This is a genomic window from Arcobacter caeni, assembly GCF_003063245.1.
In the GTDB taxonomy this organism is placed as follows: domain Bacteria; phylum Campylobacterota; class Campylobacteria; order Campylobacterales; family Arcobacteraceae; genus Aliarcobacter; species Aliarcobacter caeni.
Map to the genome: position 1 here is coordinate 1 of NZ_MUXE01000014.1, position 57,671 is coordinate 57,671.

General features: G+C 27.7%; 59 protein-coding genes and 2 tRNA genes. 12 read left to right on the top strand and 49 right to left on the bottom strand.

All coding sequences use genetic code 11. The features are described 5' to 3' along the window. Window positions 1-10 precede the first annotated feature (10 nt). From B0174_RS09320 to B0174_RS09335, 4 genes are all read left to right on the top strand, one after another. Entirely contained in the window at window positions 11-121 is a 111-nt protein-coding gene (locus tag B0174_RS09320; protein ID WP_265734944.1) for a biotin/lipoyl-containing protein, read from the top strand. Window positions 122-138: 17 nt separating this feature from the next. Next, window positions 139-1,458, top strand: a complete 1,320-nt coding sequence (locus B0174_RS09325) for a sodium ion-translocating decarboxylase subunit beta (RefSeq protein WP_108560001.1) — start codon at window positions 139-141, stop codon at window positions 1,456-1,458. Between the two features lie 26 nt (window positions 1,459-1,484). Then, entirely contained in the window at window positions 1,485-3,065 is a 1,581-nt protein-coding gene (gene pckA / locus B0174_RS09330) for a phosphoenolpyruvate carboxykinase (ATP) (protein ID WP_108560003.1), read from the top strand. 83 nt (window positions 3,066-3,148) lie between these two features. After that, the gene (locus B0174_RS09335) at window positions 3,149-3,643 is read left to right on the top strand and encodes a hypothetical protein (RefSeq protein WP_108560006.1); all 495 of its coding nucleotides are present in this window, start codon (window positions 3,149-3,151) and stop codon (window positions 3,641-3,643) included. Window positions 3,644-3,661: 18 nt separating this feature from the next. Here B0174_RS09335 and B0174_RS09340 read toward each other — a convergent pair whose 3' ends face one another. Continuing rightward, window positions 3,662-4,693 (bottom strand): bifunctional 3,4-dihydroxy-2-butanone 4-phosphate synthase/GTP cyclohydrolase II, encoded by a 1,032-nt coding sequence (locus B0174_RS09340; protein ID WP_108560008.1) that lies wholly within the window; start codon window positions 4,691-4,693, stop codon window positions 3,662-3,664. Window positions 4,694-4,847: 154 nt separating this feature from the next. Between B0174_RS09340 and B0174_RS09345 the strand changes: the two genes are divergently transcribed. The 3 genes from B0174_RS09345 to B0174_RS09355 all read left to right on the top strand — a co-directional run bounded on the left by B0174_RS09345 (window position 4,848) and on the right by B0174_RS09355 (window position 7,051). Beyond that, a tRNA-Met gene (locus B0174_RS09345) sits at window positions 4,848-4,924 on the top strand. Window positions 4,925-4,941: 17 nt separating this feature from the next. Further along, a tRNA-Thr gene (locus tag B0174_RS09350) sits at window positions 4,942-5,018 on the top strand. Between the two features lie 200 nt (window positions 5,019-5,218). Then, on the top strand, window positions 5,219-7,051 hold the full coding sequence (locus tag B0174_RS09355) for a methyl-accepting chemotaxis protein (RefSeq protein WP_108560010.1): 1,833 nt from the start codon (window positions 5,219-5,221) through the stop codon (window positions 7,049-7,051). 19 nt (window positions 7,052-7,070) lie between these two features. Here the strand turns inward: B0174_RS09355 and B0174_RS09360 are convergent, their stop codons facing one another. The 36 genes from B0174_RS09360 to B0174_RS09535 are packed head-to-tail and all read right to left on the bottom strand — an operon-like array spanning window position 7,071 to window position 44,794. Beyond that, entirely contained in the window at window positions 7,071-8,123 is a 1,053-nt protein-coding gene (locus B0174_RS09360) for an NAD-dependent epimerase (RefSeq protein WP_108560012.1), read from the bottom strand. Continuing rightward, complete coding sequence (locus B0174_RS09365) at window positions 8,120-9,292, bottom strand: nucleotide sugar dehydrogenase (RefSeq protein ID WP_108560014.1); 1,173 nt, start codon at window positions 9,290-9,292, stop codon at window positions 8,120-8,122. The genes B0174_RS09360 and B0174_RS09365 overlap by 4 nt, the downstream gene beginning before the upstream one ends. A gap of 3 nt (window positions 9,293-9,295) precedes the next feature. Then, on the bottom strand, window positions 9,296-10,330 hold the full coding sequence (gene galE / locus B0174_RS09370; RefSeq protein ID WP_108560017.1) for a UDP-glucose 4-epimerase GalE: 1,035 nt from the start codon (window positions 10,328-10,330) through the stop codon (window positions 9,296-9,298). Between the two features lie 3 nt (window positions 10,331-10,333). Then, a complete protein-coding gene (locus B0174_RS09375; protein ID WP_108560019.1) occupies window positions 10,334-12,079 on the bottom strand; it encodes a polysaccharide biosynthesis protein in 1,746 nt (581 codons plus the stop codon). After that, a complete protein-coding gene (gene pglE, locus B0174_RS09380) occupies window positions 12,079-13,182 on the bottom strand; it encodes a UDP-N-acetylbacillosamine transaminase (protein WP_108560021.1) in 1,104 nt (367 codons plus the stop codon). The genes B0174_RS09375 and pglE overlap by 1 nt, the downstream gene beginning before the upstream one ends. Next, window positions 13,175-13,771, bottom strand: a complete 597-nt coding sequence (locus tag B0174_RS09385; protein ID WP_108560023.1) for an acetyltransferase — start codon at window positions 13,769-13,771, stop codon at window positions 13,175-13,177. Before B0174_RS09385 ends, pglE begins: the two co-directional genes overlap by 8 nt. Next, window positions 13,771-14,364, bottom strand: a complete 594-nt coding sequence (gene pglC, locus B0174_RS09390) for an undecaprenyl phosphate N,N'-diacetylbacillosamine 1-phosphate transferase (RefSeq protein WP_108560025.1) — start codon at window positions 14,362-14,364, stop codon at window positions 13,771-13,773. The genes B0174_RS09385 and pglC overlap by 1 nt, the downstream gene beginning before the upstream one ends. After that, window positions 14,357-15,586: a glycosyltransferase family 4 protein gene (locus B0174_RS09395; protein WP_108560027.1), complete on the bottom strand. Its 1,230-nt coding sequence runs from the start codon at window positions 15,584-15,586 to the stop codon at window positions 14,357-14,359. The genes pglC and B0174_RS09395 overlap by 8 nt, the downstream gene beginning before the upstream one ends. Window positions 15,587-15,590: 4 nt before the next feature. Then, a complete protein-coding gene (locus B0174_RS09400; RefSeq protein ID WP_108560029.1) occupies window positions 15,591-17,420 on the bottom strand; it encodes a glucosamine 6-phosphate synthetase in 1,830 nt (609 codons plus the stop codon). Between the two features lie 3 nt (window positions 17,421-17,423). After that, window positions 17,424-18,584: a glycosyltransferase gene (locus B0174_RS09405; RefSeq protein WP_108560031.1), complete on the bottom strand. Its 1,161-nt coding sequence runs from the start codon at window positions 18,582-18,584 to the stop codon at window positions 17,424-17,426. Further along, on the bottom strand, window positions 18,581-19,921 hold the full coding sequence (locus tag B0174_RS09410) for a hypothetical protein (protein WP_108560033.1): 1,341 nt from the start codon (window positions 19,919-19,921) through the stop codon (window positions 18,581-18,583). Before B0174_RS09410 ends, B0174_RS09405 begins: the two co-directional genes overlap by 4 nt. Then, window positions 19,914-21,185, bottom strand: coding sequence for a lipopolysaccharide biosynthesis protein (locus tag B0174_RS09415; protein WP_108560035.1), 1,272 nt, complete (start codon window positions 21,183-21,185; stop codon window positions 19,914-19,916). The genes B0174_RS09410 and B0174_RS09415 overlap by 8 nt, the downstream gene beginning before the upstream one ends. Beyond that, the gene (gene wecB, locus B0174_RS09420; protein ID WP_205663520.1) at window positions 21,179-22,459 is read right to left on the bottom strand and encodes a non-hydrolyzing UDP-N-acetylglucosamine 2-epimerase; all 1,281 of its coding nucleotides are present in this window, start codon (window positions 22,457-22,459) and stop codon (window positions 21,179-21,181) included. Before wecB ends, B0174_RS09415 begins: the two co-directional genes overlap by 7 nt. After that, window positions 22,456-23,568, bottom strand: coding sequence for a glycosyltransferase family 4 protein (locus B0174_RS09425; RefSeq protein ID WP_108560037.1), 1,113 nt, complete (start codon window positions 23,566-23,568; stop codon window positions 22,456-22,458). Before B0174_RS09425 ends, wecB begins: the two co-directional genes overlap by 4 nt. Then, complete coding sequence (locus tag B0174_RS09430) at window positions 23,568-24,335, bottom strand: AglZ/HisF2 family acetamidino modification protein (protein ID WP_108560039.1); 768 nt, start codon at window positions 24,333-24,335, stop codon at window positions 23,568-23,570. The genes B0174_RS09425 and B0174_RS09430 overlap by 1 nt, the downstream gene beginning before the upstream one ends. Then, window positions 24,335-24,940, bottom strand: a complete 606-nt coding sequence (hisH, locus tag B0174_RS09435; RefSeq protein ID WP_108560041.1) for an imidazole glycerol phosphate synthase subunit HisH — start codon at window positions 24,938-24,940, stop codon at window positions 24,335-24,337. The genes B0174_RS09430 and hisH overlap by 1 nt, the downstream gene beginning before the upstream one ends. Before the next feature lie 8 nt (window positions 24,941-24,948). Then, window positions 24,949-26,094 carry an N-acetyl sugar amidotransferase gene (locus tag B0174_RS09440; RefSeq protein WP_108560043.1) on the bottom strand — a complete coding sequence of 382 codons (1,146 nt, stop codon included), beginning with the start codon at window positions 26,092-26,094 and terminating at the stop codon, window positions 24,949-24,951. Further along, entirely contained in the window at window positions 26,084-27,226 is a 1,143-nt protein-coding gene (locus tag B0174_RS09445; protein ID WP_108560045.1) for a glycosyltransferase, read from the bottom strand. Before B0174_RS09445 ends, B0174_RS09440 begins: the two co-directional genes overlap by 11 nt. Window positions 27,227-27,282: 56 nt before the next feature. Beyond that, a complete protein-coding gene (gene asnB, locus B0174_RS09450; RefSeq protein WP_108560047.1) occupies window positions 27,283-29,088 on the bottom strand; it encodes an asparagine synthase (glutamine-hydrolyzing) in 1,806 nt (601 codons plus the stop codon). A 4-nt stretch (window positions 29,089-29,092) separates the two neighbouring features. Next, window positions 29,093-30,511, bottom strand: a complete 1,419-nt coding sequence (locus B0174_RS09455) for an oligosaccharide flippase family protein (protein WP_108560049.1) — start codon at window positions 30,509-30,511, stop codon at window positions 29,093-29,095. Next, window positions 30,508-31,662 carry a glycosyltransferase gene (locus tag B0174_RS09460; protein WP_108560051.1) on the bottom strand — a complete coding sequence of 385 codons (1,155 nt, stop codon included), beginning with the start codon at window positions 31,660-31,662 and terminating at the stop codon, window positions 30,508-30,510. The genes B0174_RS09455 and B0174_RS09460 overlap by 4 nt, the downstream gene beginning before the upstream one ends. After that, window positions 31,634-32,587, bottom strand: coding sequence for a methionyl-tRNA formyltransferase (locus tag B0174_RS09465; RefSeq protein WP_108560053.1), 954 nt, complete (start codon window positions 32,585-32,587; stop codon window positions 31,634-31,636). Before B0174_RS09465 ends, B0174_RS09460 begins: the two co-directional genes overlap by 29 nt. Further along, complete coding sequence (locus B0174_RS09470) at window positions 32,577-33,281, bottom strand: hypothetical protein (protein ID WP_108560056.1); 705 nt, start codon at window positions 33,279-33,281, stop codon at window positions 32,577-32,579. The genes B0174_RS09465 and B0174_RS09470 overlap by 11 nt, the downstream gene beginning before the upstream one ends. A gap of 2 nt (window positions 33,282-33,283) precedes the next feature. Beyond that, window positions 33,284-34,465 carry a class I SAM-dependent methyltransferase gene (locus tag B0174_RS09475; protein WP_108560058.1) on the bottom strand — a complete coding sequence of 394 codons (1,182 nt, stop codon included), beginning with the start codon at window positions 34,463-34,465 and terminating at the stop codon, window positions 33,284-33,286. After that, window positions 34,458-35,510, bottom strand: coding sequence for an ATP-grasp domain-containing protein (locus B0174_RS09480; protein WP_108560060.1), 1,053 nt, complete (start codon window positions 35,508-35,510; stop codon window positions 34,458-34,460). Before B0174_RS09480 ends, B0174_RS09475 begins: the two co-directional genes overlap by 8 nt. Then, window positions 35,507-36,184 (bottom strand): metallophosphoesterase family protein, encoded by a 678-nt coding sequence (locus tag B0174_RS09485; RefSeq protein WP_108560062.1) that lies wholly within the window; start codon window positions 36,182-36,184, stop codon window positions 35,507-35,509. The genes B0174_RS09480 and B0174_RS09485 overlap by 4 nt, the downstream gene beginning before the upstream one ends. Next, the gene (locus tag B0174_RS09490) at window positions 36,181-37,047 is read right to left on the bottom strand and encodes an NAD-dependent epimerase/dehydratase family protein (protein WP_108560064.1); all 867 of its coding nucleotides are present in this window, start codon (window positions 37,045-37,047) and stop codon (window positions 36,181-36,183) included. The genes B0174_RS09485 and B0174_RS09490 overlap by 4 nt, the downstream gene beginning before the upstream one ends. Beyond that, on the bottom strand, window positions 37,047-38,123 hold the full coding sequence (locus B0174_RS09495; protein WP_108560066.1) for a DegT/DnrJ/EryC1/StrS family aminotransferase: 1,077 nt from the start codon (window positions 38,121-38,123) through the stop codon (window positions 37,047-37,049). Before B0174_RS09495 ends, B0174_RS09490 begins: the two co-directional genes overlap by 1 nt. Continuing rightward, entirely contained in the window at window positions 38,120-39,085 is a 966-nt protein-coding gene (locus B0174_RS09500; RefSeq protein ID WP_108560068.1) for an SDR family NAD(P)-dependent oxidoreductase, read from the bottom strand. Before B0174_RS09500 ends, B0174_RS09495 begins: the two co-directional genes overlap by 4 nt. 6 nt (window positions 39,086-39,091) lie before the next feature. Beyond that, window positions 39,092-40,081: a Gfo/Idh/MocA family protein gene (locus B0174_RS09505; protein WP_165790411.1), complete on the bottom strand. Its 990-nt coding sequence runs from the start codon at window positions 40,079-40,081 to the stop codon at window positions 39,092-39,094. Beyond that, window positions 40,074-40,580: an acyltransferase gene (locus tag B0174_RS09510; RefSeq protein ID WP_108560070.1), complete on the bottom strand. Its 507-nt coding sequence runs from the start codon at window positions 40,578-40,580 to the stop codon at window positions 40,074-40,076. The genes B0174_RS09505 and B0174_RS09510 overlap by 8 nt, the downstream gene beginning before the upstream one ends. Further along, window positions 40,573-41,658 (bottom strand): DegT/DnrJ/EryC1/StrS family aminotransferase, encoded by a 1,086-nt coding sequence (locus B0174_RS09515; RefSeq protein WP_108560072.1) that lies wholly within the window; start codon window positions 41,656-41,658, stop codon window positions 40,573-40,575. The genes B0174_RS09510 and B0174_RS09515 overlap by 8 nt, the downstream gene beginning before the upstream one ends. Next, on the bottom strand, window positions 41,658-42,239 hold the full coding sequence (locus B0174_RS09520; RefSeq protein ID WP_108560074.1) for an acyltransferase: 582 nt from the start codon (window positions 42,237-42,239) through the stop codon (window positions 41,658-41,660). Before B0174_RS09520 ends, B0174_RS09515 begins: the two co-directional genes overlap by 1 nt. Then, on the bottom strand, window positions 42,239-43,207 hold the full coding sequence (locus tag B0174_RS09525) for a Gfo/Idh/MocA family protein (RefSeq protein ID WP_108560140.1): 969 nt from the start codon (window positions 43,205-43,207) through the stop codon (window positions 42,239-42,241). The genes B0174_RS09520 and B0174_RS09525 overlap by 1 nt, the downstream gene beginning before the upstream one ends. Window position 43,208: 1 nt before the next feature. Next, the gene (locus B0174_RS09530; RefSeq protein ID WP_108560076.1) at window positions 43,209-44,480 is read right to left on the bottom strand and encodes a nucleotide sugar dehydrogenase; all 1,272 of its coding nucleotides are present in this window, start codon (window positions 44,478-44,480) and stop codon (window positions 43,209-43,211) included. After that, window positions 44,477-44,794, bottom strand: coding sequence for a MarR family EPS-associated transcriptional regulator (locus tag B0174_RS09535; protein ID WP_108560078.1), 318 nt, complete (start codon window positions 44,792-44,794; stop codon window positions 44,477-44,479). Before B0174_RS09535 ends, B0174_RS09530 begins: the two co-directional genes overlap by 4 nt. A 179-nt stretch (window positions 44,795-44,973) precedes the next feature. Here B0174_RS09535 and B0174_RS09540 point away from each other — a divergent pair, with 179 nt between their 5' ends. Beyond that, a complete protein-coding gene (locus tag B0174_RS09540) occupies window positions 44,974-45,105 on the top strand; it encodes a Wzz/FepE/Etk N-terminal domain-containing protein (protein ID WP_165790412.1) in 132 nt (43 codons plus the stop codon). 165 nt (window positions 45,106-45,270) lie between these two features. After that, window positions 45,271-45,549, top strand: coding sequence for a hypothetical protein (locus tag B0174_RS09545; RefSeq protein ID WP_108560083.1), 279 nt, complete (start codon window positions 45,271-45,273; stop codon window positions 45,547-45,549). On the opposite strand, the gene B0174_RS09550 is transcribed toward B0174_RS09545, so the two are convergent. The 9 genes from B0174_RS09550 to ribA form a co-directional block, all read right to left on the bottom strand. Then, window positions 45,523-46,788, bottom strand: a complete 1,266-nt coding sequence (locus B0174_RS09550; RefSeq protein ID WP_108560085.1) for a type II toxin-antitoxin system HipA family toxin — start codon at window positions 46,786-46,788, stop codon at window positions 45,523-45,525. The genes B0174_RS09545 and B0174_RS09550 overlap by 27 nt on opposite strands. Then, window positions 46,785-47,078 (bottom strand): hypothetical protein, encoded by a 294-nt coding sequence (locus B0174_RS09555; protein ID WP_108560087.1) that lies wholly within the window; start codon window positions 47,076-47,078, stop codon window positions 46,785-46,787. Before B0174_RS09555 ends, B0174_RS09550 begins: the two co-directional genes overlap by 4 nt. A 64-nt stretch (window positions 47,079-47,142) precedes the next feature. Beyond that, entirely contained in the window at window positions 47,143-47,355 is a 213-nt protein-coding gene (locus B0174_RS09560; protein WP_108560090.1) for a hypothetical protein, read from the bottom strand. Continuing rightward, a complete protein-coding gene (gene glyS, locus B0174_RS09565) occupies window positions 47,327-49,348 on the bottom strand; it encodes a glycine--tRNA ligase subunit beta (RefSeq protein WP_108560093.1) in 2,022 nt (673 codons plus the stop codon). Before glyS ends, B0174_RS09560 begins: the two co-directional genes overlap by 29 nt. A gap of 196 nt (window positions 49,349-49,544) precedes the next feature. Further along, the gene (locus tag B0174_RS09570) at window positions 49,545-49,889 is read right to left on the bottom strand and encodes a hypothetical protein (RefSeq protein WP_108560095.1); all 345 of its coding nucleotides are present in this window, start codon (window positions 49,887-49,889) and stop codon (window positions 49,545-49,547) included. 2 nt (window positions 49,890-49,891) lie between these two features. Then, window positions 49,892-50,263, bottom strand: a complete 372-nt coding sequence (locus B0174_RS09575) for a hypothetical protein (RefSeq protein ID WP_108560097.1) — start codon at window positions 50,261-50,263, stop codon at window positions 49,892-49,894. An 8-nt stretch (window positions 50,264-50,271) separates the two neighbouring features. Continuing rightward, window positions 50,272-50,490 carry a PP0621 family protein gene (locus B0174_RS09580; protein WP_108560099.1) on the bottom strand — a complete coding sequence of 73 codons (219 nt, stop codon included), beginning with the start codon at window positions 50,488-50,490 and terminating at the stop codon, window positions 50,272-50,274. After that, complete coding sequence (gene rsmG / locus B0174_RS09585) at window positions 50,490-51,074, bottom strand: 16S rRNA (guanine(527)-N(7))-methyltransferase RsmG (protein ID WP_108560101.1); 585 nt, start codon at window positions 51,072-51,074, stop codon at window positions 50,490-50,492. Before rsmG ends, B0174_RS09580 begins: the two co-directional genes overlap by 1 nt. Continuing rightward, a complete protein-coding gene (gene ribA, locus B0174_RS09590; protein WP_108560103.1) occupies window positions 51,074-51,649 on the bottom strand; it encodes a GTP cyclohydrolase II in 576 nt (191 codons plus the stop codon). The genes rsmG and ribA overlap by 1 nt, the downstream gene beginning before the upstream one ends. Window positions 51,650-51,708: 59 nt before the next feature. Between ribA and hemB the strand changes: the two genes are divergently transcribed. Genes hemB through B0174_RS09605 form a run of 3 tightly spaced genes read left to right on the top strand, consistent with a single transcriptional unit; the run spans window position 51,709 to window position 54,596 of the window. Beyond that, window positions 51,709-52,686, top strand: a complete 978-nt coding sequence (hemB, locus tag B0174_RS09595) for a porphobilinogen synthase (RefSeq protein WP_108560105.1) — start codon at window positions 51,709-51,711, stop codon at window positions 52,684-52,686. 2 nt (window positions 52,687-52,688) lie between these two features. Further along, the gene (locus tag B0174_RS09600; protein ID WP_108560107.1) at window positions 52,689-53,900 is read left to right on the top strand and encodes a PAS domain-containing sensor histidine kinase; all 1,212 of its coding nucleotides are present in this window, start codon (window positions 52,689-52,691) and stop codon (window positions 53,898-53,900) included. Window positions 53,901-53,915: 15 nt separating this feature from the next. Continuing rightward, on the top strand, window positions 53,916-54,596 hold the full coding sequence (locus B0174_RS09605; RefSeq protein WP_108560109.1) for a response regulator transcription factor: 681 nt from the start codon (window positions 53,916-53,918) through the stop codon (window positions 54,594-54,596). Here the strand turns inward: B0174_RS09605 and B0174_RS09610 are convergent. The 3 genes from B0174_RS09610 to B0174_RS09620 are packed head-to-tail and all read right to left on the bottom strand — an operon-like array spanning window position 54,573 to window position 57,487. Beyond that, entirely contained in the window at window positions 54,573-55,250 is a 678-nt protein-coding gene (locus B0174_RS09610; protein ID WP_108560110.1) for an anaerobic ribonucleoside-triphosphate reductase activating protein, read from the bottom strand. The genes B0174_RS09605 and B0174_RS09610 overlap by 24 nt on opposite strands. After that, window positions 55,228-55,392, bottom strand: a complete 165-nt coding sequence (gene nrdD, locus B0174_RS12415) for an anaerobic ribonucleoside-triphosphate reductase (protein WP_108560142.1) — start codon at window positions 55,390-55,392, stop codon at window positions 55,228-55,230. Before nrdD ends, B0174_RS09610 begins: the two co-directional genes overlap by 23 nt. Then, on the bottom strand, window positions 55,370-57,487 hold the full coding sequence (locus B0174_RS09620) for a ribonucleoside triphosphate reductase (RefSeq protein WP_108560112.1): 2,118 nt from the start codon (window positions 57,485-57,487) through the stop codon (window positions 55,370-55,372). The genes nrdD and B0174_RS09620 overlap by 23 nt, the downstream gene beginning before the upstream one ends. Window positions 57,488-57,671: the final 184 nt, after the last annotated feature.

A 57,671-nucleotide genomic window follows, 5' to 3' on the forward strand; every position in this document is an offset into this window, starting at 1 on the left:
ATTAGAAGCTATGAAAATGGAAATAGATATAACATCTCCAGTTTCAGGAGTTGTATCTAAAATCTTAGTTAATACTACTGATTCTGTTGAAGAAGGAGAAACATTAGCCATTATTGGTTAGTGTTAAGAAAGGTATTAATGAAAAAAAATATATTAGTAACCATTTTCCTTTTGTGTACACTTTTCACATCAAATATTCTTGCAAATGATGTTTTGGTACAACAAACAGAAAAACAACCTTATCATTCAAAAACTATGGGTGAATTAGTAGAGTCTTTTTATGCAACAACTGGTATAAAAGCATTATTTCAACCTAAAGAAGGTGTGAAAGATTCTCATGGTAAAGATATGACTCTTTTTGCACAAGGAGCTGGAAGAATTATTATGATTTTAATCTGTTTTTTATTGTTTTATTTAGCAATAAAAAAAGGATTTGAACCATTATTATTAATTCCAATAGGATTTGGTGGTTTATTGGCAAATATTCCAATCGCAAATATGGCAGGACCTGATGGAATGTTGGGAATTATTTATAGTATGGGAATTACTAATCAATTTTTTCCTTTATTAATATTTATGGGTGTTGGAGCAATGACAGATTTTGGTCCATTATTAGCTAATCCAAAAACTGCATTACTTGGTGGTGCAGCTCAATTTGCAATATTTGGTTCACTTGTAGGTGCTGTGCTATTGTCTACATATGTACCTGGAATTAATTTTACTCTAGAACAATCAGCAGCCATTTCTATCATTGGAGGAGCAGATGGACCAACTTCTATTTTTGTTGCTTCAAAATTAGCCCCTGAATTACTAGGTGCTATTGCTGTTGCTGCATATTCGTATATGGCATTAGTACCATTAATTCAACCACCAATTATGAGAGCATTAACTAGCGATTCTGAAAGAAGAATTAAAATGCCAGTAAGTAGAAAAGTATCTAAATTGGAAAAAATTGTATTTCCATTAGTTGTTTTAACATTAACAATTTTAATATTACCAGATGCTGCACCACTTATTGGAGCTTTATGTTTTGGAAATTTTGCAAGGGAATCAGGAGTTGTTGATAGACTTTCTGATACAATGCAAAATTCATTAATTAATATTGTAACAATATTTTTAGGATTAGGTGTAGGTTCAAAATTAGCATCTGAACAATTTTTAGTTACAGAAACATTAGGGATAATGGTAATTGGTTTATTAGCATTTTCAGCAGGAACTGCTGGAGGAGTTATAATGGCAAAAATCATGAATTTAGTTAGTTCAAAAGATAATCAGATTAATCCCCTAATTGGAGCAGCTGGTGTTTCAGCAGTTCCAATGGCCGCAAGGGTTGTAAGTAAAGAAGGTCAACTTTATGACAAATCGAACATTTTATTAATGCATGCGATGGGTCCTAATGTAGCTGGTGTTATTGGTTCAGCAGTTGCAGCTGGTGTCCTTTTATCGATATTTAAATAAAAATTAACAAGTAGGAAAGTTAAATTATGTCTGAAATTAAAGACTCATTAGGTTTAGAAAATGTTGGAATTATTAAAAGAAATGTGAATATTGACACATTAATAAATGATGCTGTAGAAAAAGAAGGTGCAAAAGTATCTTCTACTGGTGCTTTAATGATTGATACTGGTATTTTCACAGGAAGAAGTCCTAAAGATAAGTTTTTTGTAAATCAAGATCCATCTAATAAATATATAGCTTGGGGAGATATAAATCATAAAGTTTCAAAAGAAGTTTATGAAGACCTATTAAAAAATTCTAAAAAACAATTAAGTAACAAAGATATTTATGTAACAGATGTATACTGTGGTGCATCGTTAGATTCAAGAAAATCTGTTAGATTTATAACAGAAGTTGCTTGGCAAGCGCATTTTATTCAAAATATGTTTATTCTTCCAAAAACTCAAGAAGAATTAGACAACTTTAAACCAGATTTTACTATTTATAATTCTTGTAAAACTGTTGATATGGCATATGCAAGTCATGGTCTACACTCAGAAGTTTATGTTATTTTTAATATAGAAGATAATGTAGCTATAATTGGTGGAACATGGTATGCAGGAGAGATGAAAAAAGGTGTATTCTCTATGATGAATTACTGGCTTCCATTAGAAGGTAAACTTGCTATGCATTGTTCTGCAAATATTGGAAAAGATGGTGATACTGCACTATTCTTCGGTCTTTCAGGAACAGGAAAAACTACACTTTCAACAGATCCTAAAAGAGCTTTAATTGGTGATGATGAACATGGTTGGGATGATAAAGGTATTTTTAATTTTGAGGGTGGTTGTTATGCTAAAGTTATAAATTTAGATAAAAATAGCGAACCTGAAATTTTTGAAGCTATCAAAAAAGGTGCTATTTTAGAAAATGTTATTTCTGATGCTAATGGAGTTGTTGATTATACAGATGGCTCAAAAACAGAAAATACAAGAGTTTCTTATCCTTTAGAACATATTCCAAATCATACACCTGATATGAGAGGAAATCATCCAACTAATATTATTTTCTTATGTGCAGATGCATTTGGAGTATTACCTCCTGTTGCAAAACTAGATAAGCAACAAGCGATGTATTACTTTTTAAGTGGTTATACAGCAAAAGTTGCAGGAACAGAAAGAGGAATAACTGAACCTGTTGCTACATTCTCTTCTTGTTTTGGAGAAGCTTTTTTACCTTTAAATCCTACTGTTTATGCTGAATTATTAGGTAGAAAAATCGACCAACATAAAGTAAATGTTTATTTAGTAAATACAGGTTGGACTGGTGGTGCGTATGGTACTGGTTCAAGAATGAGTATTAAAAATACAAGAGCTTGTATTAATGCAATTTTAGATGGTTCAATAAATGAATCAGAATTTGAACTTTTACCAGTATTTAATTTAAAAATTCCAAAAACACTAAAAGGTGTTGATACGGAAGTATTAAATCCAAGAAATACATGGAAAGATAAAGAATCTTATGATGAAACAAAAAGAAAATTAGCTTCAATGTATATCAAGAACTTTAAAAAATACTTAACTTTAGAAAGTGAATTTGATTTCACAGCTGCAGGACCATCTTTATAAGATATAATTTTTCTATAAAAGTATTGTTGTTAAAGGAGTGACTTTTCACTCCTTTTTCTAATATATAAAAATAGGAGAAAATCATGAAACTATCTATGTTTTTAGAAGATATAAAAAGAAATCAAGAAGAAGTTGTATACTACTGCTGTAATCATATATTATCAAAGAAATTTGATATAAGTAATGATACTATTGAAAATGAAGTTTTAAAAGACTTATTTGTTAATTATGATAATTTTACTAAAGCTTTAAATGATTCTGCGGGAATCATTTATAAAAGATACGAAACTGAATTAGATAATGTATATAAAACTATATGTAAAGTATTTAATGAAGAGTTCGATAATGCCTATGTATTTAATTATAGAATGGCTAGAATTACAAATCAAGAACCTAGACAATTTTTAGATATTGAAGATAAAGATACTCAAGAAACTGTAATACAAAAATTTGAAGATAAAATAAATGCTGTTTTAGAATCAAAGTATTATAAAGAAAATGAAGTAAAATTGTCTCAAAATTTAATTATTCCTCAAAAAACTTTAGAATTAATAAAATCTGCTGCAGGTATTTATTAATTTATTTAATAGAGTGTTTTAACACTCTATTTGAATCTCTTCAGCTATTTTAAGTCCAAATCCTTGTAATCCTACGAAAGAATGTTTTCCTCCGCTAGTCATTAGTTTAATTTGTTTTATATTTAAACAATTTAAAATTTGAGCCCCTATTCCATAATCTTTTTGTGATTCTTTATTTCTCATTTCATCACTTAAAAATATTAACACTCCACCTTTTGCTTGTAAAAAATTTATAGTTTTTAGCATTGAATGTAATTTCTCATCATTTAAAAAAAGATTAATATCTGAAGTTATTGTATGGAATTTTATAGGAGTGATTTCTGTTATCTCACCAAAAATTATTGCTGTATGAATATTTCCTAAATGATCTTTAAACTCTTTTTGAATTACATCTGTAGAAAAAAACTTTTTATTTACATTTGAAATTTCTTCAACTAATTTTTCATGAGATAATCTATACTCAACTAAATCAGAAATATATATTTGTTTCATATTATGTTTAGAAGCAAATATATCTAAATCATCTCGTCTTGCCATTGTTCCATCTTCTTTCATGATTTCACAAATAACAGCTTCACCATTTAGACCTGCTAATTTACATAAATCTATACTTCCCTCTGTATGACCTGTTCGTACCAATACTCCACCATCTTTTGCAATTAATGGAAATATATGTCCTGGTCTTACTAATTCTAAAGCATTTGAAATTGGATTTGAAAGTATTTTAATTGTATCATCTCTCTCTTTTGCACTAATTCCTGTACTCGCATCTGCTGCATCAACAGAAACAGTAAATGCAGTTTCATAAGAAGAAGTATTTGAGCTAACCATAGGATTTAATTGTAATCTATTCGCTGTTTCTTTAGTAACAGATACACAAATCAAACCCTTTGCATGAGTAGCCATAAAATTAACTTTTTCAGGACTACTTAAAGGTGCTGCATAAACTAAATCACCCTCATTTTCCCTATCTTCATCATCTAACATTATTACCATATTACCTTTTTGAATCTCTTTTATAGCTTCTTGTACTCTTTGTATTGCATTCATAGTTCTTCTTTATAATTAATTGTTTTTTATTCATTTATTATATCAAAAAATCCAAAGAATAATCTAAAAAAGGCTTGACAATGGGGATTTATTTAACTATAATTCCACCACTTAATCACCTTATAGTAATAATTACTATTTTTTGATAAAAAATCGCGGAATAGAGCAGCTAGGTAGCTCGTCGGGCTCATAACCCGAAGGTCACAGGTTCAAATCCTGTTTCCGCAACCAAATCAATATTTTTAAGTGCTGGTGTAGCTCAGTTGGCTAGAGCAGCTGATTTGTAATCAGCAGGTCGGGGGTTCGACTCCCTTCACCAGCTCCACTTAAATTTATAAGCTATCAAATCTTCAAAAAAAATTTTCAATTATAAATACTACTAATTTTGTTACCAAAATCATCTTTTAAAGTAAATTCTTTTATTATTTTCTTGACTTACATCAAAAAAGTTATTTATCTATTATAATAGAATTAATAAAAGTAATAGTTTTTTTATTATCTTTTTTCTACAAAATAAGGAAAAAAATGTTTAGTCGTATAAATACGAAGAAAAAATTGTTGGTATTTCCAATATTATTTATCGTGATTGTCATAGTAGTCTCTTTTTTCTATTTGCATTTTAATAAATTAGCAAATACAAGAAATAGTATTTCTGAACAAACACAAAATCTTTCTGATGCAGTGTTAAAGACTCGTTTTGCTGCTTATAAGTTTTTAATGTCACCAACAGAGAATGAAAAAGGAAATATCGAAAAGCTATTTGTAAAGCTTCAAGAAGATGTTATAACATTACAAAAAAGATTATATATTCCTGAAAATATTAAGTTGCTTGATAATGTAAACCAAAACTTAAAAGATTATTTAGAGAATTTTAATATCTATTCTTTACAAAAAGAAGATAGTATAAAACTAAAAGAGCTTATGACGCATATGGTTAAATTAGGTGAAGATACTGAAGTAAAATTATTTCAAGTTAAAGATAGTGTATCAAAATTAAGAGATGATGCATATTCAACTTTTAATCAAATTTTAATTATTTTAATGATTTGTTCGATTATTATTTTTATTGCAATCTCTATCTTTTTTTCAAATCTAATTGTTACATCTATTAATGATTTTAAACTAGGTCTTTCTTCTTTCTTTAAATATTTAAATAAAGAAGCAAATGAAGTTATATTTTTGAATGATACCGCTTTAGATGAATTTGGTGATATGTCAAAAATGGTTAATGAAAATATCAGACAAGTTGAAAAAGTTATAAATGAAGATAATGCTTTAATTGAAGATGCTAAATTAGTTATGCAACGGGTTAATAATGGTTGGTACAGCCAATTTATAGAAAAATCAACACACAATACTTCTTTGGAAGAATTTAAAAACAATGTTAATGAAATGATAAAAAGTACAAGAGATAGATTTATAGAAGTAGATGAAGTACTTGAACAATACACTAAACACAATTATATTCCAACTCTAAAATTAAAACCAAATGATGAAAAAGCTGGAGTATTTGAACGATTAGTTGATGGTATTAATAATTTACAACAATCTATTACTAATATGCTTATTGAAAATAAATCAAATGGATTAACTTTGGGTGAAAGTTCTAATATTTTATTAAATAATGTTAATAAACTAAATGGAAGTTCAAATTCAGCTGCAACTTCTTTAGAAGAAACAGCCGCTGCGTTAGAAGAAGTTACAAGTAATATTAGACAAACAACAGATAATATTGCAAAAATGGCAAACTACTCAAATAATGTAACTTCATCAGTACAAGAAGGTGAAAAACTTGCTAAACAAACTAATATTTCTATGGATGAAATTAATGAACAAGTACAATCTATTAATGAAGCCATTAGTATTATTGACCAAATTGCATTTCAAACTAATATTCTAAGCTTAAATGCAGCAGTTGAAGCAGCAACAGCTGGAGAAGCAGGAAAAGGGTTTGCAGTTGTTGCTCAAGAAGTTAGAAATCTAGCTTCAAGAAGTGCAGAAGCAGCAAAAGAGATAAAAAATTTAGTTGAAAATGCCACTTCAAAAGCTAATCATGGAAAAACTATTGCTGGAAATATGATTGAAGGTTATGAAAAACTTAATGAAAATATTTCTTTAACAATAGGATTAATCAAAGATGTAGAAGGAGCTTCAAAAGAGCAACTTTTAGGTATTGAACAAATCAATGATGCAGTAAATGCACTTGATCAACAAACTCAACAAAATGCAATGATAGCATCTCAAACACATGATGTAGCAATTGTAACTGATAAAATTGCAAAATTAATCGTAACAAATTCTGATGCTAATGAATTTAATGGAAAAGATGATGTCAAGGGGAAATCTATTAAAAAATAAGAATTTTAAACACTCCCTTTTATTTTTTGTAAAATTCTCTATACCAAATAAGAAACTGCTCAATTCCACTGGAGAGTTTAGTATTTGGTTTGTATTCAAAATCATTAATTAAATCACTAGTATCGGCATAAGTTGATACTACATCACCATCTTGCATAGAAAGGAAGTTTTTCTTAGCTTTTATTCCAATTGATTTTTCTAGTGTTTCTATGAATTCCATTAAACTAACAGGTGCATTATTTCCAATATTATATATTCTATATGGTGCAGAAGAAATTGATGGATTTGGATTTGATGCATCAAAGTTTTTATTTGCTTTTGCTGGATTATCTATTACTTTTATAATACCATCTACAATATCAGCTATATAAGTAAAATCTCTACTCATATTTCCATGATTAAATACTTTTATATCTCTATCATTTAATATTGCATCTGCAAAAAGCATTGGAGCCATATCAGGACGTCCATAAGGTCCATAAACAGTAAAAAATCTTAATCCTGTTGTAGAGATATTATAAAGATGACTATATGTATGTGCCATCATTTCATTTGATTTTTTAGTAGCAGCATAAAGTGATACGGGATGATCTGTATGATCAGATATTTTAAAAGGTTGTGATTTATTTAATCCATATACAGAAGAACTGGAAGCATAAGATAGATTTGATACATTATTATGCCTACAAGCTTCTAGGATATTCATAAATCCTTTTATATTTGAATCTATATAGGCATGGGGATTTTCTATAGAATATCGTACTCCTGCTTGTGCGGCAAGGTTACAAACTGCATCAAAATTTTCATTTTTAAAAAGATTATATATAGAGTTTGTATCTGCCAAATCTATTTTTATAAATTTGTGATTTGAGTAAGTTTTAGAATTTATTAATTTATTATCTTCTAATTCATTTTTATCAATACCCAATTTATTTAATCTTGCGTATTTTAAATTTACATTATAATAGTCATTTATATTATCAAGTCCTATTACTGTATCACCTCTTTTGAGAAGTTTAAGTGCTAGGTGATAAGCTATAAATCCTGCTGTTCCTGTTACTAGTATTTTCATCTACTATCACTATTAAATATATCACGAGTATATATTTTTTCTAGTACATCTTTTAAATCTTGAGATACTCTATTTGCTACTATAACATCTGAAATTTTTTTAAATTCTTTTAAATCTTTGATTACTCTTGAATTAAAAAATTCATCTTCTTTTAGTACAGGTTCATATACTACAACTTCTATCCCTTTTGATTTAATTCTTTTCATTATTCCTTGTATTGCCGAACTTCTAAAGTTATCACTTCCTTCTTTCATAATAAGTCTATAAATACCAACTATTCTTGGTTTTTTTGCAATAATACTATCAGCTATAAAATCTTTTCTTGTACTATTTGATTTGATTATTGCTTCAATTAGATTACTTGGAACTTTTGAGTAGTTTGCTAAAAGTTGTTTTGTATCTTTTGGTAAACAGTATCCACCATATCCAAAAGATGGGTTATTATAATGACTTCCAATTCGCGGATCTAAACCAACACCTTCTATAATTTGTTGAGTATCTAAATCATGCGTTTGTGCATAAGAATCAAGTTCATTAAAATATGCAACTCTCATAGCTAGGTATGTATTTGAAAATAGTTTTACAGCTTCTGCTTCTGTACTATCTGTAAAAAGTATGGAAATATCTTTTTTAATAGCACCTTGAGCTAATAAATTTGCAAAAATTTTTGCTCGTTCTGACTTTTCTCCTACTATTATTCTACTTGGATGAAGATTGTCAAATAGCGCTTTTCCTTCTCGTAAAAACTCTGGAGAAAATATAATATTTTGCGTATTAAATTTTTCTCTTAAACTTTTTGTATAACCTACTGGAATTGTAGATTTTATTACCATTACAGCATTTGGATTTATACTTAAAACATCTGATATTACATACTCAATAGTTTTTGTATTAAAATAGTTTGTTACAGGATCATAATCAGTTGGAGTTGCAATAATTATAAAATCTGCATCTTTATAAGCTTCATTTTTATCTAATGTTGCTTTAAAATTTAAATCATCTCTTAAAAGATACTCTTGTATTTCTTTATCTTCTATTGGTGATTTTTTGTTATTTATCATTTCCACTTTTTCAGGAATTATATCAAGAGCTATTACTTCATTGTGTAAAGAAAGTAACAATCCATTTGATAGTCCTACATACCCTGTTCCTGCTATTGCTATTTTCATATCTTATTTCTTTTTACTGTATCCATTTGGGTTCTTCTTTTGCCATTTCCAGCTATCTATGCACATATCATCTATAGTTTTTTTAGCTTCCCAGTTTAAAACTTCTTTTGCAAAACTTGAGTCTGAATAACATGTAGATATATCTCCTTGTCGTCTTTGTCCTATTTGATATGGCACTTGTTTACCACTAGCTTTTTCAAAAGCTTTTACCATATCAAGAACTGAGTAACCTATTCCTGTTCCTATATTAACTATTAGTGGATTTGTAGTTTGGTTATTTAAATAATCTAACGCTTTTACATGTGCATTTGCTAAATCAACTACATGAATATAATCACGCACTCCTGTTCCATCAGGTGTTGGATAATCTCCTCCAAATACACTTAAATATTCTCTTTTCCCTACTGCTGTTTGAGAAATATATGGCATTAGATTATTTGGTATTCCATTTGGATCTTCACCTATTGTACCACTTTCATGAGCACCTACTGGATTGAAATATCTTAAAATTGCTATTTGAAATTCTGGATCACTTATGTATAAATCTTTTAAAATTTCTTCTATAAAGTATTTTGTCCTTCCATAAGGGTTTGTTGTTGCACCTGTTGGAAAATTTTCTTTTAATGGTATATAGTTTTGTGCATCAACTTCATTATAAACAGTTGCTGATGAGCTAAATACTATTTTTTTACAGTTATTTTTTTTCATAACTTCAAGAAGTTTTAGAGTTCCTACTATATTATTATCATAGTATTCAAGTGGATTTTTTACAGACTCACCAACAGCTTTGAGTCCAGCAAAGTGTATAACAGAATTTATTTTATATTTTTCAAAAACTTTATTTAAAGCTTTTTTATCTCTTATATCTCCCTCTTCAAAATATATAGGTTTTTGTATAATTTTCTCAACTCTTTTTATACTTTTTTTTGAAGAATTTGATAAGTTATCAAATACTACAAATTTATATTTAGCCTCAGCTAAAGATATAAGAGTATGTGAGCCTATATATCCAGCTCCACCTGTAATTAAGATATTCAAAATTTAATCCTTATTTAATTTATGCTCAAACTCTGGTACTATTTCTTTTAGTTTCAAGATTTTATCTTCACATACTAACAACTCTTCTATTTTGATATTTAATTCATCTATATCAAATAAAGTCTTACTTGCAACTGTGATAGATTCATATTGTGTTTTTGCATCTGCTTCATCTATTAGCAGTTCTTCATATAGTTTTTCACCACATCTTAACCCACAAAACTCTACGGTAATATTTTCTTTTCCACTTAAAGCTATCATTTTTTTAGCTAAATCTACTATTTTTATAGGTTCACCCATATCAAGGATAAATATCTCTCCACCTTTTCCAAGACTTCCAGCTTGTAATACAAGCTCACAAGCTTCTGGTATTAACATAAAATATCTTGTAATATCAGGATGAGTTACTGTGATATTTTTTCCAGCTTCTATTTGAGCTTTAAATTTTGGAATAACACTTCCACTACTTCCTAAAACATTTCCAAATCGTACTGATACTATTTCTGTTTTATTTGATTTTACATTTTGAGCATATAATTCACAAATTCTTTTTGTTGTTCCCATTACATTTGTAGGACGAACTGCTTTATCAGTTGAGATTAATACAAATTTTTCAACTTCATATTTTATTGCTAAATCTATGCAGTTTTTTGTACCTATAATATTGTTTGAAATACCTTCTAAAATATTTTCTTCTACAAGTGGAACATGTTTATATGCAGCGGCATGAATAACTATTTGAGGTTTATATTTAGCAAAAGTTCTTTCTAAAAAATCTATTTTTCTAACTGTTTGCATAACTGAAACTATATTTGCATCTTTTAATTCTTCTGTTATTTGATATAAATTAAATTCACTATGATCTAAAAGTATTAACTGTTTTGCTCCAAAAAGATTACATTGTCTAGAAATCTCACTTCCTATACTTCCACCTGCTCCTGTAATTAATACAACTTTATTTTTTATAAAATTTTCTATTTGTTTTTTATCTAAATCTTTTGGGTGCCTTGCAAGTAAATCTTCAACTGATATATCTTTTAGTTGTTTTGTGAACTCTTCTTTTCTTAAAATATTTTGAATAGATGGAAGAATTTTAATAGAACTAAAGTTGTCTTGCATATTTTCATAAACTATTTTTATTTGCTCTTTTGAAGCTGATGGCATTGCAATAACAAGTAAATCAAACTTATCTTTATCATAATAAGTATGATATTTTTCACTTGAATATATTGATATTCCATCTATACTTCTATGTTGTAAAATCTCATCATCATCTATAAAACATATAATTTTATATTCTGTATTTAAAAACTCTCTTTGAAGTTGAAGCCCAGCTTTTCCAGCTCCATAAATAACAAGTTTTTTAGTTTTATTTTGAAGTCCAACAGTATGATAATACTTATATACATAAACCAAAATATTTATAATAAATGAATAAAATATCATCTCTATAAATAAAATATTAAAACGAATATCAAATACAAAATATAAAACAGGAGCATAAACAGCAAAACTTATAATTGCTAATATTATCTTCATAAGTCCTGTTTTTGTAGAGGCTTTTGACCAAGAAAGCTTATAATCATCAAAAAATATAAAAGAAGATATTACTCTTGTTAAAACAATAACTCCAAGAATTATAATTGAAAATTCTTTTAACAACAAATGCGTTACTATAAGCAAAGATAAAAAAGATATTACTAAAATAGCAACAATTCCTAAAAATCTTTTGTCTCTTAAATAGTTCATTATAAAACCTTTTTAATCACTTCACATATCATTTTTACATCATCTTTTGTCATTGTTGTACTACTTGCTACACAAAGACCTTTTTTAAAGAGTTCTTCACTTGTACCATCTAAATATGATTTCGAATTTTCAAATAGTTTTTGCATATGCATTGGTTTCCATAATGGTCTTGATTCTACATTTACCTCTTCTAATGCTTTCATTACTTTATTATAATCAGCTTTTTCAAATGTAAGCGCTGTAAGCCATCTATTTCCTCTACTATTTTCAAGTTCTGGCATAAAAGTTATCTCTTCAATATCTGATAGAAACTCTTTATACCACTCAAAAATTTCTCTTTTTTTAAGAACTCTATCTTCTATAACTTCCATTTGTCCTACACCAATTGCAGCAAGTACATTTGACATTCTATAGTTATATCCATACTCTAAATGCTCATAGTGAATAAATGGCTCTTTAGCTTGAGTGCTATAAAACTTTGCTTTTTCAATCCAATCTTTATTTGATGAAACTAACATTCCACCACCTGAAGTTGTAAGAATTTTGTTTCCATTAAAACTATATATCCCAAAATCTCCAAATGTACCTGTGTGCTTACCTTTGTATATTGCACCCAAAGACTCAGCAGCATCTTCTATAAGATACACGCCGTGAAGCCTACAAATATCTACAATTTTTTCTATTTCTGCACACTGTCCATAAAGATGTGTTATTACTAATGCTTTTGGTTTTTTCTCACACTCACATAAGTATTTATTTAAAAGTATTGGAGATAAATTCCAAGATTCTTTATCACTATCTATAAATACAGGATTCGCACCTTGGTATAAAATAGCATTTACAGAACCAATAAATGTAAAAGTAGATGCTAATACATCATCACCTGCTCCAATCCCAAGAACTCTAAGAGCTAAATGTATTGCAGCAGTTCCACTTGTAACTGCAAGTGCATTTTCGCAAGATGTATAATCTTTTATGCTATCTTCAAACTTATTTACATATTCACCAAGTGGCGCTATATAATTGCTTTCAAACACTTTTTCTATGTACTTTAATTCATTTCCACTCATATGTGGTGCACTTAAAAATATTCTTTTATTCATTTATATCCTTTACTTTACATGGATTTCCATATGCTTTTTTAAAATCACTTACATTTCTTACAACTGTAGAACCTGCCCCTACAATCACATTTTCTCCTATAATTATACACTGTATAATATTAGAACCTATTCCTATATGTGTATATTTTCCTACTTTTACAGCACCACCTAGTGCAACATTTGGTGATATGTGTACATAATCGTCTATTTTACATTCATGTTCAATTATACTAGATGTATTTAATATAACTGCATTTCCAATAATAGCATTTGCGTTTATTGCTACATTTGGCATAACTACAGTTCCTTCTCCTATACTTACACTAGAAGATATTACGCTATTTGGGTGAATCAAAGTAACTATTTTAAAATCACAATTTTTAGCTTTTTCAAAAAGCTTTGATCTAATAGTATTATTTCCAACTCCAAAAGCTATAGGAATATGATTGTTTTCTTTTATATCTTCAAAAGATGGATAGATATTTTTTCCATCATCTACAAATATAATTTTTTCATATCCACATAGTTTTGCAATATCGGCAACAACTAATCCATGACCACTAGCACCATAAATATATATACTTTTCACTATTTACTTCCTGTAAATTTTTCCATAGTTGCACTTGAACTTGAACTAATATCACTTCTTTTTATTACTTTTAAAAATGTCATCCAAAGAATCTTTATATCAAGTAAAAAAGATTGATTCTCTACATACCAAACATCATACTCAAACTTTTGTTCCCATGATATTGCATTTCTACCATTTACTTGTGCCCATCCTGTAATACCAGGTTTTACATCATGTCTTTTCTTTTGTTTATCGCCATATAAATCCAGATATTCAATAAGAAGTGGTCTTGGTCCTACAAAACTCATTTCTCCCTTTAATACATTAAAAAGTTGTGGAAGTTCATCTAAACTTGTGCTTCTAATAAACTTTCCAATACCTACAAGTCTTTGCTCATCGGGAAGTAGATTTCCATCTTTATCAGACTCATTTGTCATAGTTCGAAACTTATATATACCAAATATCTTTTCTTTATATCCTGGTCGTTTTTGTCTAAAAAGTAATGGGTTTCCCATTTTTATATATATAAGAAAACTTACTATTATATATATTGGTGAAAAGAGTATGATTAAAATTAGTGCCAATATTTTATCAAACAATATTTTAAGCATTTTTATTCCTTAATTCAATTATCTTATAAATATACTCTTGTGCTAGTTTAGAATATTGCCTATTTTCATGTATCCATTTTTTTCCATTTCCACCTAATTTATTTCTATCTTCAATACTTAAATTTACAATTTCTAAAATAGCTTTTTTTAAATCTTCTATTTTTGAAGTTTTTACGAATTGACCACAATTTGATTCATTTATCATTGATGGATATCCTGTGTATGATGCAATAATAGGTTTAGAAGCTAACATATATTCAACCACTTTATTCATAGATTGTCCGTATTCCCAAACGTTTGAATCTTTGGTAGATAGATATAAAATATCACATTTTTCTAAAAAATATTTCACTTCATCTTGTGCAATTCTTGGCAAAAACAATACATTTGAGTAGTTTTCAAGTTCTTTTTCAAACTTTACTCTTAAATCACCACTACCTACAAGCATAAAATGAATATTTATATTGTCTTGTAAAAGTTTAATAGTTTCTATAAATGGTTCTAATTCATTTGTAATCCCCATACTTCCTGCATAACCAACTATTATTTTATTTTTCGGGAAAAGGTTATCAAACGGATTATTGTTATCTCCTAATTCTTCTGTGTAGCTATCTGGGTTAAATCCCAAAGGAGAACAATGAAATGCTTTTTCATACCCCAAAATATTTTTTATATGTAAATCTAATTTCGGCATAGTTCCCACAACTAAATCTGAATTTTTATATCCGAATTTTTCAATAAAACCTATTAGTAAAACTAATGGATGCCATTTTGAAAAGCCTCCTTCTTCAGTCATAGTAAGTGGCCAAATATCTCTTATTTCAAATACCAAAAAAGAATTATATTTCTTCTTTAAAAAGTATCCATATATGATAGTAAAAATAGATAAAGAAGACACGATAACAACATCAGGTTTATCAATCTTTTTTAAATCTAATTTAAAAAGCTTTCTTTCAAAATCAAACCAGCTTAATATTCTATTCAATGATGCTGTTTTAGTATATTTTTTAGTTTTTATCCAGCATAAAGGAACTTCTCCTACTATTTCAAAGTTATGTATTATATTTGTATCTGGAAATATTGCAAAATGATTTGAATCAGAAGTAATCAAAGTTGTTTTATGTCCTAACTTTATAAACTCTTTTGCAAGTATAAATAACCTTGCCGGCATTTTACTGTAGTTTGGAGGACTAGCATATTTTGAAATACATAATATATTCATAGACCTAATCTTCCTTATAAAGTTTTGGAATAGAATTTACAGTTTTTATAACTTCTTCAAAATCCATGCCTAATGTATCCAAATACCATCTTATATTTTGATATCTTGGTTGATTTTCATCAGCTACTAATTCAAGTGCTTTTTCTCTTGTTATTTGACCTTCTCTTATTTGATTACTTCTAAAAGTGTCATGTTCTGTAAATCCTGCAACAGTATAATAGACATAATTATAAAATCCTGCCGTCCCATCACCTATACGCCAAGTTGTACTTGTATCTATTGCTGTTTCCCAATTATATTGATTTATTAAAGTATTATTTAATATATCTTCTTCCCAAGTCCAATAATCAAATATATGATAGTAATCTTCTTTTTGCATAAAACTTCTATAATATTCTCCAGATAATGTATCCCATAGTGAGCTATTAAAATAGCCTGGACTTTCACACATAGCTTTAAATCGTTTACTATGGTATCTTAATTGTTTCATCACACCATTTGAATATACTTTATCTTCTTCAAAATCAGGTTTAATTCCTAAAAATCCTGTTTTAAAATGAGTTTGTTCTAGTGGATTTACTCCCCAAAGATTTAGTTTTATTCCCGTTTGTTTTTTAATCTCTTCTACATATCTAAAAAAGTGCTTATCTCCAGCTGTTAGCATTGCCATCATCCCAAGATGTGGTGATTTTAACCATGCTTGCAAATTCATCTTAATATTTTTTCTTTTTTGTGAAATATCAGCTGCAACAATAATATTTTCAACTCCCATATCACCACACATTTGGCTTATATTTCTTCTTCCTAAGTCTGTAACCATTCCCCAATCATAAGTATATGTTACAGGTTTCATTTCTAATTCTTTTACGATTAAGTGTAATCCATAGCAACTATCGCGACCACCAGAAAAAGGAACTATACAATCTAATTCTTTTCCCGGTCTTCTATAAGGTTCCACAAGTTTAAAAAGCTCAGCTTTTGGTTTTGGCTTATTTCTTTTTTTATAATTATTACAATAATTACAAACACCTTTATCATCAAATCTAATAAATGGCATCGTCTCAGGTAAAATACACTTTGTACATCTTTTAAGATCTATTTGTTTAAACTTTAATAATTTTTCTTCATTTTGATTAAATTTAAATTCAGGGATTAAATCTTCTGTACGATTTTTTATATCATTTAAATTAACCTCCGTATCTGTTATAGGAATATCTAGTATTAAACTATCTTCTTTGATTTGCTTAATATTTTGACAATTTATAACTTCTAAAGAGTACCTTTCTGATGCAAAATAAAGATCTTCGCCTATATATCCAACATATAAACTTCCATTATTTGAAAACAAAAGTAACTTTCCATATTCAGGTAATACCAAGGCACATGAAACTACACCTCTACAAATTGTTAATATTTTATTTGCAAGTTCTGATATGTCTTCACTATTTATTAAATGCTCTTCTGCTATAGCAACTATTGCTTCTGAATCTATTTGATATTGTCGTTTAACAGTTAGTTTTTCCCAAACTTTTTTTTCATTTACTATTATTCCATTATGTATTGCAAAGATATTTTTTCTAATAACTGGTTGATTATCACCTAAACCATTAGTAATTAATCTACTATGTCCAAGTACTACATTGCAATCATAAGGTTTAACTTTGTTGAGTAGCTTTTCTATATTATAATCAGCTCTTGCAATATTGTATTTGTCATTTTTAAAATATATTAATCCGCTAGAATCAATCCCTCTTTGCTCAGAGTGCTTAACTAATTTATTAAAATTTTCTTTATTTATTGTATTTTTTGATATTTGTCCAAATATTCCACACATGCTTTAGTTTTCCTTATTTATTTCTTTTATTATATCTTCATATAATCTTACTAGTTTTTTCTCTTGAGCAGCCCAACTTAAATCATACAAATCATCTTTATTGATTTGAGGCAATGTTTCCATTTTTTCAAACTCTTTTATCACTTTATACATACTATCAAAATCTATATCACTACATTTACCTAGCTTGTATTTCTCTACAACAGTTGTTATATCTGGAAAAGATGAAGCGAGAACTGGAATCTCTGCAAAAGCATACTCAAATAGTTTATTTGGCAAGCAGTAGTAATCACTCAAAGATACATTTTCTACAAAACATAATCCAATATCAGCACTCTTAGCGATAGATACAACTTTCTCATGTGGAACGGCATCATGAAGATGAATATTTTTAAATCTTTGTGATATTTTAGTCAAATCATCTTTCATTTCTCCATATCCGCAAAATACCAAGTGAGAATTAATATCTCTACTTTTAAATACTTCTAAAAAATCTTCAATTCCTCTTCCTATTCCAAGAATTCCTACGTATATAAATATTTTAGAGTTCTCAGGAATTAAAAACTTAGTTCTCAGATAATTTCTATCTACTTGTTCATCAAAAATCTTCAAGATAGGTGAGTTTAAAATTACCTCAGATGATTTCTCTCCTCCTAAATTTTCCTTGTACCACTTTTGTATTGAAGGACTAACAACAATAAGCTTATCAACATATCTCCATAAAATCTTTTCCGTGTAGAGTGTCATTTTTCCTAAACTTTTCGATAGTCCATTTCTATTTGACTCCAATTCATGGGCATCATAAATAAGCTTACTTCGTGTAAATATTTTGATAACTACACCTAAAGGAAGGACTAATGTGTCATGACAATGAACCACATCAGGCTTTAAGCGTAAAGCTTGAAAAAACATTTTAAATGTAAGTTCAAAAAGAGTCAAAATATGGCGTAAGACAGTAGGTAAAAATTTCCAAGCTCTAGACTTTAAAATAATTGCATGAACATCAATTCCTTCACTATCACTCGTAGCAGTAGAACCTTCATCAAGAACTACTCCAATTCCATGCACATTATATGCTCGATTTGAATTAGTAATCGTTTGCATCTCTTTTAAAATTCTTGCATCATGCAAAATATCTGTGTGTGTTAAGTGTAAAATTTTCATATTTTTTTTTTCTTATCTTGTAATATAAATGTTGGAAAAATCAATCCGAGCAAGAACCATAATGGAATCCAGCTTAGATGAACTCCAGCAATAGCAATTGCAAAAATACCTAAAAACAAACAAAATAAATACAACTTAATTATCTTGTTTTCAATAAAATTTTGTTTAATATCAAAAAACTCTTTAATCGCAAAATATAAATATATAAAAAATAAACTAAAACCAACTACTCCTAGGTGCGTTAATAATGAACCAACAAAACTATGTACATAAGTTCCATCCCCTGTGGTCAATCTATCCACTGCCATATTTCCAAAAATAGGACTATAATTAAAGTGTGTGCTAAAATTTTTCCATAATTCTATTCTTGAACTAACTGAACTAAGTTCTTGTGCTCCAAAGCCAAAAATCCTAAACCTTGATAAGTTCATATCAAAGATTGAAATAGTACCAATAAAAGTAAAAATCGAAAGAACAACAACAATCCCTATAGAAATCATCAACAATAAAGCATTTTTATTAAACACAATATTCCTTAAAATAATTTTATTATTTAGTATAAATCTATCTATTTTAAAATAATGTATATACACAATAAAAACTAGTGTCAAAAACAACATTCCCATTAATGTTACTGTAGCATTATTTGAAGCTATCATCTGTGATAGCAATATTGAGCCGATATTGCTTATCAGATATACTATTGTCATCACGACTATAAGTACTTTGTGCTCATTCTTATACTTATTGTTTAACACAAGAAATAATATGTACAAAGGAGAATACATCAAAAAAGATATAGTTAAAAATGTTCCCGGTCTTTGGTAGTTACCATTTAATGTTGTAATTAAAAATAAATTTTGGGATAAAGATGCTGATAAAACATAATAACTATTTAAGAAGATTAATAAAAAGAAAAAAGAAAAAAGAAAAAAGAAAATATTAAATATCTTTAAATTATCTTTTTTTTGAAGTACTGCATTTTTTATAATCACTAAATGAAAAGACACAATTGCACCTAAAAAATAAAATAAAACTATACCACCTGTTGTTCCTATTGTAAATACTTTTAAAAAATAAAAATTTTCCATATCAACAACTATTCTATATACAAAATATGATACAAAAACAATAAGAAAAATAAATGATTTTCTAAAAAACATTCTTTTACTACTAAAAAGCTCATAAATTATAAAAAAACTGCCTAATAGTAAAAATGCTCCTAAAAATAGCAATCCACTAGAACCTTCATTGATATTTTTGATATTTGAGAAAAAATAAAAAACAATACAAGTTAATGCTACTAAAAATAAATACATTTTATTTCTTTCAACCATGACTAATTCCTTTAAAAAAACCTGCAATTCTAAATGATACAAGAAGCTGTACAATATAAAAAAATGAAAATGAAAATGACAAATATATCACTACATCTTTTGCAGTTGCACCTACTAAAAAAGAAAAAATCACTAAAACGACTAATATTGCTTGCGTATAAAAATTGACTTCTTGTTTTTCACCTATATAAAGCATTACACCTAAAGGTCCTGCAATAAACTGCAAAAATAACATTGGTGTAAGTATCTGTGCATAAACACCAGCTTCTTTCCATTCTTCTCCAAAAACAAATATGAAAATATCAACGGCATAATAACAAAAAAATATTGAAGGAATAACTATTAACATAAATAACTTCTTAAAAGTACTTAAAAATATCTCCCTAGCATGCCCAAACTGCTTATACTCTTTGGCTGCTTGCTCTTGAAATACTGACAAAACAGCTGATGACAAAACAGACACAGGAATACCTAAGATTCTTTGTGTCAAATAAAAGTATCCCGCGATAGTTGCACTAAACATAATGTTAAAAAACATATGAATAAGTTGATGAGAAGAGACATTGAACAATGAAGCAGGAATATCAATTTTAGGGAATTTTTTATATCGTTTTAAGAATACAAGCAATTGAATTTTACTAATATTTTTAAATACTATATTGTCTTCTTTAAACACTTTTAAAACTAAAAAAACAGTAGCAACAAATTGTCCTAATATCTGTCCTACAACAAGTCCAACACTAGAAAATCCACTTATTCCCATTACTAGGTTTGTACTTGACACGGTTCCACTTTGAAGGATTCTATTGTTTGCCAAAACTTTATATCTTTTTTTTCTATTTACCCAGTAATTTAAACTTTGATATACGCCATTGAGAAAGACAGCTAATGGTACAAAGTACAACCAAAAAGAGATTTCAGGATTTCCTAAAATTTTAGTAAGAGAACTATTAAAAAGTACAACAATAAACAATAATATTAAACTCGTAATTGTTGTGATAATAGAAGACAAAGCTAACACAACCTTAGCATCTTTATCTTTCTTAGGAAGCAATATAGCAAACTCATATCTGCCAGTCGCAATAACGGACAATATAGTTACAACCGCAATAAACAATGCAAATATACCAAAATTTTCTGGAGTATAAACCCGCGTAAGAATTGGCGTAATAGCTATTGGAATAGCTTGCGCAATTGTTGTCCCTGTCATCAAAGTAAGTACATTTTTACTGAATTCTGATTTTAATTTAAATATTTTTAACATTTATATAAATACTCAATTAATTCTTTTATAATATTTTCACTAGCTTTTCCACCACCATACAAATCTAATTTTGAATTTTCTACATTAAAATATGAGTGATTTTTATAAGTTTTTAGTATCTTCTCTTTATCAGCCCCAACCAAAGTATTAGCTCCACACTCTACAAGTTCTACCCACTCAGTCTCATCTCTTAGCGTTATGCACTGTTTTTCAAAGAAATATGCTTCTTTTTGAAGTCCACCACTATCTGTCATTATTAAACTACAATTATCTATTAGCCATACCATTTCAAGATAACCTACGGGATCTATTAAAGTTAAGTTTTTTATATTTATTTTCAAAGTTTCAACTATCTTTTTTGTTCTTGGGTGAAGTGGTAAAATTACTTGTTTTTCTTTTGCTATTTCATTTAATGCTTCAAAAATACTTTTTAATCTAATCTCATCATCTGTATTTTCAGCTCTATGTATTGTACAAAGTATAAAACTATTTTTTATCTCCATATTTGGTTTTACTGCTAGATTTTTATAAAATATCGCTCCATCTTGCATTACATCACCTGATTTTACTATTTTACAATCTAAATTTGCATAGCCTTCATTTTCAAGATTTCGGATTGCTGTATCCGTAGGACAAAATAAAATATCACTAACTCTATCTGTGAGTATTCTATTTACTTCTTCTGGCATTTTCATATTAAACGATCTTAAGCCTGCTTCTATATGTGCTAGTTTTATATGAAGTTTAGAAGCTACAATTGCACCCGCAAGTGTAGAGTTTGTATCTCCATATACCATGACCCAATCAGGCTTAACTTTTAGACAAACTTCTTCTATCTTTTCTATCATCTGTCCCGTCATAGCACCATGAGATTTTCCACCTATTCCTAAAAAATAGTTTGGCTTTGGTATTTTCATCTCATCAAAAAATATATCACTCATAGTCTCTATAATCATAAGTGTTGCTTGAGTAGCTTTTGTGCTTTTTAGTACGGTAGCTAGCATATACAGCCCTTTTTCTGTAAATACTTTTGGATTTGTTCTAGTCTTTGCAAACTTTGCGGTGGAAAATTTCCCCCGCAAATATTCAAACTCTTGATTGCTTACTTCATACATATATCCATTTGGAAACTTTTCTGGATTATTTTTTACAGCTTTGTTTATATCTCTAGTTTCAACTCCATAAATTTCAGCCACATCTTTATCTACAATTATTTTTTGTCCGTTTAATTCAACAATTAATTCTTTTATTTCTTCAATTTTTATGATATTCATTGTATCAATCCATTATAAACTTCAAATAATTTCTTTTCTTCAAATCCCCAATTGTACTTTTCTAAAACGGTATTTTTACCATTTTGCCCCATAAGTTGTGCTTCTTGTGGATGAGAAATAATATACTCTATTGCTTGGGCTATCTCTTTTGGTTCAAGTGGGTTTACGCAAATACCACAATTTGCATCATCAATTATTTCTTTCCAGAGTTTTATATCTGAAGATATTACAGGAAGTCCTGCTGCCATATATTCGAACATCTTTACTGGTAATGCATCTAAATAATTTATTATTGGATGAAGAGTTACAAGACCTGCTTTTGATTGACTCATCACATTTACAATGCCAACTCTATCTAAAAATCCAAGTTCATTTACATATTTCCAACCATCGTATGTTTTTACTTCCTCTTCTACATTCTTTTCACTAAATGCACCTACAAGATTAAGTTTTGTATTTGATGTAAACTCCATAGCTTTTACTATTTCTTTTATGCCTCTTATCTGTGCAATTCCACCGACATAACAAACTTCATCTTTTTTTTCATTCCAAGGTGTTTCGTTTGAAAGTTCTCCTAATATTGGGAAGTTATTTATATCTATACTATTTTTATTTATTTTTAGAAATTTATCTTTTATGTACGGTGTTGCGGTAACAATGTAATCAAACTTTGGCATGGCATATTTTTCATATAGCTCAAAAGTTTTTGATAATAATACTTTTGTAAATTTATTTAAATATGGTTTTCCAAGAAGCTGTTTTGGTAAATCTTCATGTGCATCAAATATCACAATTTTTCCAAGTTTTTTTAGTTTTAATCCAACAGGAATAAGTTCAGGGTCATGAAGATGATATATGTCACTGTTCAGACCAACTGCTTTTTCAAATATCTTTTTTACAGTGGTAGTCATACGAGATAATCGACCACCAGTTTTTACACCAACATCTACTATACTTACACTATTTTTAGTTTCATTACCTTTTCCATCTGCTACTATTAAACTAACTTTATAGTTTTCATTTGTAGATAAAGAGCTACACATTTTTAAAAAAATTCTTGTATCGTATCTGCCATGTGCTGATGTTAGATGAGTTATTTTAGTTTGCATTATTTATTTCCTAATAATTCTTGAATCTTTTCATATGATGGATAACTTATGAGTACACCTTTTAGTGCTCCTTGATATACAAACATACTTCCACATGCAACTGCATCCACATTAGCTAGTTCAAAAACTTCTTTTATATGATTTAAGTTTCCAGAACCACCAAGTGCTATGATAGGTACTTTAGTATTTGATTTTATTTCTTTTAAAAGTTCATAATCAAATCCTTGCATTACTCCATCATTATCACAAGAGTTTATCACTATTTCCCCTGCACCCAAAATTTCTACTTGCTTTACAAATTCAAGTGGATCAAGTTTTGTATTCTTTTTACCATTATTTATAAAAACTTTTTTCTTTCCCCAAAAGTCTTTTTTAATATCTATTGTTACAATTACTGATTGATTACCAAAGATACTTGCTGCATCTTTTATCAACAGAGGATTTAGGATAGATTGACAACTTATAGAAATTTTTTCAACTCCTAAGGAATATATTTTTTTCATTTGCTCTACTGTTTTTACTCCACCACCATAACAAAGGGGCATAAAACATTCACTTGCTATATCTTCTATCATTTTATAATTTGGCTCTTTATTTTGAACACTTGCATCTATATCTAAAAACATCAATTCATCAACTTCTTTTTCATTGAAAATTTTTATTGCATTTATAGGATCACCTATATAAGTTGGTTTTTTAAATCTTTCAGTTTTATAAAGTCCACCTTTGTGTAAAAGTAGACATGGAATTATTCTTTTTTGTAGCATTACATTTCTCCAAAATTTTTAAAAAGTTGCATACCAAATTTATGACTTTTTTCAGGATGAAACTGTACACCATATATATTATCTTTATAGATACTGCAAGTAAATTTTTTTCCATAAGTTGCTGTTGCTAAGATATTCTTTTCATCATTACAAACAACATGATATGAATGAACAAAATAAAACCTATTTTCTTCTAAATTATGATAAATATCTTTTATATTACTAGGGTTGGTTTTATTCCATCCCATGTGGGGAATAGATAAATTTTTATCCTCTAAATCAAATTTTACAGTTTGAGCATCTATCCAACCAAGACCTTTTTCTTTTCCTTCTTCACTTGAGTTAGTTAGAAGTTGCATACCAAGACAAATACCCAAGATTGGTTTTTTATTTTGTAATACTTCTTTTTCTAAAGTTTCGAAAAAAGCTGCCTTCTTTAGGCCATTAATTCCATGATCAAAAGAACCAACTCCAGGAAGAAGATATTTATCTGCTTTTTTTATTTCTTCTATATCTGATGTTATCACCGATTCAATGCCAACTTTTTTGAACATATTATAAATTGATTTTAAATTACCTATTCCATAATCAAGTATCGCTATCATTTTCTACCTTATGAATAATTTGATATTTTTCTACCAAGTAACTTTGATACAAGGTTTTGAATTCTTTTCATTTTTTTGTATTTATCAGTCATATTTGGAAAATCGCTATAATCATGTGATGGCAGTTGAAGTATTTCTTCAAATTCTTTATCACTAACTCCTAATTTTTTAGCTATATATTCTTTATCATCTTTAAGTTCTTTTTCATCATATAAAGGTTTTTCTAACTCTTTTTGTGCTTCATCTCTAGTCATTTGCCCTGCAACTATTAGACTTGCTAAATGTGGTTTTCTTTTATCATAACCAAACTTCATAGGTAACCAATAATTTTGATAAAATTTAGTAAATACAGATTCGCCATGTTTTCTAGCATACTCTTTATAACCTACTTTTTCTTTTAATTCTTCTAATGCTTCACTTTTAATATACGGCATGAAATTAAGTGGTCTTATAGTCTTCATTTTTTTAACAAAAGGATAATATAAATAAAGTTCATAAAAACCTATAGTCTTATAATTTTTAAGTTTTTTAGTACCAAATGCATTGTGAATAGCATGTAAATTATCAGCATCCATCGCACTCCATAACCAAGATTTTGGAAATATAGATTCAGTAGCTAAATTCCCTCCACTTATCACATAATTTACACCATGCTTTGTAGCAAAATGATAGAGTGAAGAGAAATATGCATGATCTTGAGGAACATCTTGATTTGCAATAGCTGATTTTAAATATGCTAATTGTAAATCTTTCATCTCTTCCCAATCTACAACAATAGTGTGTAAATCCCAACCACAATATTTTACAAGATTTTCAATATTTTGAACAGCAAGTTCACTATTCCATCCACCATCTACATGCACAACCAAAGGACGGATACCTTCTTCGTAAAGTTTAAGTGCAAGATATGAACTATCTACTCCACCACTAAGTCCCAAAATACAGTCATATTGTTTTGAAGCATTTTCTTTTTTCATTTTTGAATATATAGTTTCTAGTTTTTTTGTACCTTCTATATTTGGATACCATCTTTTTGACGTAACTTCATCAAATTCTATACAATGACTGCAAACTCCATTTTCATCAAAAGTTATTTCTGGGTCTGTTGTGTCCATTACACATTTTGTACACATTTGATAGTTTTTATTTTGCATCCAATATCCTTTTATATTCATTTATCATTTTTACCTCTTGTTTTTCCCATGAATTTTCTTCTGCACATTTTCTTGCGTTTAATTTCATTTGTTCTATGTCTAGCGTTAAAATTTTATCTATCGCCTGATTTATAGACTCAATAGTTTCTTCCTCTGCTATTATTCCAATATCATACTTTTGCACTAATTCTTTCATCTCTTTCATATTTGAGACTATCACAGGAAGTCCAGCCATAGAATATTCAAAAAGTTTATTTGGTAAACAATAATAGTAACTCAAGCAAGTATTTTCAATAAACGAAATCCCAATATCAGCAGAAGAAGTATAGTTTAAAACTACCTCAGGAGCAACGGCAGGATGAAAAAAAATATTGTTTGCTTTTTCACTTGACTTTTTTATATCCTCTTCAAACTCACCATAACCCATAAAGACTATTACTACTTTATCATCCACTCTTGATTTAAAACTTTCTAGTAGCAAATCAACGCCTCTCCCTTTTGAAAGCCCTCCTTGATAAAGTACTATTATAGATTCTTCTTTTATATCTAAATTTTTTCGAAATATATTTGTCTTTTTTAGCTCATTTAATTTGGGGGCATTTAGTATGACTTCCGGTCGGCTTATATTATAAGTATCTCTATACCAATCAGCTATATTTTCACTTACAACAAAAATCAAATCAGCTTTTTTAATAAGCATTTTTTCCAAAAATTTAGATATCTTTTTTCTAACCCTACCAGAACCATTGGTTTCTGTCTCTAATTCATGAGTATCATACACAAGTTTTGCACCATAAAAATATTTTAGTAGTATACCTAAAGGTAAAAGTGCAAGTGCATGGATATTTACTATTTTGATATTTTTCTTTCTATAAAAAAAAGTAACTCTATATATAAATTCTAAATATTTTAATATCTGTACTATAAAATTTTTGCTCAAATTTCTACTGCTGAGTTTAAATCTTTTTAATAATAAATTTTCACTATACTTGTATTCTTCTTCTAAATCATCTGCATATAAAGAAGCTATGTAAACTTTTGATGCAATATTATAATTTAAAATAGAATTTGTTTCTTTCAAAACTCTACTTTCGTTTCTCATCTCTGTGAGTGATATGTGAAGGTTATTCATTAATTTCCAAATTATTTTATTTTCTAAAGTCGTAATTTATACAAGTTTCATTAAAATTATGACTTGATTTTATATATTTTTTCCCAAATAGCCACATTATACATCTTCCATAACAACGATTTATTATTATATATTTCTTCATCTATATGTATGACTTTAGCTACTATAGTTGAAGTTTCTATAGCTTTTATCATTTCATCTTTATAGCCATCTATCCACATATCAGTAGGTGCTTCAAATCCAAACTTGTTAGTTCTCCAAACAATATTTTGAGGTAGTATTTTCTCAGCTACTTTTCTTAGAAGATATTTTAAAAAACCATCTTTAACTTTCAAGTCATCATTTAACGATAAAGCCCCTTGAACAAACTCATAATCAATAAATGGCAATCTCGACTCTACTGAATGTCTCATAGAATTTTTATCTTCATATCGTAGTAAATGAGGTAAGTTTCTTGACATAAGCTCTCTCTTTTGAAATTCCTTAAAGTTTTTAAAAACATATAGTTGCTCAAGTCTCGAAAAATCATATTTTACTTTCAAGATATCTTTTTTAAATAATCGTTTGAAATATAGCATTTTATTGCCTAGAAGTGCACTTATCATACTTTTTAAAATTTGTTTTTTAGATACTTTATAATTTTTAACTGTTTGAAACTCTTTATATAATTTTATCCACTTCAATTGTTTTAACAAAGTTGCAAAATATATAGCATAGTATGTTTCATATCCAAACATTGTTTCATCACCACCCTGACCATCAAGCATAACTGTGCATCCTATTTCTTTTGCTTTTTTCATTACAAAGTATTGCATAAAAATTGAAGGACCTCCGAAAGGTTCTTCTTGCGTATATATTACCTCTTCTATATTTTTTGTGATATCTTCAAGCTGTGGTTCTATTTCAATCATGTTCAAATTACAATGATTTGCAACTTCTCTAGCAAATTCGCTTTCGTCTGTTTTTTTCTCGACAGACTTAGCATGAATTGCTACAAACTTTTCATTCGTTTTTTCAAAATACTTTTTTGAAGCAATCGCAGCTATACTTGAGCTATCAAGTCCACCACTTAAACAAGTTCCAACTTTTACATCACTTCTTAGTCTTAAATCTATTGATCTATAGAGTTTATTTTCTAAAAACTCTATACTTCTCTCTTCATTTAAAGTATCTAATTTTTCATCAAATTTTATATCAAAATATCTTTTAATCTCAAAAGTATTGTCTTTTAAATTAAAAATTAGATTGTGCGATTGCTCAAGTTTAAAAATATTTTCAAAAAATGTTTCATTTGTGTGTTCTTCTAAGCCATAAAGTAAATATTCAACTAAGATATTTTCATTAACATATCTCTCTTCATAAAACTCCAAAAGTTGTTTTATCTCTGAACCAAACACAAACTTCCCATCAACTTCAGTATAATAAAATGGTTTTACACCAAATCTATCTCTACTACAAAAGATTATCTCTTTTTCTTTATCATAAATTGCAAATGCCCACATACCGTTAAATTTATTTACACACTCTTCACCCCAGAAGTCATAACTTGCAAGTATAACTTCTGTATCAGTGTGCGAAACAAATTTATATCCTTCTTTTAAAAGCTCTTCTTTTATCTCTAAGTAGTTATACACTTCACCATTATAAGTAATAGTATATTTTTCTAAATAGTGCATAGGCTGATGACCATCACTACTTAAATCTAAAATAGAAAGTCTTCTATGTCCAAAAGCAAAGTTTTTTTCAAAGAAAAACCCTTCATCATCGGGTCCTCGATGCGTTATTAAGTCATTTATATTCTGTATGCTTTCTTGAGTAACTGCTTGTTTTTTTTTATTGATTATTCCGCTTATTCCGCACATTGATTTAAATCCTTATAAACTTTTCCATATATTTTCTTTCTACTAACAAAAAACTAATGACAACTGAAATAACTAGCATATATATTATCTTCACACCAATTGTACCAAATGTAATTTCATCAAATTTATATACCATTGCATAAGCACTTATCAATACAGTAGCAAATGCTATAAGTATATTTTTTATTTTATATGGTATAGGATAATATTTATATGCTAATACGGCATACAATAAAAATCCTATTATTGCGCTCATTAAAGTTGCATATGCAGCACCACTTAAACCAAATACTGGTATCAAAGTATAGTTTAGTATTGTATTTAAAATTGCTGTACTTATTGTAATCATTGCTGTTAATTTTGTTTTTTTTGCGATACCAATACCAGGAGCAAAGATATACATATTAGAAAAAAATGTAGCCATCACGAGTAATGCTATCAAACTACTCGCCCCATAGAAGGCTTCAGTAGTAAATAGTACTAGCACTTCTTTAGAAAAAATAATACTAGCAGCAACTACAAACAAAGCAAATAAACAAAACATATTAAATATCTTTGAAACACTTTGAAGGGTTTCTGCTTCTTTGTAATATTTATAAACTAAAGGCATAAGTGAACTCTGAAAGCCTATCATTACAAGCGATGCAACTGCTGCAAATCTAAATGCAACCCCATAAATACCCAATTCATTTAATCCCAACAACTCTTTTATAGCTATCCTATCTATATACATTGCAATAAAAACTCCTACACCTGATAATACTAAAGGCGAAGAAAATACAAGCATCTCTTTTAGTTTCACAAAATCAAATATAAATTTATAATTACTCTTTGCATAGTAGATAGATTGAAGTGAACCTATCGTATTACCTAATATTTGAGCTATAAAAATACTTTCAACTTTTAGCTTCATAATAACTAATAAATATATAGCTACTGTAGCGACTACCATCACATTTACGATACTAACAATGACACTATCTTTTGGCTGAATTTGCCATCTCAACTGATTTTGAGTAAAGTAAAAAATTCCATTCGTAGCAATGGCAAGGGAAGCCCATATAAATATCATCTGATACTCTTTGCTATCTAATAACAATTGGCTCAAACTATCACTAAATGACCAAGAGATACAAAAATAAAAAAAATAAACTACAAAGGTAAACCAAAAGGCAGTAGAGGTATAAGAAACTTTATCTTCTTTATCATGTGCTTCTTGATAAAATCTAGCAATTGATTGGCTAATTTCCAAAGCAATAGTAAGATTAATGATAGCAGCAATAATCAAGAAAAAATCTATAACCCCATACTCAGAAGGAGATAAATACCTCGTATATATAGGCACTAAAAATATAGCTATCCCACGAGTAAACACTGTTCCTAGTGCATAAATAAAGCTATGTTTAAAAAAAATCTTTATCAATTTATCACACCATTTTCTTTTAAAACTTTGTTTATATATTCACTTGCCGCTTCATAAGTGTAATGTTTGTATGCAAACTCATAACCATTATCTGCATAATATTTTATTTTTTCAGGATTATCCAAAAGGTACTTCAAATTATCATACACTTCCCAGTATTTTGTAATCATCCAAGCATCTTTACTGTCTTGTGGTAGTCCTGTTTCTATACTAGGATCTGCTGACATCAGTACAGCACAATGGTTTGCCATAGCTTCAATGCCAAAGACACCAATTGCAAAAGCATAAAACTGATTTAGTACTATATGCGATGTTCTTAAATTCTCTAGTACTAGTTCATTTGATATGTCTTGGAGTTCAATATACTCAAAGTTATAACCTTCAATTTTTAATTTCTTTATTGCACTTCTAACTAATGGTGTTCCTTTATTAATAGGACTTGAAGGAGCATGCAAAATTTTGATTAATTCAATATTATTAAATTTATTATCATTTCTAAAAAATTTATTATTATCATAATAATACATCCAAGGTAATTGACTTCTTTTTAAATAAGACAGTTGATCAATATTTGAACCAAATATAACATCTGCATTATTATCCGCACTATGAGCAATTTGTTTTTTATCATTTTCATATGATTCATCAAATAAAAAATAATATGTTCCCCATACATCAATATCCATTTGTTTTCCATAATTTTGAAGAAGATAAGGAGACCTTATGTCATCTCCTACAAATAAGCAAACTAGTTTCTTTCTTTTTGCTTTTAAAAACTTAAATTCAAAATCTCTATTCAATAAGAAACCGGTATGCCATATATAAAAGAAATGTGTGTATTTATTTACAAGATAGGCTAATAATATAGGTCCATAAATAATTCTAATTAAATATGATAAATATTTATTTGAAAAATTCAGGGAATAATCATATTTTAATCTATAGTATGAGTGTAACCTAAACGAAACACTTACAGAGGGTTTAAGTATTCTTGATATTTGAAAAATTAAACCTGCAATTTCATCAGTACCAACAACCCATCCTTTCTTTGTTTTAACAAATGGTCTAAATAACCAAATACATAAATATAAAACAATTATTTGAATAAAAAAAAATATTTTTTTAATGATTATTTTTAATCGAGTTGTCAAAAACAAATCCTTCTTTTATTGTAATTAATCCATCAAAATCAAATACTTTAACTAACAGTAGCCCATCCAAACAATTAATTAAGAATTCTTTTTCACTAAACACTTCAACAATCTCTCCATATAATGAATCTTTATATTTTATACTTCTATCAAATATTTGAGATTCCCATATTACCAACTTTTTATTGTTTATATAACTATAAGCACCAGGATATGGTTGAGTTAAAGCACGTATAAAATTAAAGATTGTATCAACATTCCATTCTGTCCATAAAATTTCACCATCTTCTTTAGTTCTTTTTGGATAATATTTTGGTTTTCCATTTTGCGTCCAAACATTTATATTTCCAATCAATAATTTTGGAATTGATCTCAACAACATTCTTTTAGTTACTATAGAATTTTTATAATATAAAGTTTTTATTGTATCGAACTCATTTATATCAAATTGTTCATAATCAAATACATCTCCATCGTCTGCACCTGCTTTCATTAAAAACAAATGCATAATAAATCTTTTACGACCTTCAATTAATGACCAATTTAATGGTGAACGACCTCTTCCATAAGGTAAAAAATTTGCACTTCCATGAACTCCTATAGCCCCTATAGAAAAAGTATCTAAAATAGTTTTGGGGATTAACCTCTGCCATCCCCCTTGAATAATTAAATCAAATTTATGTTTCTTGAAAAAATTGTAATCTTCTTCATCTTTTAGGTTAAATGATTTAGGGTAATATACAGGTATATTGTAATTTTGTGCTATTATAGAAAAATCATAATATCCTGAAATTTCATGTTCTATTGCTTGTTCTAAATTTAATATAACAAAATATTCAATAGTAATATTATTATCCAAAAGATATTCAATTATATCCTTTCCTGCTTCATGACAACCTACCATGCATATTTTTTTATTTTCCATTAAATAGTCCTGATAAGCTCAAATGATACATTTCATCTCTCATTCTATTTTTAGAAATTGATTTCAAAACACGGTAACGATTTTCCACTTCAGCATTAACCCACCATTCTGGATGAACTAACAATTGTACTTTATCAAACTCACCATCTAAAAGTTTTTTTATGGGTTTGCTCCATTTACAATTACTGTCAGCAATATATTCATATGTATCAAAAATTTCTTTGCTATAAACTTGAGGTAAATTAGCAATATATTTATTTTCACTTCTAATTAAACTTGCATAAGGTTGATGAAAAGAAATAGCAGTAAGCTTTTTTTGAATTGTATTTTCTAAAATTTTAATTTCAAAAGAAACAGCTTTTTCAAAATCTTTTTCATGAATTTCAGTTGGATCAAAATGTAAGGCAATATCATGTCCTAATTCTATTATTTTAAATAAATTTTTTTGATTTTCAATTGACAAAGCATTATAAAATGGACTTTTAATCCAAATAAAATATGTTGATTTTATATTAAATTCAGCTTCTATTTTTGCTAATTCTAACGCATCATATAATGAAACATCAATATCATGTCTTATAAGTAAAGATTTTTTGTTATTATTACAATATACATCTCCATAGTCAGTTATTGTATAATTATTTTGAATATTTTTTAGTAATACTTTATAAAATTCAAGATCAAATAATTCCATAATTATAATTTCTCCAATTCTTTATTTGAAAAAAGTTCTTCCCAAACTATAATTTTTGTTTGATTTGGCAAATTATTTATTATATTATCCCTAATTATTTTCCCGAATGAATGTGAAAAAATCAAGACAATATCAGTTGGTTCTTTTATTAAATCTACTTTATTTTCTATTTTTATATCAAAACCTGCATAAAATTTATTTTTTATTTCAGGATTATCATCAAAAAATCTTAATTTTTTAATCTCAATTTTTGAAGTGAATAAAATATTTAAAAATCTTGATGGTACATATACTCCTAATGATAAATCATCTTCTACTATTTTATTTAAAAAACTTTTCAATGAATCTAATTTTTCTTTAGACTTAACAAAAAAATCATTAGATTCTTTATATGCTATTTTATAATCTTCTTCTGATAATTCCAATTTCTGCTCTATTGATATACTTCTGTACAATAACCCACCATAAGAAGATTTACTTTTGTTACATATTCTATATCCACTTTTGATTATTAAATTATTCAAAGATTTATTTGTAAAATAGCTATAATGCTCATGAAATAACATACTAATATCACCACTTAAAATAAATGGTTCTACATCTGGTACAGAAAGTATAATTAATCCATCAGAATTTAAATATTTAGATAATAAATTTAAAAAAGATGAAGGATTTTCAAAATGTTCCAAAACAATCGACATAATAATTACATCAAACTTACCTTTTATATGATTGGTAGGAAAAAAATCATGTATAACATTAACATTATATTTTTCTTTAGCTTTTAAACAATGAGCACCAGGCTCAACTCCAATAACATTGTGACAATAATTTTTAATTTGAGATAATAACAAACCTGTACCACTACCAATCTCTAAAATATTCATATCTTTTAACAGATTTCTCTCTATTGAATCTAAAAAAAACTCTATAAAATCATTAGCATACTTTATATTTTCACTATCATCAGTTATAACTCCACCAACGATAGAACCTTGTCGATATGCTTTTTCTAAATTTATTTTTACCATATCATTAGGTTTTTGTTTTAATAAGCCAATTACATCATCAATTTGTAATTCAAAAGGTAAACTGTTTGGAATACCTTTATCATTAAAAGGTGAATATAACTCTTTATAAATAAAAGGTAATGTATCAATATCTTTTTTAAATATTTTATTCATTTATTTTTACCTCAACAAGTCCTCTTGATACATAACCTTTTTTATATTCGAAACTTTTTTTAATCTCTTCATTTAAAATATGTTTTCTTATTAAAATTTCAGGTTCGTTATATCCCATTAAAGCTCTTATTGATGTGGTTCCTGAAAATCTAGGATTTATTTCAAAAATATATACTTTTTTATTATAATATCTACATTGTACATTTATAGCTGCACTGGCACCTAGCTTTTTTATAACTTTTTCACAAATTGATGTTATGTCTGGAAACTTATCTACAAATCCTTCTGATATACCACTGCTAATTACCAGATTCTTTCCTAGTTGCTCATTACCTGTTCGATTTTTTATTCTTATTCGATTGTTTAGTGCTGTTTCTATGGACTTATGAATTGCAATTGAATTTATAAATTCACCATCCATACTATTTAAAATGCCAACTGTATATTCAGAATCTGGAGTACCAACATACTCTTGAACAATAAATTCATTATACATGTTTAATAAGTATGTAGAAAAAAGCTTCACTTCATCATAAGTTTGTGCAATCATAATATCTTTTGAACCTCCAGCACCAATAGAAGGCTTGATTACAGCAGGGATAAATTTTATTTTTTCAATATCCTTAATTGATTGAATTGTTATACTTTGCGGAAAATCAAAACCATTATCTCTCAAAAAATTCATTGTTTTAGTTTTATCTGTACAAATATCTATCACTTCATCAGAATTGATTGGTAGTAAGATATCTTTATCTTCAAATATATTACGATGTTTGCTTAAAACAGTTAATTCGGCTTCTGAACCTGGAAATAAAACTTTTATAGTGTGTTTTTCACATAATTCTAATATCTTATCAATATAATTTTCACTATTGGCAAAAGGAACGATATAACCAAAGTCTCCTTCTCTTAAGCCTTTACTATTTTTGTTTATATCGGTTGTGATAATGTTCAAATTTAAAGTACTTAGTTTCAATGCTTTGATTATTTGTTCACCAACTCCACCACCACTTGCACCAGTAACCATTACATTTATTTTATTCACTTTCTCTCCCTTTTTAAGATATCTATTACTTTTTTATCATAAAATTTCAACTCTAATTCTTGACAATATTTTTCATATTTTACTTTGATTTTTTTGATAGTAACATCTTGAGTATTTGTATCGACTACAATATAAGATGATTGTTTTGTATAGTCTCTAGGTTGACCAATTGATCCAGGATTTAAAACACAACATCCATAATTATATTGAACTAATGGAATATGAGTATGACCAAAAACATAATAATCATATTTTTTAAATAGATCTTTGTCAATAGATTCTGTATTATATATATGATTTTCACTACTTTCTACATCTCCATGCACCATCAAAAATCTTTTTTTATCAATAACTATATCTAGTATTTCAGACCATTTATTTATAAAATCTTTATTTTCATCTGTAATTTTTTGCTTATTTATTTCTACTAAATATATATTCTCAAGTTTTTTATCGTAATTTATTTCATCTAAAAAATATTTTTCATGGTTGCCTTTAATACAATGAGCATTTATATTTCTTAACCAGTCTAGTACATAATTAGGATTATCATAATATCCGATAGCATCACCAAGAAAAAATATCATATCAGCTTTTTCATCTTCAATTTGTTTTTGTACTGTAGATAAATAATTACTATTTGAATGTATATCAGATATAAAAACTAATTTCATTTATTTTTTCTTTTCCATTCAATATAACTAATAAGTTCTTCTTTAAAAGTCAATGGGTTTTTATACTGTAGTTCATTTTTAACTCTATGTAAAGAAAAATTACATACTTTTGTATTTTCCAAGGGGTCTTCTTTTTCTTGAGTAATTATTTTTGAGTTTGAGTTTGTAATATAGACAACTAATTTAGCTAAATCTATCATGCTTATGTTTTTATCATTTACCAATTCATAAACACCATTTACTTTTTCTTCTACGCATTTTTGAATACATTGATTTATACTTTCAACAGATACAAAATTTTGTTCTCTTTTTCCGCTTCCATAGACATTTATATCTTGATTAGCTAATGCTAAATCTATGAATCTATTAAGTACATTAATTTTTTTATTAAATTTTCCAAAAGGTGAAGAAATTCTTATACTTGCAGTTTCTATTCCTCTATCTTCCATTATTGAACATATATGCTCTCCAGTAATTTTAGAAAGAGTGTAATAATCTTTGATATCATATTGTTTTGTATTTACCATGGAACCAAAACTACTTAAATAAATAAATTTATTTATATTATTCTTAATTGCAAATTCTGACAAATTATTCATCATTTTAGTATTATCTATAAATAAATCGATATTTGCTTCATAAAATGAATTTGGAATAATTGACGCTAAATGAATAATAATATCAACTGAGATATCTTTTAATATTTTTTCAACATCAACATATAAATTTTCAAACTTATAATAGTTTTTATTTGTAGTATTTGAAGTTGTTCCAAATAGCAAGTTATACCCAGAACATTTGAAATTTTCAACTAAATACTTACCAATAAATCCATTTGTTCCCGTGATTAATATGTTTTTCATTAATATTCTTTAATCTTCTTTACTATATACGCAACATCTACACCATCATAACAAGGAAAAGTTATAGTATTTTCTTCTAAAAACATAGCATTTGATTGCACATCGTAGTATTTATTTTTATAGTATGTTGTACCACTTAAACAGTATGTGCCTATGGTAGTTTCTACTTCTTTTTCTTTTAGGTATTTTACAAGTTCATCTCTTTTTATATTTGTAGGTACTTTAAATACTAACGACTGTACATTATAAACTATATCTTTTGAGAGTTTTTGTACTTCAAAACCTAATGGCTCTAGAGCTTTGATATATTCATCTCTTATCTTACTTCTAGAGCTTACTATAGTGTCTAACTTTTGAAGCTGTTTTATACCCATCACACATTGAAGCTCTGGTACTCTGTAGTTGTAGCCATAATCCACAAAGTCAAACTTACCATCAGTCACTTTTGCACCATGGTTTAGTTTGATTTCAAAAAACTCTACATATTTTTCATCATTGAAAGTGATAGCTCCACCCTCACCTGTTGTAAGTAGCTTTCTAGGATGAAAACTAAAGCATGTTATATCTGCTATATTTCCACATCTCACACCAAACTCACTACTTCCTATAGCACATGCTCCATCTTCTATGAGAGGAATATTGTATTTAGTACATATCTTTTTTATGTCGTGAATACCACTTGGATTTCCTAGCGCATCTACAAATATAACTGCTTTTGTTTTTGGTGTTATTTTAGATTCTAATTGTTCTGGTAACATATTGAAAGTATCTAAGCTAACATCTGCAAATATTGGAATAGCACCTAAATCTTCTACCACATTTGCCGTTGCTGGAAAAGAAAAATCTGATACAATGACTTCATCCCCAGCTTTTATATCAAGAACTTTAAGGGACATAGTAAGAGCAGTAGTTGCAGATGTAGTCAAATAAGCATACTTTGCACCTGTATAGCTTTTTATCTCTTCTCTAAACTCTTCTACATATTTACCTTTTGTAAACCAGCCACTTTCAAAAACTTCTTTAAATTCTTTTTGAACTTCTTCAAAAGATATATATGGTTTTATTAATTTTATCATTTTATATTTTCCTTATACCATTTAATTGTTTCTTGTAGTCCATCTTCAAAAGAAGTTAGCTGATAATCTATCATTGATTTTACTTTTGCATTGCTCGCATTGTGACATTCTACATCTGCACCACGAGCTGGTTTATTAAGTATCTCACCTTTGTATTCCATAAGATTAGCTATTTTATAAATCATATCCTTCATACTTATTTGTCCATCAGTAGAGATATTTACACTATCTGCTTTTTGCATAAGTGAATAAAGTTTTATAATTGCATCAACCGTATCTAGTACATAGATAAAATCTCTACTTTGTAGTCCAGAACCATGTATTTCTGGGCTAATCCCTTTTAAAATTCTAAATGCTGTAATAGGAATAATTCCTGCTAAATATCCCTTATAATTTTGTCTTGGTCCATAGTTGTTAAATGGTCTTACTATAAAAGCATCCAAATCAAACATATTTACCCAACTATGAACTGCAATATCAGCAGCTGCTTTTCCTGCTGCATAAGTTGTAGTTGGTTTAATAGGATGTTTTTCATCCATAGGTTCATACTCTGCAGTACCATATACTTCTGACGTAGAAAAATGAACAAGAGTTTTAAAATGCCCTTTTCGTTGATGTTCTAAAATATTCATAATACCATTTACATTAGTATCAAATGCATTTTTAGGATTCACAAAAGAGTAGTTTAGAGCTTTTGTTGCACAATTAAATACTATATCAATATCATGTCTTTCAAATATATAATCAAGTGATGAAGTAATCTCTATATCATCTTTATAAAATATTGCACCCTTTGAAATAGCATCTTTAAGATTTTCTTCACTTCCTACGAAAAGATTATCTACTACAATAACCTCTTTTGCACCTTCAATTAAAAGTCTATCTACAAGATGACTCCCTATAAATCCAGCTCCACCAGTAACTAATATAACACTATTTTTTATTTCGGGTCTTTTTTGCATTTTTTCCTACTTATTCATTTTTTCATCAGCAGATTCTAGTATCTTTTGAAGTCTTATAGCTTGAGTTGGGTTAGAGATAGATTGTTTATTTTCTAAAATACATTCTCTAAAATGGTTAATACTATTATACAAAGCATCTTCTTGTTTGATATAAGGTATCCAAACATCTCCATCCCTTGTTTTTACAACATAGTCATCATACTCTATATCGTCTCCCGATACTACATTCACACCTTTATCATAAACCATAAGTTTTTCAGCTGTTTTCATATCATCGAAAACTACCATTTTTTTATTACCTGCAACTATAAGCTTTCTCTCTTTAAGTGGAGAAATCCAACTAGACTGAATATGTGAAATAAACCCCTCATATCTAAGAGTCAAAAAACATAAACTTTCTTTTGGATTATAATATTTTTCACCAACAGAGTTTATATAAAATGGCTCTTTACCATCCATAAGACAATCAATGATAGCAAGATCATGAACTGCTAAATCCCACATAGCACTTACATCTTTTTTTATTTGTCCAAGGTTCATTCTCATAGCATCTATAAAAAGTATGTCTCCTAACTCTTCATTTTGTATAAGTTCTTTTATTTTTCTAATTACTGGGTGAAATATCATAATATGATCAACATGAATGATAAGATTTAACTCTTGTGCTAACTCTTGTAGTTCTTCAGCTTCTTTTACTGTCGATGTAAATGGTTTTTCTACATATACATGTTTTCCGGCAAATAGTGCTTCTTTTACAAGATTGTAATGTCCACTTGTCTCAACCGCAACTGCAATAGCTTGAATATCTTTATTTTGAAGAAGTTTTTTATAATCAGACTCATAAGTAGTTTGCTCAATATATACACTTCTTGCTTTTTCAAGTCTATCCTCTTTATAGTCACAAATTGAATATAAATTTAACTCTTTATTAGCATGAATATTTTTAGCTACATTTGGTCCCCAGTATCCAAAACCAATGAGCCCTATATTAATCATTTGGATTTCCTTCTATCTTGTTACCCATTTTGTCAACATAGCTATAATGCTTTGCAGGATTTCCCTTAACTAAACTATAAGCTTCCACATCTTTGGTCACAACACTTCCCGCAGCAACCATACAATATTCTCCAAGTGTTATACCACATACTATTGTTGCATTAGCACCAATACTTACCCCTTTTTTAACAAAAGTCGGTGTTATCTTCCATTCTGTATCAAATGCTCTTGGAACTTTATCATTTGTAAAACAAGCATTTGGACCTACAAATACTTCATCTCCTATAGTTACCCCATGATATATTGAAACACTATTCTGAATTTTGCAGTTATTTCCAATTTTGACTTCAGCATCTATATATGTATCTTTTGAAATGATACAGTTTGTTCCTATATTACTTTTTTCTCTTATTTGAGAATTTATCCAAATTTTTGTTCCATCACCTATTTTTGCTTCTGCTGACACATTTGCTGAGGGATGAATATAAATATTAGCCATTTACAATCTCGATAACATAGTCTTGTTCATCATCTTTTAAAAATGCAGACATAGGTAAAGCCATAATATCTAATGATACTTTTTCGGTAATAGGAAAATCACCATTTTTATATCCAAGATAAGTAAATACCTCTTGAAGATGTAGAGGCAATGGGTAATAAATAGCAGTTGGAACACCTTTATCATTACATTTTTTAATCATTTCATCTCTATTTGACACTTTTATACAGTACTGTGCCCATGCTGAAACTAAATTATTTTCCACAAAAGGTACAATTACATTTTTTAGATTTTGAGAATATTTTTGTGCAATTTTTTGTCTTTTATCTAATTCTTCTTTAAAATATTTTAATTTAACATTTAAAACACCTGCTTGAATTGTATCAATTCTTCCATTCATCCCAATATGACTATGAAAATATTTAGAAGATTGACCATGATTTAAAATTACTCTCATTTTTTTAGCTAATTCATCATCATTTGTAAATATTGCTCCACCATCTCCATAACATCCAAGAGGTTTTGCCGGGAAAAATGAAGTTGTAGCAATATCTGATAAATTACAAGATTTTTTATTTTTATATGTTGCTCCAAAACTTTGAGCAGCATCTTCTATAACTTTGAGATTATACTTTTTAGCTATTTTATTAATAGCATCCATGTCAGAAGTTTGACCAAAAATCGATACAGGCATAATAGCTTTTGTTTTTGAAGTAATTTTTTCTTCTATTTTAGTTGGATCTAAATTGTAAGTTTTTTCATCAATATCTACAAATACAGGAGTAGCACCAACAAATGCTATCATTTCAGCTGTTGCTATAAAAGTAAATGGAGAAGTAATTACTTCATCTCCAGCTTTTATATCAAATGCCATTAAAGCTAATAAAAGAGCATCTGTTCCACTACTACAAGCTATAGAATGTTTACATCCAACAAATTTTGATAAATTTTCTTCTAGTTCCGCTACTTTTGAACCCATTATATAAGAAGAAGTATTCAAAACATCATGTATTTGCTCATCTATTTCTTGTTTATAAGCTTGGTATTGAGCTTGTAAATCTATAAAGTTTATTTTCATTATTTTCCTTCTATTAAAATTAAATTATCGTTTTCTATTTTATATTTACTATTATCAAAACTATCTATTGCAATATCATTTTCATCAAACTTTAGTGTATTTCCAGCTTTTGATACCCAACCTATTTGCCGTGCAGGAACTCCAACCATAAGTGAGTATGGTTTCACATCTTTATTTACTACTGTTCCACTTCCAATAAGTGCATATTCTCCAATAGTAACTCCACATACTATAGTTGCATTTGCTCCAATAGAACAACCTTTTTTAAGAAGTGTTTGTTTAAACTCTTCTCTTCGTACTATAAAAGCTCTTGGATTTGTAACATTTGTAAAAACCATAGAAGGACCTAAAAAAACATCATCTTCTACAACAACACCTTCATAAATAGAAATATTGTTTTGAACCTTAACACCATTACCAATAGTTACCTTTGGTCCAACTACACAGTTTTGTCCAAATGAACAGTTTGTTCCTATGTTTGAACCTGATAATATATGCGAAAAATGCCAAACCTTAGTATTATCACCTATCTTAACATTATCATCTACAAATGAAGATTCATGTGCAAAAAAAGTAGCCATTAAACTAGTACCTTTTTACAAAATGGATGATATTCTCCTTGAAGACCAAGAGGAGTGAGTTTTCTGATAACTGAAACAATATTTATAGAGTTTCTAGCTTCGTCTAAACCAAATCCACCACCATTTAAAATATGTTCATAAGATCTAGTATGTAAGTCTGTGAATCCTTCTGAGAACTCAAATTCTTCACCATCAACAGTGATACTTCTATAAGTTGTTTTTCCACTAGCTCTTATATTTTCGGGAATATAGTCGTAGTTTACAGATAAAAACCATCTTACATTTGCATTTTTCAATTTCATAAATCCAGCATTTGCATCTGGATGTTTTAAATGAACTAGATTTTCTTCAATAGGTCCAAATATCCAAGAAAGCATATCAAAGAAGTGAACTCCAATATTTGACGCAATTCCACCACTTTTTGCTTCATCACCTTTCCATGATACAAAGTACCATTTCCCTCTTGAAGTTAAGTATGTAAGATCTATATCATATACTTTAGAAGGATTTTGTTCTAACTCTTTTGCTATTTTATTTTTAAGAGCAATAATTGAATCATGAAGTCTTAGTTGTAAAATATTATAAACTTTTTTACCAGTTTCTTCTTCTATAACTTTTAATTGGTCAATATTATGTGGATTTAAAACTAAAGGTTTTTCACAAATAGCATGAGCACCATTTTTAAGTGCAAACCTAATATGAGAATCATGTAAATAGTTTGGAGTTGTAATTCCAATATATTCTATTTTTTTATTTCCATCTCGATGCCATTTATCAACAAACCTATCAAATCTTTCAAATTCTGTAAAAAAATGAGCTTGAGGGAAATTACTATCCATAATTCCAATTCCATCATATGGATCAAGAGCAGCAACTAAATCATTTCCTGTATCTTTTATAGCTTTCATATGTCGTGGAGCTATGTATCCTGAAGCACCTATTAGTGCGAAGTTTTTTTTATTTGGCATTTTATAATCTCCATGAAGGATTTTTAACAATCCCTTTAATATCTATTATCGTTTCATTACCTTCAGAAATGTTTCTATAATCTTCTTGCGTTAATTTTATAAATTGATGATGTGCAACTGCAACGATTATAGAATCATATTTTTTATTTCCTTCAAAAGGATTTGTTTCCATTAGTTTATGAGTAAAGTGAGTTCTTTCTTCTGTTAAATCAACCCAAGGATCATATATATCTACATTTACTCCATATTCATTTAACTCATCAACTATATCTGTTACTTTTGTATTTCTTAAATCAGGACAATCTTCTTTAAAAGTTACTCCTAAAACTAAGATATTTGAATCTTTTATTTTCTTATTATTTTTTATCATTAATTTGATTGTTTTTTCAGCAATATATTTACCCATTCCATTATTTATTTGTCTAGCACCGAGTATTAGGTTTGGTTTATATCCTAGTTCTTCTGCTTTAAAAGTAAGGTAATATGGATCAACACCTATACAATGTCCACCTACAAGTCCTGGCTTTAGCTTAATAAAGTTCCATTTAGTTGCAGCTGCTTCTATCACATCATTTGTATCTATATTCATGGTATCAAAAATTAATGCTAATTCATTTATAAGTGCAATATTTACATCTCTTTGAGTATTTTCAATTACTTTTGCAGCTTCTGCTACTTTTATTGAGCTTGCTTTATAAGTTCCAGCTATTATAATTGACTTATATAGATCATCAACAACTATTGCAATTTCAGCAGTTGAACCCGATGTTATTTTAAGAATTTTTGTAACTGTATGTTCTTTATCACCTGGATTAATTCTTTCAGGACTATATCCACAGAAAAAATCTTTATTAAAAATCATTCCAGAAACTTTTTCTAATTCAGGTACACAAACTTCTTCTGTAACACCTGGATAAACAGTAGATTCATAAATTACAATATCATCTTTTTTAAGTACTTTTCCAATTGTTTGAGAAGATTTTATTAAAGGAGTTAAATCTGGTCTATTTGAGCTATCAATTGGAGTAGGAACTGTAACAATATAGATATTACAATCTTTTATATCATCACTAGAAGTTGTATAAATCATTCCATTTTTTATAGATTCATTTACTTCTTCAGCTGTTAATTCCAAAGTTCTATCAAAACCACTACTTAATTCATCAATTCTTGGTTTATTTATATCAAAACCTACTACTTGATATTTCTTACTAAAAGCATGTGCTAGAGGAAGTCCTACATATCCTAGTCCGATTATGCATATTTTTTTCATATATTACCTTTGTTATTTTTGTATTGATTAAGTTCTAGTTGTAGTTCTTCATACTCAGCTTTTTTTCTAGCTATAAATTTTTCAGTTAAAAGTATTTTTTCTTTTATACCTTTTTGTGTTAAAAGATATTTATAATTTTTTTTATTTTCTGATGTTGCAAAATTTTGAGCTTTTATATAACCCTTTTCTATCAAGGCATTTAAAATATAGTTTATTTTTCCCACAGAAAAACCTAACTCAATTGCAAGTGTAGTTTGTGATTTGATAGATTCAGATTTTCTAAGTACTGCTAATGTTAGTTCATCATTATACAAATATACTTCTCCTGTGATTTTCAAGTTTTGAATTTTAGCTTTTTTAAGTTTAATATTTTATTATTTTAATTAATAAAGTATTATGATAAATAAAATTATTAGTATTCTTTAGTTAAACTTGCGCTCTTTAAAAAATATTAAAAAGAAAAAACCATAAAATAATAAGGCTGGAATCAAATTTGCAAAATAAAGAATACTCAGAAGATGAGATTGATTTAAGAGAATTGTTTCAAACTATTTGGAATAGTAAAAAGTTTATTGTTATTTTTACATTTTTAATAACTCTATTATCTGTTATTTATGTTTTTTAAAAAAATCCAGTTCCAATATATAAAGGAAAAGTATTTGTCGAAATAGGTCAAATCCAAAGTCAAAATTTTGGTGAAAAGATTTTAGATACTCCTGCTAATTTAGCAGCAATTTTAAAATTAGAATTCAATATTAATACTTCAATACCAAAAGGTACAAATAGTTTATTGGAAATAAGTTCAAATAATATTAATAATGAAACAATAAAAAATGATTTACAAAAGTCAGTAGAATTTATATTAAATAGACATAAAGAAAAAGCAAATTTTTATGAAAATACAATCATGTCAAAACAAATCGGAGATATTGTAATAAATAATACACCTATTAATACTCTTAAAAAATCACTAATCGTAATTGTTGCTTTTGTAACTGGATTTATCTTGTCAATATTCTTAGTATTTTTTATGCAATTTATTTCAAGTATGAAAAAAACTCATCTTTAAATTTTTCTCTATTTTACTTATACTCTCTTCATTTATTTCAAGCTCATTAGCCCTATTTCTAAATGTAGAAAAAATCTCAATGGTTTGTTCAATAATCTCTTTTACAATATTCTCTTTTAATGAGTGTAGTTTTGCAATATCTAACAAATCTTTTTTTGTAAAATCATTTGTTTTACCTCTTAGAGATAATTGATGATTTTTAGTATAACCTGTTCCATTTGCATATGTTATATCATAAGCAGGACTTAAACTCCAAATTCCTTTTTCATCCATAAGAAATGCAAAGTTTTTTGCATGGTCATCTTGATTTCTTCCTATTATATTAAAAACCATTCTTCTATAAAGTTCATATAAATCTTGTTGATTTCCTGTTAAATATCTAGTTAATCTAAAAAGTTCATCATAAGAATAATGCATTGGAATATTAAAATTACAGTGAGTAAGTCCAGCAACACTATGAAGATGTTTAGCTTTACCAGTTACTCTATCAAATCGTTTAATTAAATAGTGAGTTAAATTTCCATGTTCTAATAATTCAATATTAGGAACTTCAATTTTTGCTTCTTTTGCCATATTCATGTACAAATATTCAAGTTTTGTGTAATCTTGGCTTTTTTGATTATCATTTAAAAAATCAAACTTTATTAGATAATGTTCAAATCCAATAGGTAATTCTTTTTTTATACCACTTATTATCTCTTTTGAATTGGGGTTATATCCTATAATCGCTTTTGCACGAGCGCCTCCAGCACTTGCAGCACTATCCATGAAAGTAAGCATTTCATCTACAACTTCAATTGCATCACCACTTATGATTTTTTTTGCATTTTCATAAAAACTATTTAGTTCGATTAATTCTTGTTGTTTATGCTTATCAAGTTTATGGATTGAGGGTTTATAAGAGATTGCACCTATACTTTTATCACCTACAAACATAAGTTTTTGAACAACATTTAATTCATAAGATGGAATATTTTTTGATTCAAAATATCTTTCAATTACTTTTGTTCCAAATTTATCTGGCAAACTATCATGAAAAACTCCAGCTAAGCTTTCAAAATAGTGTTCATCATTGTTTGTATAAACACCTTCAAGAGACAAAGGAAGTTTTAAGGGTGAAATTTCTAAGTTAGAGTTTTTAAACTCTTTATCATATTCAAAATACACTCTTGCATCTTTTAATAAAATAGTTCCGATCTTTTTATCATAGATAAAAGCTTCAACTTCATATTGGCTCATTTAATTATCCTTTTTGGAAGTTTAGATTCATTTTTTATTTCTTCTAAACTTTTTATCTCTCTTTGTTTTAATAAGCCTTTTAAATTATCAAAAAGTCGTAAGGCAATAAGAAGTTTCAGTATATTTTCAAGAGAAGCTCTTTTTTTATAAACAAAATCTTTATAAGTTGGGAATGGAATATCAGCTTTTAAAGCTAACTCTTTTTGTTGAAGCTTTTGGACTTTTCTTTCATTCTCAATAAGTTCAATGGTTTTTTCTATTAATTCAATTGGAGTTGATAGTTCTAACATTTTAAACCTTTAGATATGTTATTACATATTTTATATATCTAATAATATCATAAAGTATGTAGTTTTATATATTAATTAAACTTTCACCTTCTAAAACAGATATTACATATTCAATAATTTCATCATTTATATAAAGTAGGGATTTTTGTAGTTTTTTATAAATTATAATATCTGTAAACAAATCAAATGAAGTTTCAAAGCACCTATAAATAGGGCTTTGAGAATAATTATAGTTAATTGTAGTTAGATTAAATCGTAATCTCTTTAATATCAGCAATCTTTCTAAATCCTTGATAAACTAATCCAATTAAATTTTTTCTATTTGTTTTGATTTTTTCATTTTCATGATTTACAAATACATTATCAAAAAAGCCATCAAGTTGTGGTTTTAGTGCAAATAATGCTTCTAATTCTTCATCATAAGTTTCATATGATTTGAAACTTACTTCATTGTATTTTGTATATAACTCTTTTTCTTCATCATTTTCAAATAAATCTTCATCTATTGCAAGTTTTTTATTTACATCAACATCTTTTATAATATTTGCAACTCTTTTAAAAGTAGTAACATATTCTTTGAAATTATCACTTTGAACTATGGGGTTTAAGGCACATATTTTTTGAGATATTTTATAAACATCTGTTTCACTACTTGCAAGTACGGCTTTTAATACTGTTGGATTTACTTCAAAAATTTTAAATAATCTTTCATTAAAGAATTCAACTAAAGCTTTTTTGTCTAAGTTTTTGTAGTTTACTGATAATTCATCAATTATTTTAGATAAATCCAATGATAATTTATGTTCCATTGCAATTTTGACGATTCCAGCTGCTGCTCGTCTTAGTGCAAATGGGTCTTTTGAACCTGTTGGAATTTTACCAACACTAAATAATCCCATTAAACTATCTAATTTATTAGCCAATGCAACGATTGAAGAAAATACATTTGATGGAAGTTCTGAATCTTCACCATCTGGTAAATATTGCTCTTTTAAAGCTGTGTAAACCAGTTCATCTTCTCCTGCAATTTTTGCATAGTAATAACCCATAAGTCCTTGCAGTTCTGTAAATTCATAAACCATTTCTGACATTAAATCTGCTTTTGAAAGCATTACAGCTTTTTGTAAAAGTTCTTTCTCTTTTTCTTTAAGTACAAAAATATCTGCTAAATAAGAAGCAATTTTTGCCTCTCTTTCGCATTTTTTGTACATTGAACCCAGACCCTCAACAAATACTAATTTTTTAAGTCTTTCATTTGATAAACCGTTTTTAATATCATTTTTGTAAAAAAACATCGCATCAGCTAATCTTGGTCTTAAAACTTTTTCATTTCCAGCGATTATATATCCAAAATCATCAGTTTTTGCATTTGAAACAACGATGAAATTATTTGTTAAATTTCCATCTTTATAAACTGCAAAATATCTTTGATTTTCTTTCATTGATGTTACGATTACTTCTTCTGGTAATTCTAAAAATTCAACATCAAATTTTCCAATTAAAGCTGTTGGATACTCAGTAATCGCCACAACCTCTTCTAAAAGTTCAGTATCAATTTCAATTTTAATATTGTGTCTTTGTTCTATACTTTTCATTTGTGAAAGAATTTTTTCTCTTCTTTCATCTGGATATAAAATAACTCCACTTTTATCAAGTTTACAGAAATAATCTCCTGCAAAAGAGTAAGAAAATGGTTCATAAGAAACCATTCTATGAGCAAATGAGAAGTTAGATGATTTAACTCCAAAAAGTTCAGCATCAACAATTTCTTCACCTAAAATAATAGATAAACTTCTAATTGGTCGAATAAAACTATCTGTTCTCTCAGCCCATCGCATAGATTTTCCGAAATTTAAAGAATGAACAAATTCATTTATCATTTCATTTAATAAATTTTTTGATTCATTTCCTTTTACATTTTGTTTAAAATAAAGAACTTCACCTTTTCCTAAATCAACTTTTTCAAGTTCACTAACATCAACACCACATTTACTAGCAAAACTAATAGCAGCACCCGTTGCAATTCCATCTTTGAAAGCTATTTTAACAGGCGCTCCAAATTGTTCAACAATAGAATCTTCTTGAGTTACTTGAAATTCTCGATGCCATAATACTAATCTTCTTGGTGTATAAAAGAAATCAAATTCACAAAGTAATCTATTTTTTTCTAATATATCACTCCACTTTTTTTCAATATTTGGTAATTCATTTAAAAATGGAATCGCTGGTAATTCTTCTACACCAATCTCAATTAATAATGGTTTATTCATCTATTTTATCCTTGTTAGAGTTCTTGTTTTCATTTTCTTCGATTTTGTCTGTATGTTTTTTTATTTGTTGTCTGTTAAAGTTGATGATGAACATTGCAACCATAATAACGAACATAATAAGTATTATTGTGTCTAATATATCTTTCACATTTATCCTAAATTTTATCTATTAAAAGGCTAATATTCTAGCCAACTATCACTTATTTTTTAGTAAATCCATCAAACTTGAACCACTGTTTAAAGAAGGTGTTTTAAACAAATCTTCTTTATTTATATGGCATTCTTTACAAGATGCAAGATTTTGATGTTCTATTCTATTTGATTCAATTAATTTATTTTGGGAGTGACAAGCAAAACAATCTCCACCACACTCTGTCATGGTTGCTGGAGTTTTGGTATGACATGCGATGCAAGTTGTCAAAACTTGATGGTGTTTTTCTTTTATTGACTCTTTTAAAACTGGATGACAAGACATACAATCACCACTACAAGCATATGAATAAAGACAAAAACTAAGAAAAAGTATAATTTTTTTTATCATCTTTATTTAATTAACTCCCTATAAATTACACCGTCTATTTCATCTTTTGCTATTTGTTCAAACTCTTGATTTGAATCGATAATTACAAGATTTTTTGAATCAAACATATAATTATCAGCAATTTTTTGTATTTGAATAGCTAGATTTTTTTCTGAAATTATATATTTTACATTTAAACTATTACAATAAATTGCTTCTTTTATAGAACTTACAATAACGGCTGATGAAAGATTATTTTTAAAAGAATATTCCAAAGTTTTCTCATCATAATCAAATATAATTGTTGAATTTGCTTTAGTATTTCTTATATTTTCTAGATTTTTTATATATATTATTTCTTCAAAAGGTACCAGTTTATCACCAATAATTATCATTTTAATTCCTATTTATTTAATAAACACTCTTTTGAGCAATAAAATTTTCCATTGCTAACGATTGCTTCTTTTTGAGAAACATAAGTTTTACAAGTTGGACACTCTACCATTTCATCTTCAATTTGTTCATTTTTTTTAGCAATAATATCTTTTTCTCTATTTTTCTTAAAAAAAACAATATAAGCTAAAAAAGCTACGATTACTACTGCGAGTATTTTTAAAACCATTATTTACCTTTTATATAAAGATAATTTCTATCTTTTCTATTTACTATTTTATAATCATTTATTTTTGCTATTTCAATCTCCGTTTCAAGCATAGAACCTTTATAAAATAGATATGAAGTATCTTCTTTTTTAATATTTTTTGTAATATCTAAAAGCAAAGAAGTATTTGTAACTGCTCTTGAAGTAATTAAGTTTACTTGTAAATCTTTAACCTCTTCTACCCTACTACAAATAACTGTTAAATTATCTAATTTTAAACTGGCTTTCACAAAATTTAAAAATGAAACTCTTTTGATTCTAGGCTCTATTAAGTAAGATTTCACATCTCTTAAAGCCATTGCTAAAATTAATCCTGGATAACCTGCACCTGTCCCAATATCTGCAAAACTTGTATAACTATTAATAAACTTTAAGGGATATATAGAATCCAAAATATTTTCTTCTATATCACTTCGAGAGAGTCTTCCACTAAGATTATGAACTTTGCCCCATTGTTGAAGTAGTTTTATGAAGATTTCACAATCTTCATAAAATCTATCATCAAAAAAAAGATTATTTTCTTCTAATAATTGTTTTAAAACCATTAAAGCATATGTCCCATTTGTTCTTTTTTAGTGAATAAATAGCCCTCGTTATACTTATTTGACTTTGTGATTGCAGGAATTCTTTCTATTATTTCTATTCCTAAAGATTCAACATATTCTATTTTTTTAGGGTTATTTGTAATTAATTTTAGTTTTTTAACTCCTAAATCATTAAAAATATGTCCAACTATACTGTAATCCCTATCATCTTCTCCAAAACCTAATTCTAAGTTTGCTTGAATTGTATTTCTACCTTGGTCTTGAAGGGCATAGGCATTTACTTTATTTACTAAACCGATGTTTCTACCTTCTTGTCTATGGTAAATTACTAAACCACCCTCTTGTGCTATAAACTTTAGTGATAAATCTAATTGATTTTGACAATCACACTTTAAACTTCCAAGTGTATCGCCTGTTAGGCACTCTGAGTGTATTCTTACGAAAGGGGCATCAAGAGTTTCAAAATCTTGACTCATTATTGCTAAATGCTCTTGATTTGCGTCTTTGTAAGCTTTTATTTTAAATTTTCCATATTTTGTAGGTAAGTTTGCTATATTTGATTGAATTATATTCATTTGTATTTAAACCTTAAACTGTTAAAATCTAAGGATTATAACCAAAAGAGGTAAATAGAATGTTTAAACGATTTAGAAGACTAAGAATAAATGAAACTTTAAGAAATTTAGTTCAAGAAACTACGCTAAGTGCTGATGATTTCATATATCCGTTATTTGTAAAAGAAGGAAAAGGAATAAAAGCAGAGGTTTCTTCAATGCCTGGTGTTTTTCAAATGAGTATTGATGAAATATTAAAAGAGTGTGAATATTTGGTAAGTATAAATTTAAAATCAATTATTTTATTTGCAATACCAGATGTAAAAGATTCTGTTGGAAGTGAATGTTTATGCGATGAAAGTATCATTTCAAGAACAATCAGAGCTATAAAAGCAAAATTTCCACAAATGTTTATCGTAACTGATTTATGTTTTTGTGAATACACAGACCATGGACATTGTGGAATACTAGATCCAAAAACTGGAAGTGTTGATAATGATAAAACATTAGAAATTTCAGCTACTCAAGCATTGGTTCATGCAAGAGCTGGTGCTGATATGATTGCACCATCTGGAATGATGGATGGCATTATTACAACTCTAAGAAATGCATTAGATGAAAATGGATTTAGAAATCTGCCAATTATGGCATATTCAACTAAGTTTGCAAGTGGATATTATGGACCATTTAGAGATGTAGCTGAATCAACTCCATCATTTGGAGATAGAAGAACATATCAAATGAATCCAGCAAATAGACTTGAAGCCATTGAAGAATCCCTAGAAGATGAAAAAGAAGGTGCGGATATACTTATGGTTAAACCTGCCCTTGCATTTTTAGATATTGTAAGAGATATAAGAAATGCTTCAAATCTGCCATTGTGTGTTTATAATGTAAGTGGAGAGTATGCGATGTTAAAACACGCAGGTCTTGCTGGATTAATTGATTATGAAAGAGTTATGATGGAAACTATGATTGCTTTTAAAAGAGCTGGGGCTAATATAATCATTTCATATCATGCAAAAGAAGTTTGTGAACTTTTAAGAAAACAAAACTAAAAATGAATAATACTTATCAAGAAGCAATAGAAAATTCAAACATAGTATCAAAAACAGATATTAATGGAATTATTACTTTTGTAAATGATGAGTTTTGTAAAATATCTGGATATTCTTATGATGAACTTATTGGTCAAAACCATAATATCGTAAGACATCCAGATGTTCCTACTTCAAATTTTAAAAATCTTTGGGAAACTGTATTAAATAAAAAATCATATAAAGCAACTGTAAAAAATCTTACAAAAGATGGAAGAACAGTTTATTTAAATACTACGATTACGCCTATATTAGATAACAAATCAAATATTATAGAGTTTATTGCAATAAGATATGATGTAACTGCTGAAGTTGAATTAAAACAACATTTAGAGCTAAAAGACAAAGAACTTGAGCAGTTAAATCTAACACTTGAACAAAAAGTAATAGAACAAACAAAACAATTAAAAGAGCTAAATAAAACTTTGGAGCAAAAAGTTGCCCTTGAGATTAAAAAAAATGAAGAAAAACAAAAAATGCTTTTTTGGCAATCAAGAATGGCAAGTTTAGGACAAATGCTTGGAAATATCGCTCATCAATGGAGACAACCATTAACAGAGCTTAATCTAACGCTTTTTAATATGAAAAGAGCTTGTAGTAAAAATGATGAAAAAAGAGTGGATGAACTATATAAAGAAAGTAAGCTTCTTATTTCAAATATGTCTTCAACCATAGAAGATTTTTCAAACTTTTTTAATCCACAAAAAGAAAAAAAAAGTTTTGAAATAAAAGAAGCCGTAAATGAAGCTTTAGTTATTTTGAAAAAAGTAATAGAAATGGAAAATATAAATATAAAAATAGATGTTCCAATAAAATATAAGGTTTTAGGAGTATCAAATGAACTTTCTCAAGTTATTATAAATCTTATTCAAAACTCAAAAGATGCGTTTAGAATAAATGATATTAAAAATAAAAAAATTACAATAACCCTAAAAGAAGAGCAATTTCCAGATAAAAAATACTCTTTACTTGAAATAAGTGATAATGCAGGTGGAATAAGTAAAGAAAATGCCGATAAAATATTTGAACCCTACTTCACTACAAAACACAAATCCCAAGGAACAGGACTTGGACTTTTTATGTCTAAGATGATTATTGAAAAAAGTTTAGATGGAGAATTAAGTCATAAAAACATAAAAAATGGTTCAATGTTTACCATAAAATTAGTTTTATAAAATATAGGAAAGAAAATGAACTACGAATTACTAAAAACACTAAAAATCTTAATTGTTGAAGATGAAAAAAGATTAGCTCAACTTCTAAGAGATGCTATTTCTGAATATTTCTTTTCTGTTATTATTGCAAAAGATGGAAATGAGGGTTTAAAAAAATTTAAAAGCTTTAAACCAGATATTATAATAACAGATATTATGATGCCATTATGCGATGGATTAGATATGACAATCAAAATAAAGAAATTAGATGAGAATATACCAATTATAGTTTTAAGCGCCCATTCTGACAAAGAAAAGCTTTTAAAAGCCATTGATATAGGAATAAGTAAATATTTTATAAAACCATTTGATCCAGAAGAAGTAATAGCTCACATAAATAAAATAGCTCCCACTTTAAATAAAAAAAGACAAGTGCAGCTAAAAGAAGATTTTATATTTGATAATAACTCAATGTCTTTATATAAAAATGCTGTATTAATAACCCTAACAAAAAGAGAAAAAGAATTTATTCATTTACTAATAAAACTTAAAAATAAAATTGTTGATTCTGAATATATAAAAGAAAATCTTTGGAATGAAGAAGTAAATGACGAAAGATTAAGAACTTTTATAAAAAGATTGAGAATAAAAACATCAAAAGATATTATAGAAAATATATCAGGGCAAGGATATTTAATTTCGGTATTGGATAGTTAAATTTTGGCAATCTATTTTACTTTTATCAATATCAGAAGATTTGGAAATATTTCCAATATTTGATGAAGTTTCTAAAAAATTTTGTAAATAATATGTATTTTTATAATCTAAACTACTAATAGTTTTTATCATCTCATTAATATCATTTTCATCAAGTAAAGATTTATTTATTGTAGTTCGTAATTCAAAACTAAAATCTATTTTTATTAAGTATTGTATAGTCTTAATAGTATTATCATACATATCAACACCAACAATTTCTTTAAATTTATAACTAGGTGCCTTAAAATCAATGGCAATATAATCCAATAAGTTTAAATCTATGAGTTTTTTTATTTGTGGTAAATTTGTTGCATTTGTATCAAGTTTTATTTTAAAACCTAATTTTTTTATTTCTATGCATAAGGGAATTAGATTATGAATAGTGGCTTCTCCACCTGATAATACAACAGCATCGAGAAGTCCTTTTCTTGTTTTTAAAAATTCAAGAACATCATTTTGAGTATAATTACCTTTTTTTGTATAAACTATAATATCATTATAGCAATACAAACATTTAAAGTTACAAGATACAAACCAAACTATGCAAGACAAATGTCCTACATAGTCAGTTGTTGTAAATTTTGTAATGTTATATACAATCTTTTGATTCAATAAATTTAATTCTTTGATTGTGTTCACCTTTTTTACCTAAATTAAAGCTCTCAACTGGTCTATGGTAACCCATAACCCTAGTATAAACCATACACTTTGTTCTTTTTTCACTATGCTTTTCAAGCAATTCTTGACTTTTCATCATTTTTTAACTCCTTTTTTAAGATTTCATCATCACATTTTGGACAATATTCATGTTCACCTGGTAAGTACCCATGAATATCACAAACTGAAAATAGTGGCGTTACAGTAATATAAGGCAATTTAAAGTTTGTTATCGTATTTTTTACAAATTTTCTACAAGCATCTGTTGAAGATATTTTCTCATTCATGTATAAGTGTAATACTGTTCCACCTGTATATTTACATTGTAATTCATCTTGCAAAGATAAGGCTTCAAATGGGTCATCTGTATAATCAACTGGAAGTTGTGAAGAATTTGTATAATATATATTCTTTTCTGTTCCAGCTTGAATTATCTCTTTGTATCTTTTCTTATCTTCTTTTGCAAATCTATATGTAGTTCCCTCAGCAGGTGTTGCTTCAAGATTATATAAATTTCCTGTTTCTTCTTGAAATTTAATCATCTTTTTTCTCATAAAATCTAAAATTTCAATACAAAAATCATTTCCAATTGTAGAAGAAAGATCAATATCTTCTTGAAAATAATTTTTAACCATCTCATTCATACCATTTACACCAATAGTTGAAAAATGGTTATTAAAGTTTGGTAAGTATCTTTTTGTATAAGGATAAAGTCCCCTTTCATACATATCTTGTACGAAAACTCTTTTCTTTTCTAGTGTTGATTTTGCAAGTTCCATTAATTCTTCAAGTCTTGAAAAGAATCCTTTTGAATCATTTTTGTATAAGTATCCAAGTCTTGCCATATTTATTGTAACAACTCCAATACTTCCAGTCATTTCAGCACTTCCAAAAAGACCTCCACCTCGTTTTAAAAGCTCTCTTAAATCAAGTTGAAGTCTGCAACACATAGATCTTACATGACCTGGTTTATATGCTTTTTCATTTGGAACAAGATTTCCATTTTCATCTTTTTCATATTGACTACCAATAAAATTTTGGAAATATGAACTTCCTATTTTTGCTGTATTTTCAAATAAAACATCAGTATTTTCACCATACCAATCAAAATCTTCAGTGATATTAACTGTTGGAATTGGAAAAGTAAAGGGCTGCCCTGTTTTATCACCTTGAGTCATGATTTCATAATAGGCTTTATTTATTTGATTCATCTCTTTTTGAAAATCTTTATATGTTAGTTCTTCAAAAGATTTATAACCTTTTTCTTTAATTTTTTCCAATAATTCATCATTTTGAAAATCTTTAAATAAATGTTTTTGATTTTTTGTTGGAATTTGGTCTTTTAAATCAGCAGGAACCGTCCAATCAATAGTAATATTCGTAAAAGGACTTTGTCCCCATCGTGCTGGAACATTTAAGTTATAAATAAATGACCTAACAGCTTTCTTTATTTCACTATAAGATAAATTATCTTTGAAAACATAAGGTGCTAAATATGTATCAAAACTACTAAAAGCTTGAGCTCCAGCCCATTCACTTTGTAATATTCCCAAGAAATTTGCCATTTGACCTAATGCTTCTCTAAAATGAGCAGGAGCAGTGCTTTCAACTCGTCCACGAACTCCATTAAATCCCTCATCAAGTAAAACTCTCAAACTCCAACCAGCACAATAACCACTTAAACAATCCAAATCATGGATATGATAATCAGCATTTCTATGGGCATACCCCTCTTCTTTTGAATAAACTTTATCAAGCCAATAATTTGCAATTACTTTTCCTGCACTATTATTTATAAGTCCTGCGTGAGAATATCCTGTGTTTGAGTTTGCTTTAATTCTCCAATCATTTCCATTTATATACTCTTGAATCGTTTGAGTTGAATTTATATATGTAGTATCTGATTCAATTTGAAGTATTTGTTCTCTTTGCATTTTATGCAAATGTCTATATAAAATAAAAGATTTCATAACATCAAAATATCTAGCTTTAAATAACTCTTTTTCAATAATATCTTGTATATCTTCAACTGCAACTAATCTTTTTTGTTTTATTTCAAATAAAACATTAAAAAATATAGAAATATCATATTGAATATTTACACTTTTAAATGCTTTCTTTATAGCGTCTTCTATTTTAAATGATTCAAAAATTTGTTTTGTGCCATCTCTTTTTAATATGCTCTCAATCATTAATATTTCCTTTTTAAAGATTTCGTAATTGTAGGCGAGAATTTCTTAATAAACAATGAGTTTTTTTGTCACTAAAGTGTCATAAAATAGGCATTCCTAAGAAATATAAATCAAAATTATTTAAAAACTTTATAGATTATAAATATTTAAAAATCTAAGTTTTAAGTAGTTCTAAAGTTAAATT

What these genes read in the sequence shown, in the direction of transcription:
- B0174_RS09320 (WP_265734944.1), top strand. Translation starts at nt 11, where the DNA reads ATGAAAATGGAAATAGATATAACATCTCCAGTTTCAGGAGTTGTATCT.
- B0174_RS09325 (WP_108560001.1), top strand. Translation starts at nt 139, where the DNA reads ATGAAAAAAAATATATTAGTAACCATTTTCCTTTTGTGTACACTTTTC.
- pckA (WP_108560003.1), top strand. Translation starts at nt 1,485, where the DNA reads ATGTCTGAAATTAAAGACTCATTAGGTTTAGAAAATGTTGGAATTATT.
- B0174_RS09335 (WP_108560006.1), top strand. Translation starts at nt 3,149, where the DNA reads ATGAAACTATCTATGTTTTTAGAAGATATAAAAAGAAATCAAGAAGAA.
- B0174_RS09340 (WP_108560008.1), bottom strand. Translation starts at nt 4,693, where the DNA reads ATGAATGCAATACAAAGAGTACAAGAAGCTATAAAAGAGATTCAAAAA.
- B0174_RS09355 (WP_108560010.1), top strand. Translation starts at nt 5,219, where the DNA reads ATGTTTAGTCGTATAAATACGAAGAAAAAATTGTTGGTATTTCCAATA.
- B0174_RS09360 (WP_108560012.1), bottom strand. Translation starts at nt 8,123, where the DNA reads ATGAAAATACTAGTAACAGGAACAGCAGGATTTATAGCTTATCACCTA.
- B0174_RS09365 (WP_108560014.1), bottom strand. Translation starts at nt 9,292, where the DNA reads ATGAAAATAGCAATAGCAGGAACAGGGTATGTAGGACTATCAAATGGA.
- B0174_RS09375 (WP_108560019.1), bottom strand. Translation starts at nt 12,079, where the DNA reads ATGAACTATTTAAGAGACAAAAGATTTTTAGGAATTGTTGCTATTTTA.
- pglE (WP_108560021.1), bottom strand. Translation starts at nt 13,182, where the DNA reads ATGAATAAAAGAATATTTTTAAGTGCACCACATATGAGTGGAAATGAA.
- pglC (WP_108560025.1), bottom strand. Translation starts at nt 14,364, where the DNA reads ATGCTTAAAATATTGTTTGATAAAATATTGGCACTAATTTTAATCATA.
- B0174_RS09395 (WP_108560027.1), bottom strand. Translation starts at nt 15,586, where the DNA reads ATGAATATATTATGTATTTCAAAATATGCTAGTCCTCCAAACTACAGT.
- B0174_RS09400 (WP_108560029.1), bottom strand. Translation starts at nt 17,420, where the DNA reads ATGTGTGGAATATTTGGACAAATATCAAAAAATACAATAAATAAAGAA.
- B0174_RS09405 (WP_108560031.1), bottom strand. Translation starts at nt 18,584, where the DNA reads ATGAAAATTTTACACTTAACACACACAGATATTTTGCATGATGCAAGA.
- B0174_RS09410 (WP_108560033.1), bottom strand. Translation starts at nt 19,921, where the DNA reads ATGGTTGAAAGAAATAAAATGTATTTATTTTTAGTAGCATTAACTTGT.
- B0174_RS09415 (WP_108560035.1), bottom strand. Translation starts at nt 21,185, where the DNA reads ATGTTAAAAATATTTAAATTAAAATCAGAATTCAGTAAAAATGTACTT.
- wecB (WP_205663520.1), bottom strand. Translation starts at nt 22,459, where the DNA reads ATGAATATCATAAAAATTGAAGAAATAAAAGAATTAATTGTTGAATTA.
- B0174_RS09425 (WP_108560037.1), bottom strand. Translation starts at nt 23,568, where the DNA reads ATGCAAACTAAAATAACTCATCTAACATCAGCACATGGCAGATACGAT.
- B0174_RS09430 (WP_108560039.1), bottom strand. Translation starts at nt 24,335, where the DNA reads ATGCTACAAAAAAGAATAATTCCATGTCTACTTTTACACAAAGGTGGA.
- hisH (WP_108560041.1), bottom strand. Translation starts at nt 24,940, where the DNA reads ATGATAGCGATACTTGATTATGGAATAGGTAATTTAAAATCAATTTAT.
- B0174_RS09440 (WP_108560043.1), bottom strand. Translation starts at nt 26,094, where the DNA reads ATGCAAAATAAAAACTATCAAATGTGTACAAAATGTGTAATGGACACA.
- B0174_RS09445 (WP_108560045.1), bottom strand. Translation starts at nt 27,226, where the DNA reads ATGAATAACCTTCACATATCACTCACAGAGATGAGAAACGAAAGTAGA.
- asnB (WP_108560047.1), bottom strand. Translation starts at nt 29,088, where the DNA reads ATGTGCGGAATAAGCGGAATAATCAATAAAAAAAAACAAGCAGTTACT.
- B0174_RS09465 (WP_108560053.1), bottom strand. Translation starts at nt 32,587, where the DNA reads ATGGAAAATAAAAAAATATGCATGGTAGGTTGTCATGAAGCAGGAAAG.
- B0174_RS09470 (WP_108560056.1), bottom strand. Translation starts at nt 33,281, where the DNA reads ATGGAATTATTTGATCTTGAATTTTATAAAGTATTACTAAAAAATATT.
- B0174_RS09475 (WP_108560058.1), bottom strand. Translation starts at nt 34,465, where the DNA reads ATGAATAAAATATTTAAAAAAGATATTGATACATTACCTTTTATTTAT.
- B0174_RS09485 (WP_108560062.1), bottom strand. Translation starts at nt 36,184, where the DNA reads ATGAAATTAGTTTTTATATCTGATATACATTCAAATAGTAATTATTTA.
- B0174_RS09490 (WP_108560064.1), bottom strand. Translation starts at nt 37,047, where the DNA reads ATGAAAAACATATTAATCACGGGAACAAATGGATTTATTGGTAAGTAT.
- B0174_RS09495 (WP_108560066.1), bottom strand. Translation starts at nt 38,123, where the DNA reads ATGATAAAATTAATAAAACCATATATATCTTTTGAAGAAGTTCAAAAA.
- B0174_RS09500 (WP_108560068.1), bottom strand. Translation starts at nt 39,085, where the DNA reads ATGCAAAAAAGACCCGAAATAAAAAATAGTGTTATATTAGTTACTGGT.
- B0174_RS09505 (WP_165790411.1), bottom strand. Translation starts at nt 40,081, where the DNA reads ATGATTAATATAGGGCTCATTGGTTTTGGATACTGGGGACCAAATGTA.
- B0174_RS09510 (WP_108560070.1), bottom strand. Translation starts at nt 40,580, where the DNA reads ATGGCTAATATTTATATTCATCCCTCAGCAAATGTGTCAGCAGAAGCA.
- B0174_RS09515 (WP_108560072.1), bottom strand. Translation starts at nt 41,658, where the DNA reads ATGAAAATAAACTTTATAGATTTACAAGCTCAATACCAAGCTTATAAA.
- B0174_RS09520 (WP_108560074.1), bottom strand. Translation starts at nt 42,239, where the DNA reads ATGGCTACTTTTTTTGCACATGAATCTTCATTTGTAGATGATAATGTT.
- B0174_RS09525 (WP_108560140.1), bottom strand. Translation starts at nt 43,207, where the DNA reads ATGCCAAATAAAAAAAACTTCGCACTAATAGGTGCTTCAGGATACATA.
- B0174_RS09530 (WP_108560076.1), bottom strand. Translation starts at nt 44,480, where the DNA reads ATGAAAAAAATATGCATAATCGGACTAGGATATGTAGGACTTCCTCTA.
- B0174_RS09550 (WP_108560085.1), bottom strand. Translation starts at nt 46,788, where the DNA reads ATGAGCCAATATGAAGTTGAAGCTTTTATCTATGATAAAAAGATCGGA.
- B0174_RS09555 (WP_108560087.1), bottom strand. Translation starts at nt 47,078, where the DNA reads ATGTTAGAACTATCAACTCCAATTGAATTAATAGAAAAAACCATTGAA.
- glyS (WP_108560093.1), bottom strand. Translation starts at nt 49,348, where the DNA reads ATGAATAAACCATTATTAATTGAGATTGGTGTAGAAGAATTACCAGCG.
- B0174_RS09570 (WP_108560095.1), bottom strand. Translation starts at nt 49,889, where the DNA reads ATGATAAAAAAAATTATACTTTTTCTTAGTTTTTGTCTTTATTCATAT.
- B0174_RS09575 (WP_108560097.1), bottom strand. Translation starts at nt 50,263, where the DNA reads ATGATAATTATTGGTGATAAACTGGTACCTTTTGAAGAAATAATATAT.
- B0174_RS09580 (WP_108560099.1), bottom strand. Translation starts at nt 50,490, where the DNA reads ATGGTTTTAAAAATACTCGCAGTAGTAATCGTAGCTTTTTTAGCTTAT.
- rsmG (WP_108560101.1), bottom strand. Translation starts at nt 51,074, where the DNA reads ATGGTTTTAAAACAATTATTAGAAGAAAATAATCTTTTTTTTGATGAT.
- ribA (WP_108560103.1), bottom strand. Translation starts at nt 51,649, where the DNA reads ATGAATATAATTCAATCAAATATAGCAAACTTACCTACAAAATATGGA.
- hemB (WP_108560105.1), top strand. Translation starts at nt 51,709, where the DNA reads ATGTTTAAACGATTTAGAAGACTAAGAATAAATGAAACTTTAAGAAAT.
- B0174_RS09600 (WP_108560107.1), top strand. Translation starts at nt 52,689, where the DNA reads ATGAATAATACTTATCAAGAAGCAATAGAAAATTCAAACATAGTATCA.
- B0174_RS09605 (WP_108560109.1), top strand. Translation starts at nt 53,916, where the DNA reads ATGAACTACGAATTACTAAAAACACTAAAAATCTTAATTGTTGAAGAT.
- nrdD (WP_108560142.1), bottom strand. Translation starts at nt 55,392, where the DNA reads ATGAAAAGTCAAGAATTGCTTGAAAAGCATAGTGAAAAAAGAACAAAG.
- B0174_RS09620 (WP_108560112.1), bottom strand. Translation starts at nt 57,487, where the DNA reads ATGATTGAGAGCATATTAAAAAGAGATGGCACAAAACAAATTTTTGAA.